At 40.4% G+C, this 57,671-nt stretch carries 42 protein-coding genes, 4 tRNA genes and 2 pseudogenes (1 of these 48 running past the window's edge); 24 read left to right on the top strand and 24 right to left on the bottom strand.

Features of this window, described 5'->3' with window-relative positions; genetic code table 11:
• Window positions 1–47 precede the first annotated feature (47 nt).
• The 3 genes from V7L20_RS30605 (at window position 48) to V7L20_RS30595 (ending at window position 2,002) form a co-directional block, all read left to right on the top strand.
• Window positions 48–980 (top strand): Sll0314/Alr1548 family TPR repeat-containing protein, encoded by a 933-nt coding sequence (locus V7L20_RS30605; protein ID WP_334747673.1) that lies wholly within the window; start codon window positions 48–50, stop codon window positions 978–980.
• 126 nt (window positions 981–1,106) lie between these two features.
• On the top strand, window positions 1,107–1,559 hold the full coding sequence (locus V7L20_RS30600; protein ID WP_334747672.1) for a DUF3531 family protein: 453 nt from the start codon (window positions 1,107–1,109) through the stop codon (window positions 1,557–1,559).
• An 11-nt stretch (window positions 1,560–1,570) separates the two neighbouring features.
• Complete coding sequence (locus V7L20_RS30595; protein ID WP_334747671.1) at window positions 1,571–2,002, top strand: NUDIX hydrolase; 432 nt, start codon at window positions 1,571–1,573, stop codon at window positions 2,000–2,002.
• 524 nt (window positions 2,003–2,526) lie between these two features.
• Here V7L20_RS30595 and V7L20_RS30590 read toward each other — a convergent pair.
• The 5 genes from V7L20_RS30590 to V7L20_RS30570 all read right to left on the bottom strand — a co-directional run bounded on the left by V7L20_RS30590 (window position 2,527) and on the right by V7L20_RS30570 (window position 11,038).
• Window positions 2,527–4,746, bottom strand: a complete 2,220-nt coding sequence (locus tag V7L20_RS30590) for a GumC family protein (RefSeq protein WP_334747670.1) — start codon at window positions 4,744–4,746, stop codon at window positions 2,527–2,529.
• A gap of 515 nt (window positions 4,747–5,261) precedes the next feature.
• On the bottom strand, window positions 5,262–6,500 hold the full coding sequence (locus tag V7L20_RS30585) for an O-antigen ligase family protein (RefSeq protein ID WP_334747669.1): 1,239 nt from the start codon (window positions 6,498–6,500) through the stop codon (window positions 5,262–5,264).
• Window positions 6,501–6,827: 327 nt separating this feature from the next.
• Complete coding sequence (locus V7L20_RS30580; RefSeq protein WP_334747668.1) at window positions 6,828–7,826, bottom strand: glycosyltransferase family 2 protein; 999 nt, start codon at window positions 7,824–7,826, stop codon at window positions 6,828–6,830.
• Between the two features lie 54 nt (window positions 7,827–7,880).
• The gene (locus V7L20_RS30575; RefSeq protein WP_334747667.1) at window positions 7,881–9,323 is read right to left on the bottom strand and encodes an oligosaccharide flippase family protein; all 1,443 of its coding nucleotides are present in this window, start codon (window positions 9,321–9,323) and stop codon (window positions 7,881–7,883) included.
• Window positions 9,324–9,595: 272 nt separating this feature from the next.
• The gene (locus tag V7L20_RS30570; protein WP_334747666.1) at window positions 9,596–11,038 is read right to left on the bottom strand and encodes a sugar transferase; all 1,443 of its coding nucleotides are present in this window, start codon (window positions 11,036–11,038) and stop codon (window positions 9,596–9,598) included.
• Between the two features lie 1,241 nt (window positions 11,039–12,279).
• Between V7L20_RS30570 and V7L20_RS30565 the strand changes: the two genes are divergently transcribed.
• Window positions 12,280–18,246, top strand: coding sequence for an amino acid adenylation domain-containing protein (locus tag V7L20_RS30565; protein ID WP_334747665.1), 5,967 nt, complete (start codon window positions 12,280–12,282; stop codon window positions 18,244–18,246).
• Between the two features lie 24 nt (window positions 18,247–18,270).
• Window positions 18,271–19,452 (top strand): aldo/keto reductase, encoded by a 1,182-nt coding sequence (locus tag V7L20_RS30560; RefSeq protein WP_334747664.1) that lies wholly within the window; start codon window positions 18,271–18,273, stop codon window positions 19,450–19,452.
• A 103-nt stretch (window positions 19,453–19,555) separates the two neighbouring features.
• On the opposite strand, the gene V7L20_RS30555 is transcribed toward V7L20_RS30560, so the two are convergent.
• On the bottom strand, window positions 19,556–20,884 hold the full coding sequence (locus V7L20_RS30555) for a hemolysin family protein (protein WP_334747663.1): 1,329 nt from the start codon (window positions 20,882–20,884) through the stop codon (window positions 19,556–19,558).
• A gap of 240 nt (window positions 20,885–21,124) precedes the next feature.
• On the opposite strand from V7L20_RS30555, the gene mfd reads away from it, so the two are divergent.
• Entirely contained in the window at window positions 21,125–24,727 is a 3,603-nt protein-coding gene (mfd, locus tag V7L20_RS30550) for a transcription-repair coupling factor (RefSeq protein WP_334747662.1), read from the top strand.
• Between the two features lie 26 nt (window positions 24,728–24,753).
• Here mfd and V7L20_RS30545 read toward each other — a convergent pair whose 3' ends face one another.
• From V7L20_RS30545 to fabI, 6 genes are all read right to left on the bottom strand, one after another.
• Complete coding sequence (locus V7L20_RS30545) at window positions 24,754–25,278, bottom strand: hypothetical protein (protein ID WP_334747661.1); 525 nt, start codon at window positions 25,276–25,278, stop codon at window positions 24,754–24,756.
• Between the two features lie 1,203 nt (window positions 25,279–26,481).
• A complete protein-coding gene (locus V7L20_RS30540; protein ID WP_334747660.1) occupies window positions 26,482–27,909 on the bottom strand; it encodes a right-handed parallel beta-helix repeat-containing protein in 1,428 nt (475 codons plus the stop codon).
• A 900-nt stretch (window positions 27,910–28,809) separates the two neighbouring features.
• On the bottom strand, window positions 28,810–30,282 hold the full coding sequence (locus V7L20_RS30535; protein WP_334747659.1) for a polysaccharide biosynthesis/export family protein: 1,473 nt from the start codon (window positions 30,280–30,282) through the stop codon (window positions 28,810–28,812).
• Between the two features lie 499 nt (window positions 30,283–30,781).
• Window positions 30,782–31,765 carry an ABC transporter ATP-binding protein gene (locus V7L20_RS30530; protein WP_334747658.1) on the bottom strand — a complete coding sequence of 328 codons (984 nt, stop codon included), beginning with the start codon at window positions 31,763–31,765 and terminating at the stop codon, window positions 30,782–30,784.
• A gap of 197 nt (window positions 31,766–31,962) precedes the next feature.
• Window positions 31,963–32,598 carry an imidazoleglycerol-phosphate dehydratase HisB gene (gene hisB, locus V7L20_RS30525; RefSeq protein WP_334747657.1) on the bottom strand — a complete coding sequence of 212 codons (636 nt, stop codon included), beginning with the start codon at window positions 32,596–32,598 and terminating at the stop codon, window positions 31,963–31,965.
• Window positions 32,599–32,693: 95 nt separating this feature from the next.
• Window positions 32,694–33,470 carry an enoyl-ACP reductase FabI gene (gene fabI, locus V7L20_RS30520; RefSeq protein WP_334747656.1) on the bottom strand — a complete coding sequence of 259 codons (777 nt, stop codon included), beginning with the start codon at window positions 33,468–33,470 and terminating at the stop codon, window positions 32,694–32,696.
• Window positions 33,471–33,851: 381 nt separating this feature from the next.
• Between fabI and ntcA the strand changes: the two genes are divergently transcribed.
• From ntcA to V7L20_RS30505, 3 genes are all read left to right on the top strand, one after another.
• Window positions 33,852–34,523 (top strand): global nitrogen regulator NtcA, encoded by a 672-nt coding sequence (gene ntcA, locus V7L20_RS30515; RefSeq protein WP_010998529.1) that lies wholly within the window; start codon window positions 33,852–33,854, stop codon window positions 34,521–34,523.
• A gap of 168 nt (window positions 34,524–34,691) precedes the next feature.
• Window positions 34,692–36,182: a DUF3084 domain-containing protein gene (locus tag V7L20_RS30510; protein WP_334747655.1), complete on the top strand. Its 1,491-nt coding sequence runs from the start codon at window positions 34,692–34,694 to the stop codon at window positions 36,180–36,182.
• A gap of 123 nt (window positions 36,183–36,305) precedes the next feature.
• Window positions 36,306–36,758 (top strand): resolvase, encoded by a 453-nt coding sequence (locus tag V7L20_RS30505; RefSeq protein WP_334747654.1) that lies wholly within the window; start codon window positions 36,306–36,308, stop codon window positions 36,756–36,758.
• Window positions 36,759–36,884: 126 nt separating this feature from the next.
• On the opposite strand, the gene V7L20_RS30500 is transcribed toward V7L20_RS30505, so the two are convergent.
• Entirely contained in the window at window positions 36,885–37,148 is a 264-nt protein-coding gene (locus tag V7L20_RS30500; RefSeq protein WP_179067550.1) for a DUF3146 family protein, read from the bottom strand.
• A gap of 355 nt (window positions 37,149–37,503) precedes the next feature.
• The gene (locus V7L20_RS30495; protein WP_334747653.1) at window positions 37,504–37,950 is read right to left on the bottom strand and encodes a hypothetical protein; all 447 of its coding nucleotides are present in this window, start codon (window positions 37,948–37,950) and stop codon (window positions 37,504–37,506) included.
• Window positions 37,951–38,100: 150 nt separating this feature from the next.
• Here V7L20_RS30495 and V7L20_RS30490 point away from each other — a divergent pair, with 150 nt between their 5' ends.
• Complete coding sequence (locus V7L20_RS30490) at window positions 38,101–38,277, top strand: hypothetical protein (protein ID WP_334747652.1); 177 nt, start codon at window positions 38,101–38,103, stop codon at window positions 38,275–38,277.
• A 425-nt stretch (window positions 38,278–38,702) separates the two neighbouring features.
• Window positions 38,703–39,569 (top strand): aldo/keto reductase, encoded by an 867-nt coding sequence (locus V7L20_RS30485; RefSeq protein WP_334747651.1) that lies wholly within the window; start codon window positions 38,703–38,705, stop codon window positions 39,567–39,569.
• 128 nt (window positions 39,570–39,697) lie between these two features.
• Here the strand turns inward: V7L20_RS30485 and V7L20_RS30480 are convergent, their stop codons facing one another.
• The 6 genes from V7L20_RS30480 to V7L20_RS30455 form a co-directional block, all read right to left on the bottom strand.
• Window positions 39,698–40,156 (bottom strand): type II toxin-antitoxin system VapC family toxin, encoded by a 459-nt coding sequence (locus V7L20_RS30480; RefSeq protein WP_334747650.1) that lies wholly within the window; start codon window positions 40,154–40,156, stop codon window positions 39,698–39,700.
• On the bottom strand, window positions 40,153–40,419 hold the full coding sequence (locus V7L20_RS30475; protein WP_190939174.1) for a FitA-like ribbon-helix-helix domain-containing protein: 267 nt from the start codon (window positions 40,417–40,419) through the stop codon (window positions 40,153–40,155). Before V7L20_RS30475 ends, V7L20_RS30480 begins: the two co-directional genes overlap by 4 nt.
• Window positions 40,420–40,639: 220 nt before the next feature.
• Window positions 40,640–41,410 (bottom strand): hypothetical protein, encoded by a 771-nt coding sequence (locus V7L20_RS30470; protein ID WP_334747649.1) that lies wholly within the window; start codon window positions 41,408–41,410, stop codon window positions 40,640–40,642.
• Window positions 41,377–43,224, bottom strand: coding sequence for a DEAD/DEAH box helicase (locus V7L20_RS30465; protein WP_334747648.1), 1,848 nt, complete (start codon window positions 43,222–43,224; stop codon window positions 41,377–41,379). The genes V7L20_RS30470 and V7L20_RS30465 overlap by 34 nt, the downstream gene beginning before the upstream one ends.
• A 432-nt stretch (window positions 43,225–43,656) precedes the next feature.
• Window positions 43,657–43,741 (bottom strand) — tRNA-Ser (locus V7L20_RS30460).
• Window positions 43,742–43,872: 131 nt separating this feature from the next.
• Window positions 43,873–44,790: a TIGR04168 family protein gene (locus V7L20_RS30455; protein WP_334747647.1), complete on the bottom strand. Its 918-nt coding sequence runs from the start codon at window positions 44,788–44,790 to the stop codon at window positions 43,873–43,875.
• Here V7L20_RS30455 and V7L20_RS30450 point away from each other — a divergent pair.
• The 4 genes from V7L20_RS30450 (at window position 44,770) to V7L20_RS30435 (ending at window position 46,281) form a co-directional block, all read left to right on the top strand.
• Window positions 44,770–44,925 carry a hypothetical protein gene (locus tag V7L20_RS30450; protein ID WP_334747646.1) on the top strand — a complete coding sequence of 52 codons (156 nt, stop codon included), beginning with the start codon at window positions 44,770–44,772 and terminating at the stop codon, window positions 44,923–44,925. The two genes, V7L20_RS30455 and V7L20_RS30450, sit on opposite strands and share 21 nt — an antisense overlap.
• 14 nt (window positions 44,926–44,939) lie before the next feature.
• A complete protein-coding gene (gene nadA / locus V7L20_RS30445) occupies window positions 44,940–45,914 on the top strand; it encodes a quinolinate synthase NadA (RefSeq protein WP_334747645.1) in 975 nt (324 codons plus the stop codon).
• Window positions 45,915–46,036: 122 nt separating this feature from the next.
• A tRNA-Tyr gene (locus tag V7L20_RS30440) sits at window positions 46,037–46,122 on the top strand.
• 87 nt (window positions 46,123–46,209) lie between these two features.
• Window positions 46,210–46,281 (top strand) — tRNA-Thr (locus V7L20_RS30435).
• Between the two features lie 193 nt (window positions 46,282–46,474).
• Here the strand turns inward: V7L20_RS30435 and V7L20_RS30430 are convergent.
• Window positions 46,475–47,127, bottom strand: a pseudogene (locus V7L20_RS30430) (group I intron-associated PD-(D/E)XK endonuclease).
• Window positions 47,128–47,166: 39 nt separating this feature from the next.
• Window positions 47,167–47,239, bottom strand: a tRNA-Arg gene (locus V7L20_RS30425).
• A 146-nt stretch (window positions 47,240–47,385) separates the two neighbouring features.
• On the opposite strand from V7L20_RS30425, the gene V7L20_RS30420 reads away from it, so the two are divergent.
• The 5 genes from V7L20_RS30420 to cutA all read left to right on the top strand — a co-directional run bounded on the left by V7L20_RS30420 (window position 47,386) and on the right by cutA (window position 50,604).
• Window positions 47,386–47,514: a hypothetical protein gene (locus V7L20_RS30420; RefSeq protein ID WP_334747644.1), complete on the top strand. Its 129-nt coding sequence runs from the start codon at window positions 47,386–47,388 to the stop codon at window positions 47,512–47,514.
• A gap of 81 nt (window positions 47,515–47,595) precedes the next feature.
• Entirely contained in the window at window positions 47,596–48,255 is a 660-nt protein-coding gene (locus tag V7L20_RS30415) for an Npun_F0813 family protein (RefSeq protein WP_334747643.1), read from the top strand.
• 124 nt (window positions 48,256–48,379) lie between these two features.
• Entirely contained in the window at window positions 48,380–49,231 is an 852-nt protein-coding gene (locus V7L20_RS30410) for a hypothetical protein (protein WP_334747642.1), read from the top strand.
• A gap of 21 nt (window positions 49,232–49,252) precedes the next feature.
• Entirely contained in the window at window positions 49,253–50,266 is a 1,014-nt protein-coding gene (locus tag V7L20_RS30405; protein WP_334747641.1) for a transposase, read from the top strand.
• Window positions 50,267–50,271: 5 nt separating this feature from the next.
• Complete coding sequence (cutA, locus tag V7L20_RS30400) at window positions 50,272–50,604, top strand: divalent-cation tolerance protein CutA (RefSeq protein ID WP_334747640.1); 333 nt, start codon at window positions 50,272–50,274, stop codon at window positions 50,602–50,604.
• 49 nt (window positions 50,605–50,653) lie between these two features.
• On the opposite strand, the gene V7L20_RS30395 is transcribed toward cutA, so the two are convergent.
• Window positions 50,654–51,595 (bottom strand): ADP-ribosylglycohydrolase family protein, encoded by a 942-nt coding sequence (locus V7L20_RS30395; protein ID WP_334747639.1) that lies wholly within the window; start codon window positions 51,593–51,595, stop codon window positions 50,654–50,656.
• A 392-nt stretch (window positions 51,596–51,987) separates the two neighbouring features.
• Here V7L20_RS30395 and V7L20_RS30390 point away from each other — a divergent pair.
• The 4 genes and pseudogenes from V7L20_RS30390 to V7L20_RS30375 all read left to right on the top strand — a co-directional run bounded on the left by V7L20_RS30390 (window position 51,988) and on the right by V7L20_RS30375 (window position 56,845).
• Window positions 51,988–52,476: pseudogene (locus tag V7L20_RS30390) on the top strand (hypothetical protein).
• 239 nt (window positions 52,477–52,715) lie between these two features.
• On the top strand, window positions 52,716–54,632 hold the full coding sequence (gene sir, locus V7L20_RS30385; protein ID WP_334747638.1) for a sulfite reductase, ferredoxin dependent: 1,917 nt from the start codon (window positions 52,716–52,718) through the stop codon (window positions 54,630–54,632).
• 311 nt (window positions 54,633–54,943) lie between these two features.
• Window positions 54,944–55,720 carry a 16S rRNA (uracil(1498)-N(3))-methyltransferase gene (locus V7L20_RS30380; RefSeq protein ID WP_334747637.1) on the top strand — a complete coding sequence of 259 codons (777 nt, stop codon included), beginning with the start codon at window positions 54,944–54,946 and terminating at the stop codon, window positions 55,718–55,720.
• 60 nt (window positions 55,721–55,780) lie between these two features.
• Window positions 55,781–56,845, top strand: coding sequence for a tetratricopeptide repeat protein (locus V7L20_RS30375; protein ID WP_334747636.1), 1,065 nt, complete (start codon window positions 55,781–55,783; stop codon window positions 56,843–56,845).
• A gap of 527 nt (window positions 56,846–57,372) precedes the next feature.
• On the opposite strand, the gene V7L20_RS30370 is transcribed toward V7L20_RS30375, so the two are convergent.
• Window positions 57,373–57,671 carry the 3' portion of a hypothetical protein gene (locus V7L20_RS30370; protein WP_334747635.1) on the bottom strand. Its footprint extends 253 nt past the window's final position, so the window shows 299 of its 552 coding nt (coding positions 254–552); its start codon lies off the right edge, out of view; it ends in the stop codon at window positions 57,373–57,375.

The raw sequence follows: 57,671 nt of genomic DNA, 5'->3' as shown, positions 1-57,671 counted from the left end.
AAGTAACACATACAACTATTTCAACCGCAAATATTCTGAGGGTTAAAATGACTAAAAGGTTTTCTTCGCCTCGATTAGTAGTGTCTGCTAGACTCACTAAGCTTGCTCAGACTGCTTTTGGCGCTGCGATCGCACTTAATCTGTGGGTAAATCCCTCCCTCGCTGGCGATCCGTTTCGCAATAGCGAACCTCATCAAATTGGCGACCAGACAGAAGCCGCTTTTCAAGCGATTTTCCAACAGGGCAATTATCCAGCAGCAAAGCGTTATCTGCAACAAGCACTATCCAAAGAGCCAAATGAACCTCTAGCTTATGCGATGAACGCATCTTTAGCATACGGAAATAAGGATTGGGCTAAACTAGATACTTACAGCCAAAAAACTCTAGAAACTGGACAAAAACTAATTTCTAGCGATCCATTGCGTGGCAATTTATACACTGCTGTTGGTCATTTTTTAGAGGGTGCAGTAATTCTCACCCGTGAGGGTACTGTCAAGGGAGTGCCGCAAGCCTTTAGTCGGTTGCGGCAAGTTTATGAATATTTAGACAAAGCTGAAGCAATTTCTGCCAACGATCCAGAATTGAATTTAATCAAGGGTTATATGGATTTATTATTGGCGGTTAATTTGCCATTTGCTAGCCCAGATCAAGCAATTGGACGCTTAGAACAAAATGCTGCTCCTGGGTATCTAGTAGATCGGGGTATTGCTCTTGCTTACCGGGATTTAAAACGGTATCCACAGGCGCTAGAGTATGTCAACCGGGCAATTAAGACCACATCCGATAATCCAGAAATTTATTATCTCAAAGCCCAAATCCTTAAAAAACTGGGGCAAAAAGAAAAAAGCCAGCAAATGATCGAAGAAGCGATCACTAATTTTGACAAAGCATTGACTAAAAAATCTCAACTCCCAGGCGATTTAGTCAAACAAATTGAGCGTGAACGCAGCAGTGCTGTTAGCCTAAAGAATCCTGAATAATTAGGAATTGGGCATTGAGCATTGGCGATTAAGTTTTTTCTCTATTCACTATTCCCCATGCTCCATGCCCCATTCCCCATTTTGATATGCTTATTTGCAGAACAGTAATTGAGATACTAGACCAAAATGCAAATTCAGTTCCGTGAAATTAATCCTTTTGATATGTGGATTTGGCTAAAATTCAGCACAAATCCTTCTGCGCGTGAAAAGCAGTATGTAGAAGAAGTTTTCAATTCCTGGTTTTATCTGGGTAAATTGGGTGCATTTAATGCAGAGAATCTTCAGGTGCAGGAAACTGGACTCGATATCAGTTACATGAATTATGATGAGGAAGGGTATGATAAAAGCCTACTAGCACTGATGCATAACATCGGTGAGTTTGAATATGAGGGACAGTGGGGGCGTTGTTGGTTTGACTTAGGAACCAGTGATGCGATCGCTTTGGATATTTTAATCAACGCCCTCACCCAGCTAAGTCAAGAATATGTCACCATTGAAGAATTGTACATCGGTGGCGAAAATCCAGATTGGCCTATTGAAGGTAGCGAAAGTCATCCTCAGTCTATTTACGATAATTAGTTACAAAAAAAATGAATAAAGCAGGTGAAATTCGGGTAATAGCCTTAGGGCTAATTCGGGATGGCGAACGTATATTTCTTTCTGAAGGCTACGATCCTGTAAAGCAAGAAACATTTTATCGTGCTTTGGGCGGTGGTGTTGAATTTGGCGAAACCAGTCATGCCGCCTTAGAACGGGAGTTTCAAGAGGAAATTCAAGCAGACTTAACGAATATTAAATATTTAGGTTGTATAGAAAACCTGTTTACATTTAATGGTAGGCAAGGTCATGAAATTATTCAGCTTTATCAATGTGACTTTGCTGATTCCAAATTTTACCAACTAGAAAGTTTAGTTTTTTCAGAATTATCAAATCATAAACATAGAGCTTTATGGATAGATATATTTCGCTTGAAATCTAGAGAATTCAAATTAGTACCTGAAGTATTTTTTCAATATTTATAAATCATCTGTAAATATGTGTGGGGAAAGAAATTGCGTTAGCGTAGAGGGGCGTAGCCCATTGCGAATTAGTTTGACATTATTCCAATTTTTGTATAATACTCCGATTTGATTTTTGAAAAGATACTAAGACTGAAAAGCCCGTTTGATCAGGGTTTTCTTTGAAATCTTGTTCAAAAATCAGATATGAGTTCTATATATATCATTTGTAAATATTAGAAAAAAATGTAGCTGATTATATCAGTAATAAAAGATAATCTCCATTTTTAGATGTTACTTTTATTTTATTGTTTTCGGTTAATACTGATTATTTGTATCAAGTCCAAGATATGAGTAACTTACATCGCGAAAATAATTATTTTTATTGTTAGGCATAAATAAATTTATTTGCTCTAAAACCTCTGTGGCAGGGTAATTTAAATATTTTTTAACAGCAAGAAGTTTTCCCTGCTTCCCTGCCTCTTCAGTCACATGGATTAGGATTGTGGTTGATTAAATATTGGAGTAATTCCTAACCTTTGAAAGTTTTATTTTTTTGCAAGTCCCTGAAACTCTTTTGGCAACTTTGTTGGTTTAAAATATTCATGATCGTGATATAAATAACTACTAGATTCATTTTTATCAACGATTCCATTCACGACTAAGCCTAGTACGTTGTAATTGGATCTTTCTAACATTTCTTGAGCAGCGTTAGCACTGTTAGAATCAATTACCCCAGGTCGAGCTACTAACAATATCCCGTCAGTCATTTGGCTTAAAGTCAAAGCATCGGCTGCCAAAAGCAGAGGAGGAGCATCAATAATTACAAAATCATAGTTATATTGAGATGAAAAATTTTCAATTAATGATGCCATCCGTTTCGAGTCAAGCAAAGCCAGTGGGTTGGGAGGTCTAACCCCAGCAGTTAAGACATCAAGATTATCCATTACCCTAGATACAGTAATGTCAAATTCAGCCTGACCTACAAGAACCTCACTCAAACCAACTGCATTGGTTAGCTGCCAAAGATGATGCTGAGAAGGAATTCGCATATCTGCATCAATTAATAAAACTTTACGCCCTAGTTGAGCGATCGCTGCTGCCAAATTAGCTGAAACTGTAGACTTACCTTCTTTAGGAACTGCGCTAGTTACCACGATAGTTTTGAGTACTTTATCTGAACTTAGGAATTTCAGATTGGCTTGAATCATTCGGTACATTTCGCTAGTTAAAGAGTAAGGCGTATCTCTCACAGCAATTTTTGGTTCTACATTTGATTCACGAGAGCGAACCTTTTTACTAGACGAAGGAATAATTCCCAGTAAGGTATATCTAAATACATCTCTGACTTCCTTAAGTGTTTTCAAAGATCTATCTCTCATGCTTAGGAAGAGAACAGTTGTAGTAGCCAAGAATAAACCAAACATCACTCCTAGCAATAAAACGATAATTTTTTTGATTATTACTGGCTTATCTGGCACTAAAGCCGGAACAATAATCCGCGAACTGGCTGTATTTGTATTCTCAACTAACTGTAATTCTTGAACCTTTTTCAAAAGAGTTTGATATGTAGATTCTGCAACTTCAACTTTGCGTTCTAACTCCCGCTGATTTTGTGCTAATTGGGGTATAGTTTTCACTCGCTGCTCGTAGGCAGAACGGGAATTAGATAGAGAGGAGAGTCTTTTAGCTAAACCATAGCGCTGTATTTCTGATTGCAGAAAATTTTGGATCAGACTTTGTCTAAGCTCTCCAATCTGCAATAGGCTCTGGGGAATTGGTGTTTGATTACCAACAGTCTGACCAATTTGCTGTTGCAGAAGAGATTTTAAGCTAGCTTTCTTAGCTTCTAAGTTAATAACTACGGGGTTGTCATCTAGAAAACGGCTACGCTCTATCGCTAGCTGTCGGTCAGTATCTTGAAGTTGGGTAAGAACTCCCTGTACTGCAGGTGACTGACTGAGGGCGCTTACAGCGATCGCTTCTTGAGAATTTAGCTCTACTTTCTGGCGCAGTTCATTGGTTTGAGCGTTTACCTCATCCAGTTGAGCCTTAACAGTATTCATCTCATTATCTAGATTTCCAATAGTTTCAACGGCTGACCTTGTCTCCTCTGATAAATCAGCTATCTGATGCTTCTGTTTAAATATACGTAGGGCTACTTCTGCATTATTAACAGCCTCTTGAGTTTTAGGAAGCTGCTTGGCCATAAATTGACGAGTTGCTGCTGCTTCAGAGCGATTTGTCAAAATATCATTTTCTAAATAAAGATTCATGATTGTGTTGACTACTGCTGCTGATTGTTCAGGGTCATGGCTGGTATAGTTAATTCGCACTACATCTGTGCCATTAACTATTTTCAAGGTCACATCTTTCCGTAGTTTCTCTACCTCTATAGGTTTACCTTCATTGTCTTTAAGCCCTAGTTTGTCTATTGTTCGCTGCAATATACTAGGTGAAGAAATAACTTCTATTTGAGTGTTTATAGGATTTTGAGTTGCTAGCAGGGATTTTAAATCTCCTGGATCTCCTCCTTCAGCGTTAGTAGGAAAAAGATTAGAGCCTACTACTTTAAAAGAAGGAATACTAAATAATAGTTTTCCTTCAGCTTGATACGATGGCTTCATAAATTGTGTAGCTATAGCACTGAGCGTAACTGTAGCTGCAAATATCGCAGTAGCAGGTAGCCACCATCGTTTTAATATCAATAAGTAACGACTAAGGTCTAAATCGATAGATTCTCTAGATTCCATAGATTTTTCTGACATAAATCTTCAAAAGTACAGGTTTTAAGCAAGAAACTAAAAATTGACTTAGAGAATGCACAAACCACCGCAATTGACAAGACTGATCTGTTTGACAATCTGACAATAGTATAAACTATCTAAGTTACAAATTTAGTTTTCATCCGAAATTTCAAGTGATTACTAGCTTTGCTAAATCTTATCATAAGCCTCAAACAGTTTTATAGATTGATATTGCCACTCAACGCTCTTCTCCATTCTGCGTCACCCTTCAGCTTCTATGTCATGTGAGAAGATAATCAATTCTCTCTGGTTCAGCTATGAAAGTTTATTTTAATCGAAAATATTACTATATTGGAATCAGCTAGAACTAACTTAATGCGAGCATATAATCTTGAGACTATTAGTTCGATACATTGTGTAATTTTTGAATACTTGGTCTATCTTTTATTTTAAATATTAAGGAAAGAATCATAAATTAGCGATTTTTTTTTTTAAATTCAAAACGCTCCTTAAATTTCTCTTGATATCGAGTCAGCCTATGAATTGTATTTTGACAAATTTTTACTTGTAGAAGCTTTGCTTGATAATATTGCTGATACATAAAGTATCCATTCCAAACTATTTTGATTTAATAATGTGCTTTCAGTTAAATTTGCAAGAATAACATAAGTTAGATAAATTAAGAGCCATAAACTTTCATCTGTTTGATTCCACCGGATTAAATATATCCCTCTTAAAAAATTAAGAACAAACCCAATTATAAAAATCGAAATTCCTAATACACCCAAATCTAATAAGACATCCAAAAAACCATTGTGAGCATTAGGAGCATTCCATTGTACGGTTTGTACAATAACAGAAGCTTCACTATTGCCTTGCCAGAATGCTGCATAGCCATATCCTAGCCATGGTTTTTTAGCAATCATGTCTAACACAGCAGGCCATAGTTCTGAACGCCCAGTGAGTGTTGTGTCCTTACCTACGGTACCTAAAATTGTATCGGCTTGGGAGACAAATAAAGTATAAAGACCTATACCAACTATTGTCATCAACGTTACAATAGGTATCATTACTTTATATTTTAAATGTAAAACTCGAGAATATATAAAAAAAGTAACTGGAATAATCATAAAGTTACCAAGGGATGTTGCTGATTTTGATAATAATATAAGTAATCCAGAACTAAAATAGCCAAGCCATAAAACCCGCAGATTTTCTCGATTAGTCATGGCAAGAAAGAAAAATATTGCTCCACCAAGTACAAATCTTGTACCAAGAATATTCTTCTGTGCGTATATTCCTCGCCAAGAACCTGTATCAACACCGCCTGCAATACCATATTGTGGAATTAATAAACCAAACAAGAAACACATTACTGCTGAGATTCCAAGCACGTATGCACATAACTTCAGTTGTTCTTTTAAGGTATAGCGTGAAGCTAAATAAAGACCAAATAACATTGTTCCTGCCAGACCTAAAGCACGACGTATAGTAGTATCTGAATCTAAAGACCAAAAACTAGAAAGTGCACAAACTCCGAGCAATAGCCAAATCAATTTATCTTTGCTAAAGATGTGAGCAACCTTCTTCCAACGTAGAGTAATTAAGGAAATGCTAAATATATATGTACAAGTGAAAAGGAATCGACCTATGAATTTATCACCTTCTTTGATGGTAAAGCCATTCGATATCAATGGATCTAGTGGAGTTCCTGAATAGATCATCAAACAAATGATTGTAAATAATTTTTCAGCAGAAATTAGAAACTTTTTCATGTTTTCTCATGTGTAAATATCATCGTATATATATTAAACAAGTCACAAAATTTTGATTAATAGTCTCCATTTATTTAGAAAAAACTTAACTACATCTATTCCCTTAGGTTTGAGGAGATAACTGTATTTTTGTGATTGACATTTTTTCATTTAACCCGAAGACAGAAGTTACCTAAGTTTAAAAACATGTAATTTAACTACAGACGTTTTGTATCTAGCACTATGGCTATGCCCAGAACTCCTTTTTTTGGTAATCTTTAAATTCACGCTTCAAGGTTTTTTGTAAGTTTTATCTTCTGCCCCTACTTTTCTTTTGTGAAAAGCCTCTTATTTTTTGAACTTTTTAGTCAAAATAGAGCTAACTTTTTGCCTCAACTGCTGAGGGAACAGCCACATAATTAAGTACAAACATATATCAATCGGGCGGGGCTTCCCGCAGCGTATAGCTTCCCACAACAAAGGAAAAAAGGCTTTCCAATCACCTACTGAGGACGCAGAAGGAGTGATCATGGTTGCAATGAAGCCTGAATAAGCCTTTGGTGTTACTAAATTGCGGGTGGAACGAATCCAATCCAAGGAATATTGCCAGTCGTTGATGTTGCTTAAGCGCTTGATTCCCATCTCTGAATGCCAGATAGCCATAGGCTCAGGCACAAACTCTACTCCTACACCTTCGATAGCAGTAACTCGAAGCAACCACTCCCAATCTTCATGTCTGTAAAATTTTTCTTCCAGAGGCATCTTTTGCATTAACTCTTTTTTTACAAAAATAGTTGAGGTTTGTATGCAGCCCTCTTCTTTAAAAAAGGAGTTACGCGCAAAGAGATATTCGCTTAGAGGTTCAGAGAGGTTAGGTAGCCTTATCGGACGAATAAACTCACCTTTTGCAGTCTGGGAAATGAAACGACTGGCGACAACTGGAAAATTATAATGAGAATTATTTGCTACTTCAAGTTGACGCTCCAATTTTTGTGGAAGCCATTCATCATCATCATCTAAAAAGGCTATCCAACTGCCTTTAGCTTCTCTCACACCAGTATTTCTAGCTCCTGATGGTCCAACATTTTTTGATAGTTCTATCACTCTTAATCTTGAATCGACTATCTGAGATAGTACATTGACTGTTTCCTGATCGGGACCGTCTATTATTACAATCACTTCAATTGATTGAAACGTTTGAGCTAATGCAGTTTTGACACCTCTAGCAACAATTTGTGGTCTATTGCGTGTAGGAATCACAACGCTTACTATTATTTGGTTACTTTCATTTACCATTGCTAATTTTTTGGTTGTTGATTTTTCTGCTTGAAGATATTCAGTATTCATTGCTTTAGTTATTTTAATATTGCTAGTTTAATGTTTTATAAGTACGGTTAACCATTAAAACTTTGTCCTTATTTTTAAAAACTTTTCCTTAACAACATTAATTCCACCTAAAGCATGAATACTTAAAAAACTAACAAATAAAATATATAAAAAAATTGCACTAATTAGAGTGGATAAAAAGTCTAAATTTATTTTTTTTAAAATCGAGAATACAACTATCATCAAAGTGCTTATCATTATAGGACGGCGAATAACTCGCCATAAATTTAATGGAAATAGAAGAGTATAAGTGAAATAAAGATACTGGCTAAAGGCAAGAATAGTCATTAGCAATGCCATTATAGCTGCACCTACTAACTGATATCGCGAAACTAATACTACACCTCCTAAGCCTCCTAATGTAGTTGTAATAAACTGTTCACGTAGGTTTATTATCTCAAAATGGTTGGCTACAAGTAAAGAGCAAAGTGTGCGTATGAAGGGCAATAAAAGCAGTGATATAGCGCTTATACTAAGAGCTAAACTTCCTTGAGCAAAGCTAGAATCATAAATAAAGATTAGTAAATTTTTGCCAAAAAATAATAATCCCAGGAATAACGGTAATCCCATCGCTAGCAAAATTTCAATAAAGCTTTCAGTGATTTGTTGCTGCTTTTCCCGTCCTTCATCTACTACTTTAGAGAGTCTCGGAAACATTGCTACAGTTATACTGTTGGCAATAATTAAAAATGGTTGTATTAATTGTAGTATTGCACCGAAAAGACCTACTAAAAATTCATTTCCTAACAATGAAAGAATCAAAATTTCAATTCTACTACTGATTACAGCTATTGCTTCAATAGCAAAAAATGTCTGTGAAATTTTAATTGTATTCCAGACAAAATCTTTATCAATCTGCCATTGTATTTTGATTAACTGTGTGATTATAATCCATTCAATTACGAGAATTAATGTTTCCGAAAAAAATAGTATCCCTGCCAAACTTTCAATTCCATACTTCAGGTGCATCGCCCAGATCATTATTATGAGACGTAATACATACACTGGGACTGTGGCAATGGCAATCAAATGCATTTTTTCTTTAGCTTGAAAAATTGCCTCTGTTACGTTGGAAAGTGCAAAGGGAATTATCGTTAAGCCCATTATGTAGCAAAGAGTCGAGGTTTTGGAACTATAGGGAAGTAAAAATACTACACTTACTAATGCGCCATAACTGAGCAAACTAAATATTAACTGTAAGCAAGTACCACTCACCAAATAAACTGATGTTTTTTGTGGTTCACGGGCTAGTTCTCTTGTAAACAATATTTTTAACCCTTGTGAAGCAATGCCCACAAAGATAAAGTAGTAGCTATAGGCTAGTAAATACCTACCTATAGCTTCAGCTCCTAGATTACGAGCAATAGCTGCGGTTAATACAAAAGCTGTTAAGCTTTGCGCTAACCGATTGACTATCATTGAGAGGGAATTACTTATGAATTTGTACTTTTCTACCATTATTAAATTATTAATTCACCTTAATTCACTCATTTTGAATTGCCAATATCTATATATCTCAGAACCTCACTTTTTTTTGATATATCATTAGAAGATTGAGTACTAAACGCAAAACTTTTTATCACTCTTAAGTAGGTAGTTAATCACTCAAGAAACTAGAAAATTTAAATTTAATGCGTGATAAACAGAAACTCCATTGAAAACAGCAATAATTGTATCAATATGTAAATACTATAATTATTGCTGTCTGCTATTATTTTGTTTTTCTAATTTTAGTAAGCACCTTCTTTTTTCAAAACTACCATAACTGTTTTGAGTAGGATTTCAAAATCTAGGCGAAGCGACCAATTTTCGATGTAGTTAAGATCAAGATTTATCACTTGTTCAAAGTCTAAAATATCCGAGCGACCTGAGACTTGCCAAAGACCTGTAATACCAGGTAAAACTTCATGGCGAATAAAATGATGCTCAGAAAACTTATCTACATCTCTAATAGGTAAAGGGCGAGGTCCTACTATACTCATTTCTCCAAAAATAACGTTAAACAGTTGAGGTAATTCGTCTAAGCTATAACGTCGAAGAAATTTTCCTACACGGGTAATGCGAGGATCATCTTTAATTTTAAAGATAATCCCATCTTTCGTTTCATTTAATGCTTCTAATTCTTTCTGGAATTTTTCTGCATCAGACCTCATAGTTCTGAACTTCCATACTTTAAATTGTTGCCCATGTAAACCTATACGGGTTTGTTTGTAAAATACTGTACCGGGAGAGTCTAGTTTGATAGCTATAGCTATAGCTATATAAATAGGGAATGATAACATTACAAATAAAGTTGCAAAGCAAAAATCACAACTACGCTTTATCCAAAAATCCTTCCCTGTAATTATTGGACAATCCAAACTCAGACAAGGCATTCCCCCTATTTTATTAAATTCTATATTTTTATAAATTGGTTTTAATTCCATCGGCAAAATATGAACTTGGATGCCTGATGCTTGAAATAACCAGCATAAAAACATTCTATTTTTTAGAGCATCCCAAGATATAAACACTTCTGTCACGCCTAATTCATTAAGTTGATTCAATGTTTTTTGACGTTGATATCTATCTAATGAATTAGCTTTAGCAGTTCCAGATACAATATAATGTTTTTCTTTTTTTATAAAGCTAGCTATCTGCTCATGCTCTTGAGAATCACAAATAATAAACACAGAAGAACGAACTATTTTTTTCTGTTTACGCAAATATTCAAGCGTAATATTTATAGCATATCTACCAGTACAAACAAATAAAATACTTAGTATCCAAGACAATAATATTAATTTTGGGCTTGTAATATCAATGACTGGCTTATATAAAAGACAAACTAGAAGTATTAATCCATGAGCAAAAGTTAGCGATTTTGTGATATTGAAATAGTCATAACGTTTTTGACCTTCCCGATAAATACCCTCGATAGCTAATGAGCCTATTTGAATCGCAATAGTTATTAAAATCGGCAAATAATGGCTCTGTATGTACGAAGTAAAATTTCCATTAAAAGATTGATATCCAGCTAAAATCCAAGCTAATGATAAAAGAGTATAGTCTACTAAAAACAATGTTGTTAATCTCAACCACCACGAACCCTTGCGGACTCTGGTAAATGAAGATGCACGTAAATCTAAAGGCACTTCATTGAATTTACTTGTTGTAATGCTTTGATTACTCATAGTTATAAAGACTTGGTGTAGTTAAAATTTGATGAAAGCTGATATTAAAGCAGTGGGGTATCTCACATTTTTCTTTCAAAGAAACCTGGACTTTGTAGCCTAATAATTAAGCATTTTTGCAATAGCTTTAAATTCTTGATCAAAAGCATCTTCCAGGGTCAGTTTGAGTGCGGTTACTACCTAGATACTTAGCTTTTGTTGCAAGGTAGAATCTAGTTTAGCCTGGAAATTTTGAGCTTTAGATGCGAAAAAGGATTTTTTGGTGAGTTAACTTAATAGTTGAATAAAATCCCTGACGTAAATAATCAAGTAGGTCAGGTAAAAATATTAGGAAGGATTTTTAAGTTGCGTAACAGTTGAACTGAGTTACTACAGTTCCATTGCAGATTTCCACTTTTATTAGACAATATATGTCTTTGGAAATTACTGTAGCATATTTAGCTAGACTAATTCAGCCTTGCTTAGAAGTTGTCTGTTTGTTTACGCATAATTACTGATTAACAAAACTTACACACATAACATATAACAAAATGCATCAAAAATTTGATTATAGTTACAAAACTTTACAAAACTTTTCGTGGTGGTTGAGCTTGAGTTAGTTTCATCGGCATCTCTAAGAGAATTGGTTATAAAGTAATATCAACAATATCATCAGTGTTAGATATCTGTGAGTCTTGTCATATCTGCATTATAAACATTTTTCCCTACTGATAGAGAATCAATTTTTTGACTTTACACTATTTTTACATTTGAATAAACACAATGAAGATTTGGTAATAATTATTTTTTCCTTTAGCAAATTTTCGTATAAAAAGATAAAGTTTTTTCAGTCATTGTATTTGAACCATCATATAGATAATCATAGAAAAACGAAAATCTGGAAATTAAATGCTTTTCCTGACTGTACCTCAATATTGTAAATCCGACAGGTTCTTAAATTTAAATGCGTTTTAAAGTTTTAGCTAAAAATAAAATGTTTGGTAAAATCTTGACTATTATGTTTAATAAATTATCGATTAGCTAGAGTTTTAGGCATTAATTATGTTTGAAGATGCAGATAATTAGCCTGGGTATGCAACTCAGAAACATTTAGCGCCCCGGATTATCCTTGAGCCTGGCTAGGCTTCTATCCTGAGGGCATTTCTTAATGTGCAGAATCACAGATAATTTTGTATAAAAACACTTACAATAAATAATAAATTAAAAAAATCGCATTTGTTTATGGAGTTGATATATAAAAAATGCAGATAAATAGCCAGACTTCAGAGTATAAGCAAAATATTCCTTTAAATACTTTAACTCACATCATCGGTACTCAAATTATAGAGGGATGTAATGAGACTCAAGTAGTTGATCGCGATCTGTGCATTCATCAGATGTTTGAGAGGCAAGTAGAGCGATCACCTCAAGCAATTGCTGTAGCATTTGACGATATACAACTTACTTATCAACAGTTAAATAAGCGGGCGAATCAACTAGCGCATTACCTACGTACTTTGGGAGTTGGGCCTGAAGTACTTGTGGGGATTTGCTTGGAGCGCTCTTTGGAGATGATCGTAGGAATACTGGGTATTCTCAAAGCTGGAGGCGCTTATGTGCCTTTAGATCCGGCATATCCCGCAGAGCGTTTAACCTTCATTTTATCAGATACCCAGACACCAGTATTGTTGACCCAAGAAAAATTGGTCAAGAACTTACCACTGCATCAGGCACAAGTGGTTTGTCTAGATTCAAATTGGCAAGGTAACACCCAAAACAGCCAAGAAAATCCTGTAAATCAAACGACGATTGATAACCTGATCTACGTAATCTACACATCTGGTTCTACAGGACAGCCCAAAGGTGTAATGATCCCTCATCGTGGTATCTGCAATCAACTATACTGGCGGCAAACAAACTTTAAATTAACTCCAGCAGATAAAGTTTTACTGACTATTTCTTTTAGCTTCGACCCCTCAGTGTGGCAGATATTCTGGCCATTGTGTTTTGGAGGGCAATTGATCCTGGCTCGCCCTGGTGGACAGCAAGATACTGCTTACCTTGTGAAGGTGATTATTGAGCAGCAAATCACTGTCTTGGCTTTAGTACCTTCTATACTACGTGTCTTACTGCAAGAGAAGGGAATAGAAAATTGCCGATTTCTTAGGCATATTACCTGCGGTGGTGAAGCTTTACCGAGCGAACTCATAGAACACTTCTTTGCCCAACTGAATTTGGACAATGTTTTCCATAATTGCTATGGTCCGACAGAAGCTTCTATTGATGCCACTTTCTGGACTTGTCAGCGCGGCACTAATTATACCATAGCTCCCATTGGTCGCCCCATTACTAATGCAGAGATTTACATCCTTGATGAAAATTTGCAGCCTGTGCCTGTTGGTGAATCAGGTGAACTGTATATTGGCGGAATTGGTCTAGCGCGAGGCTATCTTAACCGTCCAGAATTAACCAGAGAGAAGTTCATTTTCCACCCTTTTAGCTCTGAAGTGGGGGCACGTCTTTACAAAACTGGAGATTTGGCACGTTTTTTACCAGATGGTAATATCGAGTTCCTTGGTCGTATTGACTACCAAGTGAAAATTCGTGGCTTCCGAATTGAATTGGGAGAAATTGAAGCGATATTAAGACAACATCCATCACTAACAGAGACTCTAGTCATAGCTAGAGAGGATGTTCCTGGTAACAAGCAACTAGTAGCATATATTATTGCCAACCCAGAGCAAATTCCTAGTCAGGTTGAATTGCGTCGCTTTTTGCAAGGTCGGTTGCCTGAATATATGGTGCCTGCCTCTTTTGTCTTTTTGGACAACCTGCCATTAAACCCCAATGGCAAAATAGACCGCCGCGCTTTACCTGCACCGCATACATCTGATCTTGCTCTATCAACTAACTTTATCCCACCACAGAATGCTACAGAAGAAGTCTTAGCTAGCATCTGGGTAAAAGTTTTGCGTTTGGAACAAGTAGGGATTCATGACAATTTTTTTGAATTGGGAGGCCATTCACTGCTGGCGACTCAAGTCATGTCTAGGGTTCGCCAAGCTTTTCAAATAGAAATGCCGTTGCAAATCCTATTTGAGAATCCAACGATCGCTAGTTTAGCTCAAGCCATGCCTACGGCAACCCGAAGCGGGAACGCTCAAACCCAGATTACAGAAAATGACCTCCAAAACCAGACAATTCCCTTAATAGCCAACCGCGAGTCAGTCCCTTTATCCTTTGCCCAGCAGCGAGTGTGGTTTTTGGAGCAGTTGGAACCTAATAGCCCAGCTTATATCATCTCCAATGCACTGCGTTTAACAGGCGAGTTCAGGGCGAGTATATTGCAACAAGCACTAAATGCCATCGTCATCCATCACGAAGCACTGCGAACAAACTTTATTACATCACCGGATGGTAGTCCCATACAAGTTATTGGTAAGCCCCGGCCAGTTGAACTCAAAATAATTAAAGTAACACAGGAGCAGGTACAATCTTTACTAAATCAAGAGTCGCAACGCCCCTTTAACTTAGAATCTGACTTAATGTTGCGAGCTTGCTTGCTCCAGATAGACGAACAGCAACAGATACTTTTGTTGGTGATGCACCACATCGCTTCAGATGGCTGGTCAATGGGCATTCTCTGGCAGCAGTTAGCATCCCTTTATGAAGCTTTATTGAGCGGTAAGCCTTCTCCTCTGGCAAAATTACCGATTCAGTATGCTGATTTTGCTATCTGGCAGCACCAATGGCTATCGGGTGAAGTCCTCTCCAGTCAAATAAACTACTGGAAAACCCAGTTAGCAGGTGCTAATACTGTACTGGAATTGCCTACCGACAGGCCACGGCCACCAGTGCAAACTTACCAAGGGGCGGCCCAATCCCTGATTATACCTCAAACCCTGAGTGCATCGCTCATAGAACTCTCACGTCAGGAAGGTGTTACCCTATTCATGACCTTGCTGGCAGCCTTTGGGACAATCCTGCACCGCTACAGTGGGCAAGAAGATATTCTCATCGGTTCTCCCATTGCTGGACGTAACCGTTCTGAAATTGAAGGGCTAATTGGATTTTTTATTAATACCGTCGTTTTACGGATTGATTTTTCCGGCAACCCTAGTTTTCGTTCAGTGCTGAATCGAGTTCGCCAGATGGCATTAGGTGCTTATGCCCATCAAGATATGCCCTTTGAGAAACTGGTAGAAGAACTGCAACCAGAGCGAGATACCAGTCGTAACCCACTGTTTCAAGTGTGGTTTAATATGCTCAATTTAAAGGATATCCAACTGGAACTACCTGGGGTGGCGATAGAACCAGTTTCGATGTTAGAAACAGCTTCTAAGTTCGACTTAACCTTATATGTAACAGAAAAAAATCAGGGAATCCAACTTGATTTAGTCTACAACACCGATCTGTTTGCTTCAGAGCGGATGATGGAAATGCTGCATCAATTTCATCATTTGTTGAATCAAATTGTTGCTACTTCGGATAGCCAGATTAGTTTGTATTCTCTTGTGACACCAGAAGCGCGAACTTTGCTACCAGAACCAAGGGCGGTTTTGCCAGAACCTGGGTACGAATTGGTAACAACAATGTTTACCTCTTGGGTAAATCGCACCCCAGAACATTCGGCACTGCGTCAAGGTTCTCGCATTTGGAACTATGGGGAATTGGGCAAAAGCGCTCAAGCTTTAGCACAGGTTTTATTATCCAACAAAGTCCAACAAGGAGATGTTGTAGCCGTATTCGGGACACGAAGCTTTGCACTGATTGCGAGTATGAACGCTGTACTTTTGAGTGGCGGTGTTCTACTGACTCTCGATCCAAAACTTCCTAGCGATCGCCACCTGCTCATGCTAAAGGAAGCTAAAGCTAAATATATATTATATATTGATAATCAGTTTCCACAAATCAAAGAAATATACAAATCTTTAACAATCATCAGTGTAAACCCAGACACAGGAGAAGCGATAAATTTCCTCCAAGACAGCAGTAAAGCAATAAACTTGCCTGAAATCACTGCCGACGATCCAGCTTATATTTTCTTTACTTCTGGCACCACAGGTATACCCAAGGGAGTGCTGGGATGTCACAAAGGGATGGCGCATTTTCTTAACTGGCAGAGGCAGACATTTGAAATTGGTCAGCAAGACCGGGTAGCCCAATTAACAGGTCTTTCCTTTGATGTAGTTCTCAGAGATATCTTCTTACCTTTGACTAGTGGTGCAACCCTGTGTTTGCCAGAAGAAGGGCATAACCTAGAACCAACTAAAATTCTCAATTACTTGGAACATGAGCAAATTTCTGTGCTGCACACAGTTCCATCGCTGGCGCAATCATGGTTAGCTAATGTGCCGTCAGGAGTCTCTCTACGTAACTTACGCTGGTTGTTCTTTGCTGGAGAACCTCTCAAGGAGACACTGATATATCGCTGGCGGGATGCTTTTCCAGAATCAGGTGAAATTGTCAATCTCTATGGGCCGACAGAGACAACTTTGGCGAAGTGCTATTATAAAATACCCGTGGAGTGTACACCAGGGGTACAGCCAGTAGGATTGCCGCTTCCTGAAACCCAAGCACTAATTTTAACACCGAATAACCAGCTGTGTGGCATTGGTGAACCAGGTGAGATCGTGATGAGAACGCCATTTTGCACTTTGGGTTACATAAATGCTCAACAAGAAAACCGTTCTCGGTTTGTCAAAAACCTTTTTCGGAATGACGAACGAGATTGGCTTTATTATACAGGCGATCGCGGTTGCTATCGTCCAGATGGCTCTCTGGAAATTCTCGGTCGCCGAGATGATCAAGTCAAGATCCGTGGGATACGCATTGAGCTAGGGGAAATTGAGACGGTATTAGCCCAACACCCCCATGTACTCCAAACTGTAGTAATTGCCCGTAAAGATGTTCCTGGCGATCTACGTTTAGTAGCTTACATTATCCCGAATCAAGACTGGGCATCTACAATTAGTGACATACGGAGCTTCCTTTTAACAAAGCTTCCACAGTACATGCTTCCTTCGGCTTTCGTCTTGCTGGACACCATGCCTTTAACCCCCAACGGCAAGGTAGACCGCCGGGCCTTACCAGCACCTGACTTATCAAAGCAAGAATTGGAAGTCACCTTTGTTGCTCCCCGCAATGAAGTGGAACGCCAGCTAATAGAGATTTGGGAACAAACTTTAGGTATACAGCCCATTGGCGTCAAGGATAACTTCTTTGAGCTTGGAGGACACTCCATATTAGCAGCAAAACTGTTTTGGCAAATTGAGAAGACATTTCAGAAAAATCTGCCCCTTGCCATTCTCTTCCAGTCAGGAACTATAGAGGCTTTAGCCCAAATAATCTGCCAAGAAGATTTAGCAGCAAACAAGACTTTAGTAAATACCTTAGACAAATCAAGAACTACTTGGTCATCCTTGGTAGAAATTCAACCCAATGGTTCCAAGCCACCTTTTTTCTGTATTCACGGACTGGGTGGAGAAGTCTTGTGTTTCCGTGAATTGGCACAGCATCTCGGGCCAGACCAACCATTCTACGGACTACAACCACAAGGGCTAGATGGAAAACATCCTTTCCATACACGGATTGAAGACATGGCAACTCACTACATTCAAGAAATTAAGACCTTTCAGCCCAATGGCCCTTATTTTCTGGGTGGTTATTCTTTTGGAGGTGTAGTTGCTTTCGAGATGGCTAGACAACTGCTAGAGCAAGGCGAACAAGTTGGTATTCTAGTTATGCTTGATAGTTGCCGTCCAGGTTATAGCTGGCGGGCTTCATTTTTCCAACGAGTTTTCTTGCATTTAAATAATATCGTTCAACAAGGGCCAGCCTACCTTTGGCAAAGGGTTGTGAGATGGAGTTATTGGCGTAAGTCTCTTCTGCAAAATACATACGACCGTTACTTGGAAGTGGCATTAGATATACCTATAAGTGACAAGCATTTAAAAATTATAGATGCTAACACTCAAGCCGTTAGTGAATATATTTTCCCAGTTTACCCTGGTCGAGCTATCCTGTTGCGAACGGAAGATCAAAATCGGGATGAAGCTATAGGTACACAATACGATCCTCAATTCGGCTGGGGCGACCTAGTTACTGAAGGATTAGATATCCATTATATTCCCGGATCTCACCTTGGCCTACTTAATGAGCCGCATGTACAGGTGTTAGCCAATACATTGAGAAATTGCTTAATCCAAGCGCAGTCTCCAAAAAATTAATGGCAAGCAATTCACAATCTACTGATGCTATATAGACGATTTGGACGCACAGAATTACAGATGCCAGTGTTTTCCTGCGGTGGCATGAGATATCACTTCAAATGGGAGGATATTCCCAATCATGAAATTCCTGCTGATAACCAGGCAAATCTGGAAGCGACTATTAGAAAGGCAGTTGAGGTTGGGATTAATCATATTGAAACTGCTCGTGGTTATGGCACTTCCGAAATGCAATTGGGAAGAGTTCTACCTAAATTTCCCCGCGAAAAGTTGATTGTTCAGACCAAAATAAATCCAAAGGCAGATGCAAAAGAATTCCGCGATACATTTGAACAATCATTGCAAAATCTCCAGTTAGATTATGTTGACCTTTTAGGGTTGCATGGCATCAATCATGCTGAGTCATTAGACTACAGCATCCGTTCCGGTGGCTGTTTGGAAGTAGCACAGCAGTTGCAAGCAGAGGGAAAAGTTAGATTTATTGGCTTTTCCACACACGGCTCAACAGATATGATTGTGCAGACAATTAATACCAATCTATTTGATTATGTGAACCTGCATTGGTACTACATTAATCAATGGAATTGGGCGGCAATCAAAGCAGCTAAACGCCAGGATATGGGGGTGTTTATTATTAGCCCATCTGATAAAGGAGGTTTGTTATATAAACCACCACAAAAATTAGTAAATCTTTGCGCCCCGTTGAGTCCAATGGTGTTTAATGATTTGTTTTGTTTGAGTCATCAAGAGGTGCATACTCTGAGTGTGGGAGCAGCAAAACCGCAAGATTTTGATGAACACCTGAAGACTTTAGAGTTAGTAGATCGGGCATCAGAAATTTTACCGCCAATTTTAGCAAGGTTGGAGTCAGAAGCGATCGCTATTTTAGGAAAAGATTGGGTACAATCCTGGCAGACAAATTTACCAACTTTTGAGGAAACCCCTGGTCAGGTAAATATTCAGGTAATTTTGTGGCTGCAAAATTTAGCGATCGCCTACGATCTGGTAGACTATGCCAAAATGCGCTATAACCTGCTTGGTAATGCCAGTCACTGGTTCCCCGGTAACAAAGCCGATCGGCTAGATGAATTAGACTTGCGGCAATGTCTCGCCCGCAGTCCCCACGCCGATAAAATCCCCCAAGTTTTGGCACAAGCACATCAGTTGTTGGCGGGTGAGGCTGTCCAACGTCTATCTAAAACTTGACAAATTGCATAAATAAAGCATTGGGTGTGGTACATGGGAAATAGTAAACAATAATTATCAATGCCCAATGCCCAATAAGCTTTTTGACTTTTGCCTGGCGGTGCTAATCAGATTTTTTTGTATCCGGTGATTTAATTCCCTTTGGTACGACTAACACCTTATCAACGCGGTTACCATCCATATCCATCACTTCTATTCGCATACTTTGCCATTCAAAATAATCTGCTGCGGCAGGAATACGGCCTAAATGGGTGATGACAAAACCACCTAAGGTTTGATAGCTGCCACTTTCTTCCGATTGCCACTCTTCCATACCGAACAGTTCTAAAAACTCCTCTACAGGTAACATCCCATCCAAAAGCCAGGAACCGTCTTCGCGTTGCACCGCTTGTGGTTGATCTTGCCCATCTGTTGAAGGAACATCACCCACGATTTCGCTCATGATGTCGTTGAGAGTGACTAATCCTTGAATCACGCCGTATTCATCGACTACTAGCGCCATGTGAGTAATCGTTTGCTTGAACAATTCCAAAACTTTCAAACCACGAGTGCTTTCTGGCACGAATACGGGCTGTCGCAATCCCACTGTTAAATCTAGTGCTTCTCCTCGAAAACTCCTGGCTAATAAGTCGGTCACAGGCATAACACCCAGCACATTGTCAAGTCCTCCCTGACAAACTGGATACCGAGAATAGGCACTATCATCCATTTTTTGGCGATTTTCTTCGGCAGTGTCATCCAAGTCTAGCCAGACAATATCAGGACGGGGCGTCATTAAGTAGCTGACAGGGCGATCGCCTAAACGAAAAACTCGCTCCACCATATCCTGTTCAGCTTCCTCAAAGGTTCCCGCCTCAGTGCCTTGCTCAATTAAAATTTTAATTTCTTCTTCGGTGACTTGCGGCTCGGTAGAAGCTGTAATTCCCAGTACTCGCAGGATCAAATCTGTAGAAGCGCTTAAGAGATAGACTACAGGAGAAGCGATCGCCGCCAAAGCTTGCATAGGAATCGCTACAATCGATGCAATCCTTTCTGGGTTGTTTAATGCCAAACGCTTTGGTACCAATTCGCCAACAATCAGTGACAAATAGGTAATGATCAAAACCACTATTCCAAATGATAGCGGTTGACTATAAGGTGCTAACAAGGGCACAAGTTTTACATAGATTGCCAGTCGGTTGGCAATTGTTGCTCCTCCAAAAGCACCAGTCAGGATACCGATCAAGGAAATACCCACTTGCACGGTTGACAGAAAATGATTTGGAGACTCAGCTAGTTTCAATGCTGCCTTTGCCTTGGCATCTCCTTGATTAGCAAGCTGTTGTAGCCTAACTTTCCGTGCCGAGACAATCGCCATCTCAGACATCGAAAACAGACCGTTGGCAATAATTAGCACCAAAATGATTAAAATTTCAAAATTTATGGAGGACATGTTTAAAATTGCCGCTTATCAGAGCGAACGTAGCTCAATACCTAGTATCTAGTATTAAAGGTGCTTCTATAAATGCTTTTACTGTACACAAAATAATAGTTATAGTTCTTAAGTTTATTAGTTTCCGTGCATTATTCTTCCAGCGAAAGAATAAGAAGGCTGTTAACACTTTTAAAATAGTTGAGATAAACTGCCTCAAGATTTTCCGATCCACAAAGACTTCCACCGCTAGTAGTACTTATGTCATTTTCTTCTATTGTGCGTGCCTTAGCGCGATCGCCCCTCACCACTGAATTTATTTCTAAGCTAAACCGACAACAGGAATTGCGGTTAAATGGCGTTCCTCGACTACCCAAGGGTTTGGTGGCTTCGGCATTGGCACAGGCTATGGGCAAGGATTTGTTTGTGGTTTGTGCCACTCTGGAAGAAGCTGGACGCATTTACGCACAACTGGAGGCAATGGGATGGCAAACAGTACATTTTTACCCCACCTCTGAGGCTTCTCCCTACGAACCTTTTGACCCGGAAACTGAGATGAGTTGGGGGCAAATGCAGGTATTGGCAGATTTGGGCATGAGGGATAGAAAGCTGGGGACTAGGGACTGGGGACTAGGAGGACAAGAGGAAATTATTGAAAAAGTTACTCCCTTGTCTGTTCCCAAGCCCCAATTCCTAATCCCCAGTACCGGAGCGAAGCGACCCTTGGCGATTGTGGCTACTCAAGGGGCGCTGCAACCCCACTTACCTCCACCAGAAGCTTTTGGGCAATTCTGTCTTACCTTGAAGCGGGGGATGGAATTAGACTTGAATGCCTTCAGTGAGAAAATAACTATTTTAGGGTACGAACGAGTACCTCTGGTGGAAACAGAAGGACAGTGGAGCCGGCGGGGCGATATTGTTGATGTGTACCCAGTTTCATCTGAGTTTCCAGTCCGCCTGGAATGGTTTGGCGATGAAATTGAGCAAATGCGGGAATTTGACCCAGTAACCCAACGTTCTGCCCTTGACAAAGTTGACCAGTTAATTCTTACCCCCACTAGCTTTGCTCCCATCGTCATGGCGGCACTGAAAAATAGTTATGAGTTAGGCGTTATGAGTTATGAGTTAAATTCTGACTCAGAACTTAGCACTCAGAACTCATCATTATTGGAGGGTAGTCGTCGCTTTTTGGGGTTGGCTTTCGAGCAACCAGCGTCCCTGCTAAACTACTTATCAGAAAATACCCTGATTGCCATTGATGAACCAGAACAGTGTCATGCTCATAGCGATCGCTGGGTAGAAAATGCCGAGGAACAATGGAGAATGGGGCATGGGGAAGAATCTACCCCCACTCCCCTAACATTGCCGAAAATTCACCGTTCTTTTGATGAGTGTTTGGCTGATGTTGCCAGGTTTAAAACCTTATATTTATCGGAACTGTCAGAGGAAAATGATGGGATTAATCTTGCCAGCCGACCTGTTCCAATCACGCCGCACCAGTTTGCTAAACTAGCTGAAACCATCCGCCAAGAACGCGATCGCAATTTCTCGATCTGGCTAATTTCTGCTCAACCTTCGCGTTCTGTCTCACTATTGCAAGAACATGACTGTCCGGCTCAGTTTATCCCGAATCCCCGCGACTACCAAGCGATAGATAAGCTGCAAATCAACCATACTCCCATAGCCTTAAAATATTCTGGTCTAGCCGAATTAGAAGGTTTTATCTTACCTACATACCGATTGGTAATCGTTACAGATCGGGAATTTTTTGGGCAGCATTCATTGGCGACTCCCGGCTATATCCGCAAGCGCCACAAAGCTACTTCAAAACAAGTCGATCCAAATAAACTGCGTCCAGGCGATTATGTGGTTCATAGAAATCATGGTGTTGGTAAATTTGTCAAGCTGGAAAGTTTGACGATTAATAATGAAACCCGTGATTATTTGGTGGTGCAGTATGCTGATGGGTTATTGAGAGTCGCAGCCGATCAAGTAGGTGCTTTATCTAGGTTTCGCGCCGGAGGTGATAAAGCACCGGAACTCAATCGGATGACTGGCAAAGCTTGGGAAAATACTAAGAATAAAGTCCGCAAAGCGATTAAAAAGTTAGCAGTGGACTTGTTGAAACTGTATGCAGCGCGATCGCAACAACAAGGTTTTAGCTTCCCAAATGATATGCCTTGGCAAGAGGAATTAGAAGATTCTTTCCCCTACCAACCCACAACGGATCAACTCAAAGCTGTTCAAGATGTAAAACGCGACATGGAAAGCGATCGCCCAATGGATCGCTTAGTTTGTGGCGATGTCGGTTTTGGCAAGACGGAAGTGGCGATTCGTGCTGTTTTTAAAGCAGTCACCGCCGGGAAACAAGTGGCACTCCTTGCGCCGACGACTATTTTAACACAACAGCATTACCATACACTCAAAGAACGTTTTGCTCCCTACCCGGTAAATGTCGGTTTGCTCAACCGCTTTCGGTCTGCTGAAGAACGCCGCGATATTCAAAAGCGATTGGCAACGGGTGAATTAGATGTAGTGGTTGGTACGCACCAAATTTTAGGTAAAGGCGTGACATTCCGGGATTTAGGACTGTTGGTAGTCGATGAAGAACAGCGCTTTGGGGTGAACCAGAAAGAGAAAATTAAAAGCCTGAAAACTCAAGTGGATGTGCTTACCCTCTCAGCTACACCCATTCCCCGGACTTTGTATATGTCCTTGTCGGGAATTCGGGAAATGAGTTTGATTACCACACCACCCCCAACTAGACGACCGATTAAAACCCATCTATCACCAATAAATTCTGAAAGTATCCGCACTGCAATTCGTCAAGAATTAGACAGAGGTGGACAGGTTTTTTATGTAGTTCCACGAGTAGACGGAATTGAAGAGACAACGGCCAATTTACGAGAAGTGATACCGGGAGCTAGGTTTGCGATCGCTCACGGTCAAATGGATGAAAGTGAGTTAGAATCAACCATGCTCACCTTCAGCAATGGCGATGCAGATATCCTAGTTTGTACAACAATTATTGAATCTGGCTTAGATATTCCCCGAGTCAACACGATTTTGATTGAAGATGCTCACCGCTTTGGATTGGCACAGCTGTATCAATTACGCGGTCGTGTGGGACGTGCAGGTATTCAAGCTCATGCTTGGTTATTTTATCCGAAGCAACGGGCATTATCTGATGCGGCACGGCAACGATTACGAGCGATTCAGGAATTTACTCAGTTAGGTTCTGGATATCAGCTATCAATGCGCGACATGGAAATCAGAGGCGTGGGTAACTTGCTTGGTGCAGAACAATCCGGTCAAATGGATGCCATCGGCTTTGATTTATACATGGAAATGCTGGAAGAAGCAATTCGGGAAATCCGAGGACAAGAAATTCCGAAAGTGGAGGATACTCAGATTGACCTCAACCTGACAGCATTTATCCCAGCAGATTATATTACTGATTTGGATCAGAAGATGAGTGCTTATCGGGCGGTAGCCACAGCTAAATCTAAATCAGAATTAAAACAGATTGCAGCCGAATGGAGCGATCGCTATGGTAGTTTACCAGTCCCTGCAAATCAACTTTTGCGAGTTATGGAACTCAAACAGCTAGCGAAAAAACTCGGCTTTAGCCGGATTAAACCAGAAAACAAGCAGCATGTTGTTTTAGAAACACCAATGGAAGAACCCGCTTGGAATTTATTGGCGGCGAATTTACCAGACAATCTCAAGACGCGCTTTGTGTACTCTCCTGGTAAAGTTACAGTGCGCGGGTTAGGAGTTTTTAAAGCAGATCAACAATTGCAGAATTTGATTGATGCTTTCGGGAAAATCCAGGGTGCAATTCCAGAGGTGGCTATTGTTTGATTGAGATAAAAGCTAGCTGTTGACCATTATCGGGAGTTGTTAAATTTAAGTAATATAACAAAACTCAAAGCAGCTAAACTAGCAAATCCAAAAGTAGGTTCGGGAATAGATTTTGCATCTATAAGTGGTTGAATTTCAGAAGAGGAAATATAGTTGGTAAGAAAAGGCTTGCCAATATAATTAAGATAAGGTAAACCAACAATATTAGCAGTATACTCATCTAAATTTTCAGAAGTTGAGAAAGCTAATTTAGAATTACTAGAGTTAAATCCAAAAGAACTTAAACTAGATACACCCGACCATTTTTCTTGGGGAACTTTGGAGTTCCCAGAAAATATCAAATCAAACCTATTTAACTCACTTGTGTAAATCAACCCATCATTATTTTGATCTACACCAGAAAATGAACCAGACAAGACACCTCCACCTTCCCAGCCTAATTGTGTAAAGGCGTAGTCCAGAGATACAGCTTGCACTTGTTTAACTGAGCTTCCTAGCAAATTGAAAATACTAATAGTAGTTGCAAATGCTATTGTTGGGAACCATCTCATATTTTTATGCTAGAGAATTGTTGAGGAATTTTCGATATTGAAAAAGCGAAACTACATGAGCAAAACTAGCTAGACTAATTGTTCTAATCAACCTAGTACAGCACGGCGTAAATTGAGATACCATTCACAATCAGGGAAAAGCTGACAACACAAGCTTTTTGACTTTGAAATTTTGAATGCGTGATTTCCGCCTTGCAGTACTAGCTTTTATTCACCCAAAGGCGCTCCTTCACGCAAACTTAGATGCTGTAGTCAACGCAACTCTGCGAATTTAAATATTTTATTTATCGTTAATGCTGAAATTATAAGAAAAACTTATCAAAACTCAAGTAATATCGAAAATTTTGCTTGTTGATCTCTTGCTTGTTTCACAGATTAGCTTACAAGACATCAACTTACAGCATATTAAAAGGCTAGTCAACTATTTATCACTTTGAAAAATTTTTCAAAGTGTATGTATTGAAAACAAAGCAATACCTTCTGTGCAAGACGCTACGCCAACGCCACCTGCACCACCTGTAAAGATATTTTTGCCAGTAAGTTGTTCCACATATAATTTGTAAATCTAAATTAGATAAACTCGTCTATCTACTGCTAAATAAGTCGGTTTTAAAAAATCGACCTATTTGATGAAATATCAAATCAGGAAACAGCTTATAAATTGCTCATTTCAGAGTTTTTATAAAACTAAACATACATCGGTTTTATCATGCCAACTTACTTATACCGATGTGGAAGTTTTAGAAATGACTCCTAAGATGCACATTTTGGAACCCTTATACAGCAAGGCTTTCATAAAGTGATGAAAAATCTGCATCTTTCATATATTGTTAGTGGCGAGCGCCGCTAATTAGAGGCTCATATCTTGCACCTGATAAAAATAATCAGTATTAACCGAAAACAAGAAAATAAAAGTAACATATAAAAATGGTTGCGGTCGCGCGACCGCAAACTTTGTCGTCAGTGATCGCACAACTTTTCACCACAAGTTCTTAGCTCGACTTTATCCAAAATTAAGAATTCGATTTTCTTTCTCCGGCGAAAACCCTGACTTTTTGGCAAATACTTTTTCTACGTCAACGATTATAGATGAAGTTAAAAAAGTAAAACTACTGTGCCACAAAGGTTTCATCTGAAGCAATGGCGTTGCGAAACAAATGGATAAAGTCGAGCTTAGAGATTAATAACCCGCAACTTAGGTTACTACCGCATTTCGTATGCTCCTCTATCGGGTCGTGAACCCTTCATACGAGAGCCACCCATAAAATCGGTTTTCACACTCTTGAAATTCATACCACTATTGATTGCCGGACTGGTATACTTCAACCTAAAATCACCACCCGGAGCATTCATAAATAGTGGATCTGCAATCATATCACTAGGCCCAGAAACATTTATCAAGGAACTATTAGCGTCGAGGTTGTAATCAAACCTGACATTGTTACCACCGTATCTTACGTTTATCGGTTTCCCACGCTCAGAATAAAGGATGTTATTGAAAACGTTGACATTATTTGAAGCATTAATCGATATTTGTCCGTATAAAATTTCCGGACTTTGGTTATTCATATAACTAGTGTTGTTGACAATATCGATATTCTCACTTTGGAATGTGTGAATGCCGCCACCACCATTTTTATATGTAATGTTGCTGGCAATCAAAGTACGTCCTTGATACGCACTCAATCTTGATCCTTTTTGCTTATTCATTCCACGATCAATAATAATGCCATTACCGTCTTGGATTTTGTGATTAGAAATTGGGGCAACAAACATTTGATTTTTGTAGACCTTATTTCTGGTCACAAATATCTTGTAGTTTCGGTTGTTGTCAGAATTCCAACTGTTAAGCACCGAAATGCCACTACAGGCATAAACTGAGTACCAGGCATTATTGAACACCTCGTTATTATCTATTGTTAAATAGTCTGATTGAATGGCTGTAATGCCTGCACCTCCACAATCATGTACCTTGTTGTTGAGAATTCTTATATGATGGGAGTGACCATTTTCTCCTCCTTCTATGCTGATGCAATTTCCATTAGTCAAGGGGTTTGAGTCGTTATTCTTCTGACTCAGCGCATACTTAGGTTTGATTATGCTATTGTTCCCTGCAACCTCCAGCCCGTTAATTTCAATATATGATGCTCCATCGTTAATCCAAACTCCATGCCATCCATTATGCTGAAGTTTCGGTCGATGTCCAGGGTATGCTTTATACGTAATCCATGCATCTGCCTTTCCAGAGCGTTCAATATCTATCACTGCTCCAGATGGGTATGCATTGTTGTATTCCCCGTCCATAATAAGTACCGTGTCCCCAGGGTTAGTCAGGTCTGCCGCCCTTTGAATTGTTCTAAAAGCGGATGAGGTAGTGCGTCCGCTATTTTTATCGTTTCCTTTACCACTAACATAGTATGTTGTTGCAGTTGAAATAGCACTGACCAGCTTGCGGCTTGGTAGTGGCATTTCTTGATCTGTGAATGAGTGACGAACATCTTTAACAAAAGACTCTGTTACTCTCTGTGCTTGAACTAGACTTGTTAATGCCCAGGGAAGTACAAGAGATGCGCTCAAACTGAGAAAACCTAAACCATGAATCATCATAGGGAAAAATAGGGTATGTTGCAAAAACTGATTCGTTAACGGTCAGTAACTCTAGCCTTAGTCAGTAACTCAGTATTGGATACAGTTGTGTAACTGCCATTTGTAAGTTTATACATTGTTTATCAGGTTTCAACCTGAGAATTCCCACGTAGATATACCTGAAAAGCCTTTTTAGCTTGTCTTCTAAAAAAATAGCAATTGTATAGTAAAAGTACTGAAGGAAAATGATTCAGTATGCAGAGCTATTCCATTAATGGACACCAAGCAACTGTACAAATGGCGTCATTTCCAACTTCGACATTATTGTACTGTGTATACGCGATCTCTGTGGTAAAGATATATATCTGTTATCAATCAGCTAATTTACTTACATATTTATTATCATTATGATAATAAATAAATCTTCAAAACCTATACATAGATTAGTAATCTAGTACTCTATTCTTGTAATGATTATCATTATCATCAAAATCAAAGTAACTAAAATAAAGTTTTAAAAAGCCTATCAATAGTAAATTAAGAATTTTCAGGGAAGACTTTAGGTCTACAGTATTTTTAAGCGAGTAATATTACCTAAAAAAGTCTAAAATTGAGATATAAAATACAATTTTCGAGGAAGCGATCGCTCCATACAAGCTAGTTCTGTACCCTAGTCTTGTTTTATCCTGTGGAGAGGTTGCGTAGCTTGCTTTCCCATAAAAGTACGATAATATTCTATAATTCTTTTCTATAGCAATCCAAATTAAATTGTGAAAAAAGACGGAGATAAAAAGACCGATTTATAAGCTTTTCAACTTTTTTGTCTCTCACAAATGATTAAATAGGGCTATATTGACTCTTGACTATTGAGCCGTGACTCATAGTTAGTGCAATTTTGGGGCGCAAAGATTTGACCGACGCCCCGAATTTAATCCTTATCTTAAACTAGAGTCCGAACACCCTCAAAATGCTAAATATAACACCTAGAGGCCCAGTTATAGTGTTTGTGGTATCGCCAGTTTTAGCTAAACCAGATCGGTTGACTACTACAACGTCATTATTGCGGAGTATGGGATTAGTTTGCTCATTAATACCAGCAGAGAAATCCACTTTTACTATACGTTTAGTAACAGAACCATTAGGGTTGAGGCGAATCAAATCAACAGCACTACTACTAGCTCTAGCATCATTAAATCCTCCAGCAGCGAGTATAGCTTGATTTAAAGAGCTATTCGGCTGAACGTCTGTTAACCCTGGTTTTTTAACTTCACCTACCACACCAACTTGAATGCGTGCAGGAGATAAAGTAGTGGTAGCCAATTGAGTAGCTTCTGCGGGGTTGATTTCAGTTGCCGTCGGAATAACAATTGTATCTCCGTCTTGCACAATAATATCTTGATTGGCGTCACCACTTTGCAATAATTGCCAAAGATTGATATCTATAGCTTGTTCTGAGCCAGTTCTTGTAGGTCGGCGTAGCTTGAGATTACGAATATCAGCCTGTGCTGTAATTCCCCCAGCTAGTTGAATTACCCGTGTTACATTTGGTAGACCTGAGGGAGAAGCAGTACCACTATTAGTAGTTGCGCCTCCTCCTTGTGCATCTGCGTTAGCTGGGGTGACAAGATATGAACCGGGACGGTTAACTTCACCAATAATTGTTACAGTGCGGGGTGTGGTTTGGCTAGCGGCAAAGTTAGATGCAAATATATTGCGGGATTCTGCGACGTTGAAATTGGTTGCAGTTGGCACAACTATAGTGTCTCCATCCCGCAAGGTAATATCTTGTGATAACCTGCCTGTTTGGATGAGTTCCTTCAAATTAATACTGACGGTTTGCTCTGAGGAGCGTCCTATTTTACGCCGTAACTGAACTTGAGTCACATCCGCAGCCAAGGTTACCCCCTGCGCTGTTGTCAGTGCGGCTAATACAGTGGGGTATTGTACGCCTGGATTGTCTCCCGCGCTTCCGCTCAAGTTGAGAGTGTAAGCTCCTGGACGTGTCACCTCTCCGGCAACGAAAACATTGATAGGACGAGACGACAACAAATTTATTGAAATCAAAGGGCGTTTGAGGAAGCGAGCATATCTTCTAGCAATTTCGTCAGCAGCCTGTTCAGTTGTTAGACCAAGGACTGACACACTGCCAATTAAAGGTAGGTTGATTGCTCCACCTGGGGGAATTTGATATTCGCCTGTGTATTCAGGCACTTCAAATACATTTACACGGATGCGATCGCCGCCTCCTAATGAATAATTAGTATCTAATTGTGTTGATGTAGTTGGTGTTTGTGTTGTTGGTGGTAATGGTTGTCCCTGAGCTAGACTGGCAAATGGCACAACCGCATTGACAGTAGTTAACAAAGCCACACCCACAACTGGCTGAGTTAGGAATTTAAACAAACTTGTATTAAACATATTTACCTGAGACTCTGAAACTACAATCAATAATGTACTGTCTAAACATTTTTATTTGGACTATACCTAAGTATTCAAGTTCCCCAACACTCTTATTTTCCTCGAAAAGTGTGATTTTCCGGAGAAAATTTGTTTATTTAATTTGAATTTTTAATGAAGATAATTTAAAGTTAAGCCAATTTGAATATAGGAATTATAAAAAATATTAGCATTTACATAAATAAACGCAGTTGAGCCAAGATTTTTTTATTAATTAATCAGGCAATGATGAAGAAAGTTTTCTTATAAAATCAATTATATGACATTTTAACTGTGATTTAAAACTTACTATTAGTACCAAACTTATCAGCAACTTCATTCAATAAAACTAAACTTAACAAGAGATTTTAATTGGGTTTTTTGTCGGTTGGCTTCAGAAAGATTAACTCCAAAAGGCATAAAATTTGGTTTTTGCTTCTTAAGCTAACCCAAAACTTACTTTTGGCAATAAACAGGAAGACTAATTCAGTAAGTTATTTTTTTTTTGGATTTGTTGAATAAAAAACTCTTCTAAAGAGTAACGCGACAAGTTCATGGCAATAATTTTACCTTCCATAAGACGAAGACTGGCGAGAAAATCATAGTAATCGTCTTGTAGTGTACCTTGCCAGGAACCATCAGGTTCAAATCTGAGACTGGGTATCCATTTTTTCAGAATTTCCCAGTCACCACCTTGACCTTTGACGTGATATGTGTTGTTTCTGCCTAAGAGTTCATTCAGGGAACCAGAGCAGATTAATTCACCTTGAGCGAGGATGGCAATGCGATCGCAAATCTGTTCTACTTCACTAAGAACGTGGCTGTTGAAAAAAATTGTCTTACCAGCAGCTTTTAGCGCCAGGATAATTTCCCGCATTTGGTAGCGTCCCACAGGATCAAGACCAGACATCGGTTCATCGAGAAAAACTAAATCTGGCTCGTTAATTAGCGCCTGTGCCATACCGACACGCTGTAGCATTCCTTTAGAGTAGCGACGCAGCAGCTTTTTGCGGGCATCTGCTTGGGATAAACCCACTAATTCCAGCAGTTGGGGAATGCGTTGGCGTTGGACACTTTGGGGAATTTGGAATAGCCCGGCGGTTAGCTGCAAAAATTCCCAGCCAGTGAGATAGTCATACAAATAGGGATTTTCTGGCAGATAGCCGATATGTTGCTTGATAGTGCGATCGCCTATTGGCTTACCCAATAATAAGCCCCGTCCAGAGGTAGGGCGAATAATTCCCAGCAATAATTTTAAAAGGGTGGTTTTACCAGCACCGTTTGGCCCTAGCAACCCAAAGGTTTCGCCTTGATAAACTGTTAAAGAACAGTTTTTGAGAGATACGACTTTTTGATTTAACCAAAAACCAGTCCGATAGACTTTTCGTAACTCAGAAGTCAGCACTACTGGCAAAGTGTCTGTCGTACTAAGTTGAGAATCAGGGTCATCTGCAACAGACTTCATCTCGGTTCAATTACTAATTACCCAGTAGGCTGATAATAACCATCACGGAGCAGTGTGTCAATTATCGGGAACTGGGGAGTAGGGAGTGGGGACAAGGTGACAAGAGGTGAGAACTTGCAACAAGTCTTTGCCCTTGTCTCTGATTTTCCTTGTCCTCAAGTCCTTTTTCCCATACCCCATGCCCCTTTTGACTCCTTTCACAGAACACCTTTAGAACTAGGAATTAGACCAGCACGACGAGGGTCAATTTCCACCGCCAGCCGCGTTGCCCTCGCAAACGCCTTAAATGTCGCTTCAATAATGTGATGGGAATTAATGCCATCTAGTTGCCGAATGTGCAGTGTCATTTGGCTATGGTTCACCAGCGCCACAAAGAATTCGCGCACAAGTTGAGTGTCATAGGTTCCTACACGCTGGGTAGGAATTTGCAAACCGTAGCTGAGGTAAGGGCGTCCAGAAAAGTCTAGTGCTACCTGAACTAAGGCTTCATCCAGTGGCGCGAGAAAATTACCAAAGCGGACAATACCTTTTCTGTCACCTAATGCTTGGTTAAAAGCTTGGCCCAAGGTAATGCCTACATCTTCGTTGGTGTGATGGTCATCAATTTCCCAGTCTCCCTTGGCTTGAACATCTATATCAATCAGCCCGTGGGAGGCAATTTGATGCAACATGTGATCCAAGAACGGAACGCCTGTTGCTGCCGTGCAAGTTCCTCTACCATCCAGGTTGATGGTAACTTGCACAGCAGTTTCCCCAGTGGTGCGGTGAACAGTCGCAATCCGAGGGGTTTTAGTTGACTGGTCGTAGTTTGAATTTAGTTTGGTTGTTTGCATGGGGAGTGGAAAGAGTTAAAAGTTAGGAGTTATGAGTTATGAGTTATAAATTTTTAACTCTTAACTCCTCACTCCTAACTCCTAACTTTATCGCGTCACATTCCCATAATTTCATATCCTGCATCTACATATAGAACTTGTCCAGTAATACCACTAGACAAATCACTACATAAGAAAGCGGCAGCGTTGCCCACTTCTAGCTGAGTGACGGTGCGTCGTAGGGGAGCTACTTCTTCTACATGATGAATCATATCCAAAATTCCACCTACTGCTGAAGATGCTAAAGTGCGGATAGGGCCTGCAGAGATGGCATTGACGCGGATATTTTGCTGCCCTAGTTCAGCAGCCAAGTAACGTACACTTGTTTCTAACCCAGCTTTAGCAACTCCCATAACGTTATAGTTGGGGATTGCTTTGACACCGCCTAAAAACGTCAAAGTGACGATACTACCTCCCTCGGTCATCAAAGGTTTAGCTGCACCGCTTAACTGCACCAATGAGTAGGTACTGATTTCTAAGGCGGTGTTGAAGCCAGAACGAGAAGTTTGGCTAAAATCTCCACTCAAATCATCTTTGCTGGCAAAAGCAAGACAATGAATCAGGATGTCTAGCTTTCCCCACTGTTCGTGGATTGTCTTAAAGGTAGATTCAATCTGCTGATCATTTTGAACATTACAGGGAAGAAATAAACTGGGGTTGAGAGGTTCTACCAATTCTGCAACTTTTTTCTCCATCTTGCCGCGTTCATCGGGTAGGTAGGTAATACCCAGGTTTGCTCCGGCTTTGTGCAGCTGTTGGGCAATGCCCCAGGCGATCGAGCGGTTATTGGCAATACCTGTAACAAGAGCATTTTTTCCAGTCAGATTTAGCATATAAATTGTTAATGCGATCGATCATCTAGGAGCATACTAGAATCTGAGGCACGTTTTGTCTTTGTTTTATACAGGATTTGCAAAAATGAATATTGGTAAGAGTGTTTGCTGTGACAAAAATCTTGATTTTTCCTAAAGATATTTTCAAAATAACTTTATTTGTTCTTTAAAAAACCCTTGTAAATATAGCTATTGGAAGTACTTATCAACAATTAGTAGCTGAAAGGATCAACAATTATGTATCATTATAAACAAAGAGTTATGAAGAGATTAGTTTGAGTATAGGAAAGTACAGAAAGGTTGACGGTGCTTTATTCATTTTTCAGGTGTATTCTTAGATAATCAGTTTTTGTTTTTCCGGCATTGGGTAGGGGAAGGGAGATGATCGTGACACAAGATAAAGCCCTAGCAAATGTATTTCGTCAGATGGCGACCGGGGCGTTTCCGCCAGTTGTGGAAACGTTTGAACGCAATAAAACGATCTTTTTTCCTGGCGATCCTGCCGAACGAGTTTATTTTCTTTTGAAAGGTGCTGTTAAACTTTCCAGGGTGTATGAGGCAGGAGAGGAAATAACGGTAGCGCTGCTGCGGGAAAATAGTGTTTTTGGTGTATTGTCATTGCTGACGGGAAATAAGTCGGATCGGTTTTACCATGCGGTTGCATTTACGCCTGTGGAATTACTGTCAGCGCCAATTGAACAAGTAGAGCAAGCACTCAAGGAAAATCCAGAATTATCAATGTTAATGCTGCGAGGTCTGTCTTCGCGCATTTTACAGACGGAGATGATGATTGAAACTCTCGCTCACCGAGATATGGGTTCTAGGTTGGTGAGTTTTTTGTTAATTCTTTGTCGAGATTTTGGGGTTCCTTGTGCAGATGGAATCACAATTGATTTGAAGTTATCTCATCAAGCGATCGCAGAAGCAATTGGTTCAACTCGTGTTACCGTTACTAGGCTACTGGGAGATTTGCGTGAGAAAAAGATGATTTCTATCCACAAAAAGAAGATTACTGTGCATAAGCCTGTTACCTTAAGTAGGCAGTTCACATAAAAACAATTGGAGAAAGGGGAATCGGCGCGTGTTGTATTTTGAAAAATGACACTAATAGCTAGAGGTAAATCTAAAATTGAATAATTTCAGCTATTGCCAATTTCCACTTATTTCCAGACAATGGTTAAAAGTAGTAGGCTGTATCTGGAAGGATTTCGGTAGCTAAAGATGACCACCGGATACATCCTCATCGCAGCAATTTTAATTCTGGGAGGCGTAATTGCAACCGTAGGCGATCGCATTGGCACACGAGTTGGCAAAGCCCGCCTCTCACTTTTTAACCTTCGTCCGAAAAATACTGCTGTACTAGTAACTATTTTTACGGGCGGTTTGATTTCAGCATCAACTTTAGGAATTTTATTCGCTGCCGACGAAGGTTTGCGAAAGGGAGTTTTTGAGTTAGAAGATATTCAAACAGACCTTAGACAGAAGCGAGAACAGCTAAAAACAGCAGAAACTCAAAAAAGTCAGGTAGAGAGTGAGTTAAACCAAGCAAGAATAGCCCAAGCAAAAGCACAACAAAACTTGCAGGTAATTAATCAATATTTGCAGGCGGCGAATGCCAAACAACGCCAAACACAAGCTCAGTTGAACCGCACCATTAGTCAACAAGCCCAAACTCAAACTCAACTCCAACGCACTCAAGGGCAGCTAGGACAAGTTGTAACTCAGTACAAAAAAGCTATAGCTGAATTGCAAAGCGTTTACAATCAGAGAAAGGAGCTACAGGCGGCTGTTGAACTACTGAAGACAGAACGTCAACGACTGTACGCTGAAGCTAAAAAAGCTATTGACGAAGCCAAAACAGCTATTGAAAAACGCGATCACGAACTTGCTAATCGTCAAGAAGGCATAAAAGTGCGCGATCAAAAAATCTCCCAACTCGATCAATTGATTCAAAAGCGTAATGTAGAAGTTGCAGCGCGAGAGCAAGTGATTGCCACACGGGAATCACGCCTCAAAGACTTGGAAACACAACAAGAGCAACTAGAAATGGAAGTTGCAAGGTTGGAAAAATATTATCAGTCTTACCGCGACCTGCGTCTAGGTAAGCTGGCCTTAGTTCGCGGTCAAGTTCTCTCTGCTGCTGTAATTCGTGTTACCCAACCTGCTGCTGCTCGTCAGGCAGTGGTACAACTTTTACAAGAAGCTAATCGCAATGCTAACCTCGAATTAAGTGAGCCTGGGGCAAATCCTGCAAATGTCGAGCTACTGCGCGTAACTCAAGATAGGGTTGACCAATTGAGCAAGCCGATTAGCGATGGTCAAGAATACGTCGTGCGAATTTTCTCGGCTGGTAATTACGTTAGGGGAGAAAAGCAGATAGAATTTTTTACCGATACAGCCCGCAATCAACTGGTTTTTTCGGGAGGCGCAGTGCTGGCCACAACGACTGCTGATTCCAAAACCATGACATCTTATCAGTTACAGCAGCGACTAGAAATACTGATTTCTGCTTCCCAATTTCGGGCCCGTAATGCTGGAATTGTCGAAGATGTGCAAGTAGAAGGGACTTTCTTACGCTTTGTCAGCCAATTAAGACAGTACAATCAACCATTGGAGATTAAAGCGATCGCAGCAGAGGACACTTATACAGCCGGACCATTGAGAGTAAAATTAGTGGCAATAGTCAATGGACAAATTATTTTTAGTACTTAAAACATTATTTGCACACTCTTATTAGTAAGATTTAAACATATCGAACAGCATTGAAAATAATTGCTGTGATTGCATTTATTCATTTCTAATTCTTAATTTTTAATTTTTAATTTTTAATTTCTTATGACTTTCCGGGAATTTCCACCAACGCAACCAGTCATATTGGGTTTTGATCCAGGTCGAGATAAGTGTGGTTTAGCGGTGATGGGACTGGATCGGCAATTGTTTTATCATCAGGTTGTGCTAGCAAAAGAGGCGATCGCTACCATTGAGACACTGCGTCAAAAGTTTCCGATTTCTTTGATGGTGATGGGCGACCAAACTACAGCCAAGCAGTGGAGACAGCAATTATATCAGGAATTGACAGAACCGTTGAGTATCATTTTAGTAGATGAGCGCTACACAACCTTAGAAGCACGCGATCGCTATTGGCAAATGTTCCCGCCCAAAGGGCTAATAAAGCTATTGCCACAGGGTCTGCGACAGCCACCAAGACCGATAGATGACATTGTTGCCATCCTCTTAATCGAAAGATACCTAAATCGCCTCACTGAATCAGCCAATTATAAATTTTGAATTTTGAATTTTGGATTAAAGGAAAAATTTCAAATCTAAAATTCAAAATTGTTAGATTTTGGATTCAATCTAAAATCTAAAATCTAAAATCCAAAATTGAATGGCTTTTAACTTTTAAAGTTGCGCTTAAAGTTGCGCCCGAATAGTAAAAGCATAATCTCCTCCAGGTTCTAGCTGATAATCTTGTTGCTCCAAGAATCGACCGAGGGGTTCTTTGATTAAGGCGCGACCTTGGGAAGGCTTGACGGCAAGTTCTCCCCGGCGAAAATGCCACTGGAAATGCCACTCAAACTCACCCGCACTCACTTCACCTTCAAGAAAGCCGTGTTGCCAGGATTGGCGGGTAATTCTGACATGGGCAATGGTTTCTGGCAGACGTTTTGCACTCACAATGCTTTATGTCAAATGTGAAATAACAGCCGCTTATATAGGCTTGCTACTTATTCTATTTACCAAACATAGCTTAATTAGACAAACTGACAAAGTGGGTATTTGTAGTTGACTAGGTTGTGTTAATGAGCAAAACGACTCCAGTATCCTAAAGTCGCTGCCATAACGCAATAAGGTTTTTAAAGTATTGGGCGAATAGAATTCGCTACTATACAAGCGAAGTCCACCTCCGTGGACTAATGCAAAATCAAGGGCTTGCTGACCCACGGAGATGGGTAAAGTCTCGTGTAGCCGCGAATTATATTCGCCCGACGAGTAATAAATTAGACTTTAGAAATATCCTTTAAAGGCTTGCTTAGTAAGCGGCTATCTCAGCGCCACTATCAATGTAAGGTGTCCTATCAGTGTCATCGTGGGAACAGGTAAGAACCATTCTAGTTGGCTCATTTAAATTAACGAGTGTAACCCCACTGATTGTAGATGCCACAGATGCACCCAGTTGTACCCCAACGATTGCTGCGTGTATAGAAAGAATCTCACCTGTTTCTTTGGCGCGGACATAGCATCGCACCGTAGCATTGAATCCAGTATTTACAGCTGTCGCTGAATAATTAACTATCCACTTACCACGGGGAAGAAGAATTTCCCCTAGCCTGAGTTCCTGAAATGCAGTAGTAGGCAAATAAAGATTCTGTGTTGTCTTGGCAAAGTATGCTGCGTTGATTGCTGTTGCAGGCAGTGTTAAACTAACTACCGATCCAACAATAGCTAACAAGGAACTACCTAATGCTAATGGTTTCATAATTCAATGAATTTTTGGTTAATTACATCAGCTTTATCAACTTTGCAATATAGTGCTAGTAGCTATTTAATACATAATTTTTTAGAAAATCTACATATTTGAGAACCATACTTTTTAAAACTAGTAGGAGCATCTTGGTTAGTTGATGCAATGCCATTGTCAGTCAATGCAATGCCATTGTCAGTCGATGCAATGCCATTGTTAGTCGATGCAATGCCATTGTTAGTCGATGCAATGCCATTGTTAATTGATGCAATGCCATTGTTAATTGATGCAATGCCATTGTTAATCGATGCAATGCCATTGTTAGTCGATGCAATGCTGTAATATCATGTCCAGCCAATTAAGCATAATACCGGGAACCCCACCGCGCCAAAGCTGCGCTTTAGCTACCCTCCCATTAGCAAGGCTACGGTGTATACACAAGTCTCATAAAGTTGCCTAACAGCGTTTAGATCCCCCTAACCCCCTTTTTCAAGGAGGAAAGTTCTTAAAGTCCCTCTTTTTAAGGGGGATTTAGGGGGATCGAATAATTTGTATATACACGATAGCCTTAGCAAGGGGAGGGGTTGGGGGTAGGGTTCTTGTTGATTTATGCAAGAGGGCTAATACCTAACCCGTGAGTAGAGTATTGCACTTATGGATTATTCAATCAACACCGAGTCTAAGTACCAGGGAGGATTTATGATCAATCGTGAAAAAAGCTTTGGCTAGCTGATAGATAATTGGGGCAGGAAGCTAGAGCTAGAAGCATGGAAACCAAACAGCTAGGAAAAACTGGTATTTTTGTGAGTGCGATCGGTTTGGGTGGTATGCCCATGTCAATTTCTAATCGCCCTCCCGAATCGCAATCAATCGAAGTTATTCATCGGGCTTTGGATCTTGGTATTACATTTATTGACACTGCCGACTCATACTGTAAAGATGAGTCAGATAAGCACCACAACGAGCGGCTAATTCACAAGGCACTTACTAGTTATAAAGGCGATGTTAGCCAAGTAATTGTGGCAACAAAGGGCGGGTTAATGCGTCCTAATGGAAACTGGACAAGCAACGGCAATCCAGAACATTTGCGCCAAACAATTCGAGTCAGCTTTGAGGCGTTTGGTGGTGCTAAACCCATCGACGTGTGGCAATACCATTCTCCCGATGCTAATTACACAATTGAAGAATCCCTTGCACCAGTTAAAGAAGCAGTGGAAGCAGGTTTGATTCGGTTTGTAGGAGTTTCTAACTTTTCCGTTGAACAAATTAAACGGGCGCGAGATGTGGTGGATATTGTTTCGGTGCAGAATCAATACAGCCCTTGGCAACGACAGCCAGAAAATGACGGCGTATTGAAGTATTGCGACCAGCAAGGATTGACCTTTTTGCCTTGGAGTCCCTTTGGTGGTAGGCGTCGCCATCAGGACTTACAAGATATCCCTGTGATCGGTAACTTAGCTAAAGAAAAAGGCGTTTCAGTATATAATATCGTCTTAGCGTGGTTGCGTTCCAAGTCGCCCGCTATCTTGCCAATTCCTGGTGCTAGCAAGGTTTCTAGCATTGAAGATTCAGCACAAGCTATTAATGTGAAACTATCTGATGAAGAAGTGCAAAAAATTGATCGGGCAACTTAATTATTCCAAATGATTCTGACTTCAGTGTAATATAGTCTGAACTCATCCCTAACCCTGATGTATTGAGATGTTTAGTCTTATCCAATACTTTGGGGTTGAATACATATAGTGAAGAAAAGCGATCGCTTCTACATTGACTCCAACGGCGGAACCTCGAAGTCATTAAACCAGGAAACATTGTAAGACGAAGGTGCTAAAGCTTTTACCAACTTACCGTCCAGAGTCAGCAAAGTAGCATTAACCTGCTGTGAAAGTGCGACATAAGAGCCATCGTAGGCGGAGATTCCATAATTTAAGGCGATCGCAACTGCATCCGCCATCAAATCAGCCGTGGAGACAACACGCAACGGAAAAGCTTTGAGAGTGGCTAAATCTGTCTGAACCTCAACAGCAGTGTACATCCTTGCACGGACATACTTCCATAAGGCGTTAGCGCACTCAATGTAAAAGAGGTCTGGAACAAATATTTCCGTCTGTGGATTAGCAAAATGGTCAAAAAGTTGATTAACTTTGGCGGTTAGTGGATCAGCAATAAAATACTTGATACACACACTGGTATCTAACACGCATCTTACAGGGGTGGTCATCTGTCGCGGTCTTCTCGAATCAGTTCAGTACTATCAGGTAATCCAAAGTCTGCTGGATTCACACGGCGACGCTGACGGCTTTCTTCTAGAACTTTAAGTACATTCTGTCGTTTCTGGTCTTCTATTTGCTGCGCTTCAGTTTTCAAAGCTTGTTCTAACAGAGTTATAACTTGGGCGTTAATTGAACGGTGTTCAGATGCCGCTAACTCTTGCAGTTTTGCATACAAATCATCGGGTAAATTTCTTACATAAAGGGTAGCCATCGCTTTACCTCAAAGTAGGGTTTTTACTTATGCTAGCACAATGCAAGCATGAGGAGAGAGGCAGAAAACAAGAAGGAGCGATCGCCTGTAGTCTAAATTCCTCTTTAACAAATTGCCATACATCTTGGATAACTTGGTTTCTGAGATTTCTATAATTAGCTACGTATCTTGAGGTTCTACAACACAACGCTTGTGCAACGTTAGTGAGTAAGCATAACCATTAGGGCGAATCCTGATTGAGCGATTTACTGATCAGGCTGTGAAGTTCTCTTAATTGCTCAGAGTCTAAAGCTTGAATTAGTTCCTCTGCTGCTTTCTTAGAGTTATGACGAGGTATGTTAAGCCATAATCCGCCTTTCAAAGTAGCAGATGGTACTCGTTCTAGCCAGTCTCTGGCCACTTTTCGTCCTTCTTCTGTAATCTGATAATAACCACGTTTCTGACCTGATAATCGTTCAATCCATCCTAAATCGAGCCAACGTTGTCTCCAATTGTGTCCGGTACTGAGTACGGTCTGCAACACTTTAGCAATGTATGCTGCATTGATAGGTTGCTCATCTGGTAAATCTTGAATGAGCTTAGAAAACTTCTCCAAATATTTTGATGAACTTCCCCAATTGTTTAGGTGATTATCTTCTATCTCAAATGTTTTTGTATTGCTTGATTCTAGTTCCTTAATAATTTTGTCAATATCTGATGCTTCACAACCCAATCCAAAAGGTGGCTGTGCTTTGCATAATTCTTCATAGGTTTTGAAAGGCTTTCCATGCTCATCAACAAGTTGCTGATAACCATCGTATTCCTTCATCAAGTCACGCCATGCTTTTAACTGTTGAGCATTAAACATGGCATCATGTAGAACTGCTTGCAACTCTAATTTGACAGCAATTGCCCAAGACCGTGAACCAGGTAGTGCGTTTAAATCTCCAGCATTTCCTAAAGTTTCTATGTGAGCCTTCAATCGGTAATTGGATAGTTGTTTTGTAGCCATGCCCACACACGTCCCAGTTCCTCAAGTGTCATTGCTTTACGAGACTTGCCAAAATATTTGACAATCTGCCTATTTATGGTTTTAAAGTCTAGTTTATTTTTCATTGCATAGCTGCGGCCATATTTCTCAATGTTGTCCCGCATAATATCTATTTCTTCACTTCCAGTTAAAGATTCTTGTGGAAGACTTTCTATATTGTTAAATTCTCTTTGTGTTAACTTTGAATTACACATTTCTATGAATCGTTTCAAAGTAATTGTGCTACTGCTAATTCCCAATGTTTGTGCCGTTGATTGAATTATTTCTGTTTCTATATAATCAACAGATTCCCCAGTACTTAGATCAGATGCTCTTGAGCGGGTCAAACTTGAATATAATGGAATAATAGAATTATTTATTTGCTGATTGCTGTTTTCTTCATTAATGCCATTATTGCCAGCACCAGAAATTTTTCTTTCATTTTGCTGTTTTTCTTTTAAGACAATCTCTTGCTCTGTAAGAATTTTCTCCACACACTGGCGAGCTAACTGATCATCGGGAATAAAAATTAATCCTAAATTTTTTAATTGTCCTGCTTTTCTGTCAACTCTTGCTGCTCTTGCCCATGATTGTTCCAGCCAGGGTACACTTCTGATATTAGTTAAGCAAGCAACGTGGGTAATAGCTGGAACATCAAGCCCTTCATATGCCATTGCCACAGTTACTAAAACATCAACTGCTTTTGTATCTCTTGATTGATAGTCTTTCTTAAATTTTTTAATCGCAGACTGCGCGTCTTTCGATTCATCACTTGTTGCTTTAACAGCTGTGTTAATTCCTAGCTCTTTCAACCAGTCGAGATATTGGTTAGCTGTTGAAATTGATGGTGCAAGTACAAGTAATTTGGAACGAGGGTTATTTTTTTTATATTGTTGCCAATTATTAACACAGTTTTTTAATAACTGACGAGCATATCCTGTACTAAGCGCTGTTTGAAGTGCTATACCTGTATAATCTCCAGCGTCTGCAAAACTTTCCACTGAACATTTCTGTCCCGTTTCATCAATCCACTCAGCCTTTCCATCTCCCCACTCAAAATGAAGAGGAACTATAGCACGTTCTCTAAGAGCTTGACTTCGCGTATATTCAATCACTTTTATTTCGTCAGTGCAAGTCAGGTTAGGAGTAAGACCAGCAGGAGTTTGTTTGTAGGGCATAAAAGCAATTTTCTGGCGATCTCCACGCACATGGGTTCCTGTTACGAGAATTAGTAAAACTGCTTCATCTACCAATGGTTGTAAGACTCGATGCCAAATTCCCCCCTCTTCAACATGATGAAACTCATCCAACACCAGAATGTAGCGCTTGTGCCGAAACTCTTGAGCATGAAGGTCAGGGTTAGCTGCTATTGCTTGGTACGTAGCTACATAGCCTGACATTCCCTTACATGGGTTAGGCTCGTTTTTATTTGCCATCACTCTGTGTTCATGCGCTAAATATTGTTTAAAAAAAGCATCATCAAAATTTTCTTCTCCTTGCTTTTGTAAATTTCGTCTTGGGACTATCCAACATATTGCATCAGCAATACTTCCATATAAACCTCGCTGAAAAGGCTGATTTGGAATTAGTTGCGCGGCACCAATTACTGGAATTAAGCTTTTACCACCTCCTGATGTAACCAACATTAAAATTTTTTTGATAGGCTGTCCTGCCTTGATAAGTTTACATATCTCTAGAAACTCGGCTTGATGTTTTCTTAGATTTATTTGCTGACTTAAATTTAGCTGCTGATGGGAAGGTTCTGAAAATAAGTCGAGTTGCTTGGCAGTTGTCATTTTTATATTCTCTTGTGCGGTTTTCGTGTAATGGCATTGAGGACATAATCCCTGCATTTCATGAACATTAGTTCGGTGAGTTTCTGCCCACCGAATAATATGATCTGCATACCAATTTGAAGGCATATCGCACCCGCACAGTTGACACTTTCCATCAGCCGCATACCAGAGGCTGGCGCGTAGTCGTTTCGACCGGAGGAAACGACTCCCTTTTACCATCTAAAAATTCCTCCAGTATTTAACTTATATAGGCTATAATAGTACAAATGTTCTGCAAATGTTTCTATTCTGAGCCAGTGACTTCTGGAAAGTTCAATTAGGGAACGATTACCAACTAGCTGTTAATTTATCAGAATATTGCTCAGTATGTTTACTGTGCAATCAATATTTCACATCTTACTGAACAAAGAATAATCTAGCTTTAACTTTCAACGGAGAGGGGGAGATTCGAACTCCCGGAGGTTTTAGCCTCATCCGATTTCAAGTCGGACGCAATCGACCACTCTGCCACCTCTCCAGTAAATCTGTCAAACTTGTGCCTACCCTACTTTCAGACGCTATTCAGGCGCTTTTTTTGGTTAGCACTAAAGCTGACAGCTCATACTATACCCTATCATCTACGCAGATTGCACTACTGAATGCGAATGTCTACGACACACTACGCGATCGCTCATACAAAATTTCCTCTGATGCCACCTGAAAGTCATTCCCCACCCAAACGAGGGAAACTTGCGAAACCATACCCGCTTCTAGGGTGACAATGGAAAAGTTACGCAACTTCTCGCTGTCATTTTCCACAATCCGTGGTACACTAGCCGCATTTAAATAAATTATCCCTTCTGGACTTCTAAAGATAGATTTCCGCAGCACCTTAGTATGTCTGAGAGTATGGTGCATGTGACCAAATGTCACCAGAGGAATGGTTTTACCAGCAGTCAAGGCTTGAGAAATCGCTTCGCCAAAATCTGGATCGCCAAAATCGCCACCAATTGGATGCCAGTCTTTGCCGCAGGGATCTTCGGGGCGATCGCCTAACCCACTAGGCCCATTGTGACCCAAAAATATAATCGTTTCGTAAGCGGCGCTTTTAACTGCTTTGAAAATGCGATCAGCAGATTCTTCCAAACTCCTCACACCGTAACGTTCTTTACAGATTTCCGCGAATTTCCACTCCGGGCCACCCCAGGTAAAGGGACGACCCCCCACTACAGTTAAATTCCAGGCGGGAAAATCTAACTTACCGTAACCGACATGGGACGGGCCTAATAAATCAAGTTGTTTTTGTACCCAGTCTTCCTTAGAGCGGTCATAAGGAGCCTTTTTGCGTCCCCACTCGGTAGCGGTGTACCAGGCATCGTGGTTGCCCATTACGGCTGCTTTGGGAATATCGAGAGAGGCGATCGCTCTGACCACTTCCACTGACTCGTTGCCAAAATCCCCCACAAACAGCACTAAGTCAACACCCAAATGCTTGAGTGCAACGCTATCTTCCACTTCCCATTGGTCGTGAATATCTCCAACTACAGCAATTTTGAGGTTTATCGATTGAGTTTTCTGACTGGTCATGCCACTTTCCTTGCCGTCTATCTCCAGGATATGAAACTCAGCCCGATTTGGACACAACCCGAAAATATCAACCGTCCACTATTTTTGGTAAAAACTACTATAATTGAATCCACAGGACATAAATTTGCAACATAAAGCACCCCTAAACTGTGTTTACCACTGCATTAGCTCAACGAGAAAAAACCCAACCGGGTGAACTACCACTAGATTTGTTTGCGGCGATTGAGAGTCTCAAAAAAGAACTCAACGCAGTTATCCTGGCACATTATTATCAAGAGCCAGATATTCAGGATATTGCCGACTTTATTGGGGATTCATTACAACTGGCAAGAGCCGCCGAAAAAACCAATGCGGATGCGATCGTCTTTGCTGGTGTTCACTTCATGGCAGAAACAGCAAAGATACTCAATCCCGATAAATTAGTACTTTTACCAGATTTGGATGCTGGTTGTTCTTTAGCAGACAGTTGTCCACCAGACGAATTCGCAGCTTTTAAAGCAGCGCATCCAGATCATCTAGTGGTATCTTACATCAACTGCTCTGCTGATATCAAGGCGATGAGCGATATTATTTGTACTAGTTCCAACGCTGTGAAAATTGTCCAGCAAATACCAAAGGAACAGCCGATTATTTTTGCTCCAGATCGGAATTTAGGGCGTTATGTGATGGAACAGACTGGGCGAGATTTGGTGCTATGGCAAGGTAGCTGTGTTGTCCATGAAACCTTTTCGGAAAAGAAAATTGTCCAATTAAAAATTGCTCATCCCGAAGCAGAAGTGATCGCACACCCAGAATGTGAAAGCAGTGTATTGCGTCATGCCAGCTTTATTGGTTCTACAGCCGCTTTACTCAAGTATTGTCAAAACAGCCCCACCAAAGAATTTATTGTTGCTACAGAGCCGGGAATCATTCACCAAATGCAAAAATTAGCCCCTAACAAGCATTTTATTCCTGCACCGCCGATGAATAACTGTGCTTGCAATGAATGTCCATTTATGCGGTTAAACACCCTAGAAAAGCTCTACTGGGCAATGAAAAATCGTACTCCCGAAATTACCATGTCAGAGGATATTCGCCTTGCTGCACTGCGACCAATGCAACGAATGCTGGAGATGAGCGTGTAACTAGTATTTTGTATATATCTGGTAGAGACGCAGTTTTATTGCGTCTCTATCCATAAGTTATTTTTCCAATCACTTGCAATTTATAAAACATGATGCTAATATTTTAAATCGTGAGACAAATTGGGTCGGTGTCCGAGTGGTTAATGGAGACGGACTGTAAATCCGTTGGCTAGCGCCTACGCTGGTTCAAATCCAGCCCGGCCCACCACTTACGAAGTTATAAGTTATAATGACTGGGTAAAGAGCAAAGCTACCAGCATTGTAACTTACAACCAAGAAATCAGAATCATATTTCGCCCGTGTGGCTCAGTGGTAGAGCACACCCTTGGTAAGGGTGAGGTCACGAGTTCAATCCTCGTCACGGGCTTTTGGTATTCACGAAGCAGTCAGCGTAAAGTTAAAAGTTTTAGCCTTATTGGCAGACTTGAGGTTCAAAAGCTAAGTCTGTTGCTTTTATAGTTCTCTAAATTTGCTCCCTAAGAAGCATTAATTATTGATGATTTAATATCTTCTCCAGTTTCTGTTAACTGTGTTTTCACTTTTTTACAAGTTTTCTTCACTCAATACCCTCTAGGTGGTTTTTCTACCCCATAAGCCTTACACCACTTTTCACAGCCTTATCAGACACGCCAAAATCTCTCCCAATTTGTGCGGTTGGCTTTTCCCAAACTAGTATTTATAATTTCTCTTTCGATGGCCTTTCAACTTTTCTTGTATGAATTCTAGAGTCTGAGTTAACCCTTCTAGTTGTTAAATCAACGCCAAACTCCTTGTAGGTCCGTTTAAGTGCCACTTCAGTTAAATCTGTAAAATCTCCTTACCAGTAAAACGGTGTAGCTGAATTAGGTATCTGAGTAGTTATGTAGCAACCATTAAAGTTAATTGATGGATAAACAACTTTATCTATATCAGGCAGATAAACAGCATAAAAGTCAAAGTCATTTACTTTATACTTCTTCTGATGAGTACCATTTTTATCTACCCAAATAGTTTTATTGACTACTCTATTATCTCCCGCATATTTAGCTTGTATTTTGTAAAATTTATCGTCTTTGTAAGCAACAAAATCAAAAGGTAAATGCTCACAAACAACTGGTGTGAGAATCAAGTATTTTTTAAGTGTTAGATTGGCAATTGCTTTCGTAGCAGCAATATCACCTTTGTTCTTAGTATGATGCAGCAATAACGAACCCTCAATCGAGAAAATAATCATATCACTTTACAGTGCTTAAGGGTTCATATTGAGTTAAAACGAGCGCGGCAGGGTTCGAACCTGCGGCCGATTGCTTAGAAGGCAATTGCTCTATCCACTGAGCTACGCGCCCAACATAAATTCATGGCTCCCAAAAGAGTCATCTAAACTATTATATCGTTTTCGCGTACCAACAAGCAATGGAAAATTGCAGATTTACCACTAGCAAGGCTAAGATGCTAGTCGCTAGTTAGTTAATCTACACCGAAAACGAAACAGATGGGGTATTGGTTTAGATATATTGAGTTGTCAACAAGTTATTTGCCTGTTAACGCCACCGTCCTCTGGGCGGCTAGCTTCGGGAAGGACTGGCGATCGCTAGGCTCATTTCCACAGTATGCTAGGTAATTTCAGCCTTGGCGATGCTGCCAAATGCCATTATATATTCCATATTAAGAGTGCCCCTGTGAGGAGTTATTTGCTAGTGCCATGTTTATTCTCAAACGGCAGGATGTTGAAATATCAAGCATTCAGCACCCAAAAAAGGATCAGCAGGTGCCGATCCTTAGTTATCAAGGGCAGACTTTTCGCTTGATTAGCGTATTCAAAGCTAGTCAAGAGGAAGAAGCTAGAGGCTTATGGAGAGAATTAACGGATAACCGAGGCAAAGCCTGTGTTTTGCTAGAGGAACCGGAACGCTTTAGTGTTTGGGGTAAAATCCGTTTAGAGCAGCTAGATAGTGACACAGGTGGTCATGGCAAAACGGCGATTTTAATCCAAGCCAGTATTTTGCTGTTGCAAGGTGTTTCTATCGATATTGAAGAGTTTTTAGGTGCTAGGCAAGCTGCATTATTTGAAAAAGATATTGCAGAGGTATTTAAGCAGAAGCAATTTCCCCAAACATCCTCCCTAGAAGCAGTTAAATATTTGGTATCTACTAATCCTTTACCGACAGCCAAAATACCTGATTGGCAAGAAAATCATGTAGTTATCCTGTTACAAGAACTGCATCGATTAGGAAAAGCTTATTTTGGCAACGCTAATTTTACCAAACAAGTGATTTATAAGCTAGAAGATATGCCAGAAGCCGAGCGATCGCTGTTTATCACTTGGCTAAATCAATCGCCACTGGGTAAACTATGGCAGTAACAAAATTCCTGCCAATGGCACTTGCTTTTGGTGTCCGATTGTAACTCACTTAGCAGACACAGTGCTAGATATACAGTCTTTTAACTCAAAATATTGCCAGAGAGCATCTACATAGTCAAGTCTTATGAATAACTCTTACGAGAATTCGTTCCTTTCTAAATCCATTTTCAACACTCAGAACATTGTCTTAGCTAATATTGGCTGGGCCGTACTGGCACTGCTATACTTTTTGTTGTTTAGTGCCAAAGTTCCCGGAGCAAATGGCATAGAAAGCCGTGCCCAGTGGTATGTGATTGGCACAAATATTTTTGAAGCTTTCGCTTATTTGGCTGCCGGTATCTTATGCTTGAGGAACTGGCTTAGTCCGCAAATCGTCAGTGGTCGAAATGTTTGGCTCTTGATTGGCTTAGGTATGCTTTCCTATTTCGTCGGGGGGATAATTTTCGGCTATACCGAAATAGTTTTAAAAGATGAACCGGATGTGTCTGTAGGCGATATATTTTTTGTACTAACTTATCTATTACTTGGCGCAGGCATGACTTTAGCTGTGGCTTCCAGGCGAATCAATCTGGAAAAATGGCAGTGGCTAATTGTATTAGCAATTGCAGTGTTCGGTAGTTTGTTGGCATGGTGGATTTCTATGCAACAAGAAAAACCCACAGAACTGCTAGTCGCTATTTTGAATTGGTTTTACGTAGTTAGCGATGTAATTTTGTTAATTATTGCTACCACTCTGCTACTAGCCTTTTGGGGAGGAAGAGTTTCTCAGTCTTGGCGAATGATTGCAGCTGCGGCCTTTTCGCTTTACATTGCAGATATGTGGTTTAAATATGCCCAAGGCCCCAGTTATCAAAGTGGAGAGATATTAGAAGTGTTTTGGGTGTTTAGTGGAGTGTTATTTGGTATGGGCGCTGTCTTAGAATATGACGCATCACTAAGACGAACGCGTCGTACCAGTGGACGAAAACGAGCTTAGTAAAGATTTTTGGTATCTACCGTGAGAAAACTAACAGATTCTGACAAACAAGAAATTCTTAAGTTATATCGAGAGACTGCCGAAACAACCTCAACTTTGGCAGACCGCTATGGTGTGAGTAATTCGACAATTAGTCGCCTGCTCAAAAGCACTTTGCCAGAAGATGAGTATGAATACTTAGTCTCATTAAAGCGGGCTGCGAGAACTCCTGAAGGTAGGGCGCAGGTAAGCTACGAGCAGCTACCTCTACTGACTCAACCAGAGCCAGAGCCAGAGCCAGAGATAGAAGTTTTACCCATCGAAAGCCCACCTGTAGAAGTACCAAAGGTTGAGCCACTACCACGTAGGGTAATTCATGTAGAGGAGCAACTTTACTCAGAGGAAACGGCGGAGTCAATCGCTGCTAGTAGACGGGTGCGGCGACGCCCCTCGGCGACAGAAAAACCAAAGCTCCGAGTCACAGAGAAGTTAGAAACTCTAGAGCCAAAGCCGCCGGAAATAGTCAGTATTCCCATCCCACCGCTAAAGAATGAACATCCAGGAGCCGCCGTCATCGCGCAGATGCTGGGCGAAGATTTGCTAGACGAATCAGAGGATTTGGACGATTTAGATGATGATGACTTAGATGATGATGACTTTGAGGAAGAAGACTTTGATGATGATGACCTGGATGACCAAAGACCTTTAGTCACAAAACGTAGACCAGGTGAAGCATCAGTTCAAGTTTTACCTTTGTCAATAGCTAATTTGCCAAAAACTTGCTATTTGGTAATTGACCGTTCTTCGGAACTAATTACCCGTCCTCTGAAGGACTTTGGTGACTTGGGGCAAATTCCCAGCCTGGAAACCCAGCAAAGAACTTTGCCGGTGTTTGATAACCATCGTGTTGCCAAGCGTTTTTCTACGAAGCGCGATCGCGTGATTAAAGTTCCTGATAGTAAAATGCTCCATAAGGCTCGGACTCATCTACAAGCTAAGGGCATCACACGATTGCTGATTGATGGTCAGGTCTACTCGTTGTCTACGACGGTTTAAAGGTCATGGAGACACCTGCTGGCTATGGTGTGGTATTGGTGACAACTGGCAACATCCAGGAGGCACAAGCAATTGCAAATGCCCTTGTGGAAGCAAAACTCGCTGCTTGTGTGAGTCTGTTACCAATCCACTCAATTTATACCTGGCAAGGGGAACTGCATAATGAGCAAGAATGGCAATTACTGATTAAAACTGATTTGGCGCAATTTCCGGCTTTGGAAGCCAAAATTAAGGAATTGCACTCCTATGAAGTGCCAGAAATTATTGCTTTATCAATTGTTGCCGGTTCTCAAGCCTATTTGCAGTGGATTTTTCAGCAAGTTAAAAGTAAAGAGTGAGGAGTTAGGATTTTCATAACTCTCCACTCTTTACTATCAACTAATAACTCTAAGTGTAAACAGCCCTTGCAAAACGCTCTGCCAAGTAAATAATGTCCTGTCTACGAACAATTTGGTTTATCCATTGTTTGGGAATATTTTCTACCCCGTAGTAAATTCCCGCTAACCCACCAGTAACAGCGGCGGTAGTATCGGTATCTCCGCCTAAATTGACAGCTTTCAGTACCGCCTCAGAATAAGACGAGCTATTTAATAAACACCATAGAGATGATTCTAAGGTATCAATCACATAGCCACCAGAATTAATTTCTTCCACTGGTATCTTGGCAATCTCACCACTCAAAACTCTGCCAAAATGGGGTTTCTCTAACAAAAATTCTCGGACAGAATAAATTGTTTGGATATCTTGCAATCCTTGTAAATAAGCTGTTTGAAGGTCAGCCCCTTCCAAAAGCGCCACTGCAATACTAATATAAATGCCGCAGGCCATTTGCGATCGCGCATGACCATGAGTAATTGCCGAAACATCATGCACCCGCGCCAGCAATTCGCCTAAAGTGAAATTTCTATGACAATAAGCCATCGGCAAGATTCTCATTAACGAACCATTGCCATTACTATTTTCAACCTTCCCACCCGCCTGATGGGGAACAATCCCCTGTTTTAGGCGCATAATAGCTGTGTGGGTAGTTTGACCAATATCAAAGACATCGCCACGGGGAGTCCAGTAAGCCTCCTTGTACCAGCGCCAAAAGGAATTGGCTATAGCATCCAACGAATATCCCCTACAAAGGCATTCTGCCAAGCAAAAGCTTAATGAACTATCATCTGACCAAGTTCCTGGTGGTTGATTCCATGTGCCATAACCCTGCATCGTTGTCACTGGAGATTTTACTCGTTCAGCGCGGCTAGTAAACTCCACTGGCACACCCAACGCATCACCGACACATAAACCCATCAAACCAGACAACGTTTTTGTAGCGGTTAGCATTATTAAATCTCCACAAGAATTGCTCAAAATTAACTTTATAGATTCCCTCTATACCTTGTTGCAACGGATGCTACAGCCTAATTTTCATCATCTGTGAAAAGCTCGGCAAAAAATTGTTAACCGAGTATTTTATTTACTATCTCTCGACTTAGTTTTAATTTCAAATATTGTGCCAGTTTTAAAAGCGTCTATTTTTGGCACAAAGAACCTAGATGAAAAGACATTGAATGTAATTATAACAGCTTTTTTTTAGTTTCACGGATAATTCACCTCGAAACCTCATTTATTAATAGCGACATTAAGTTAATAAAAGCTGGAAAAAATTTGGAACATTATTACACAATTATCAACTGGAAATAGACAAGTAAAAAATACAAAAATTCGGAAAAATCATGAAATGCTTACTCAAGTCTTTCATAGCAATTTTTGCATTGTCTTCCTTAATAATTGCTCCTCTTGTTCTATTAGCTGGTCAAGCTTCTGCTGAAACCAAAAAAGGTACTGATGCTAGCTATGTTGGTGCTGGTGTTGCAGTTGGTGTTACCAGTGGCGGACAAGGTATCAACGATAATGCCACATTTGGTGGTAATGTCCTCTGGAGTGATAAAACGAGTGCTATCATCCCAGAACTTTCTGTGGATGTGCCCATTGCTAATAGAACTAATGCCTATTTAACTGGTGGTTATTCTTTTGTATAAAAAGATGGCTCACCAACTCCTATAGGTAACAGAGATTCAGTAGTGGTATGTGCTGGTGTTGAATCGGAAGTTGCTAACAATTTCCTTGTCTACACTAATGCTAAAGTCGGACTTGGTGCCTACCAAAATAGCGATGCTTCTGCTGTTAGCATCAATGGTAGTATTGGCTATCGCTTCAAATAAAAAATTATTGAGTCCTCAATCGCTCTATACTTTACTTAGTACTCAGGACTCAGCACGAAAAACTCACTACTCCAAAAAGCTGGTTTTGTTAAGTATTACATCACTGACAAAGCCGGCTTTTGCCGTGGTAAAATTAGAATATTCCTCATTATTCCGGCCGGATTACCGGGGATAAAGTAGCCAAAGGGTGCTGATTCGGTGTCTACGTAATGCTTTATTGAGAATACTATACAAGTATAATGGTTAAATCTGCTCCTTCCCCCATCGCTAGCCGTAAGCCTTCCAAACTAGAAGGAATCAAGGAAAATAGTAATTTTTTGCGTGAACCTGTAGCAACTGAGATCCTTCAAGACACAACCCATTTTACCGAAAATGCGGTACAGCTTTTGAAGTATCACGGTTCTTACCAGCAGGATAACCGCGACAACCGCACCAAGGGACAGGAAAAAGATTACCAGTTTATGCTGCGGACAAAAAATCCGGGTGGTTTGGTGCCGCCGCAGTTGTATCTGGCTTTAGATAAATTAGCTGATGAGTATGGCAACCATACGTTACGAGCAACTACCCGTCAAGGTTTCCAACTGCACGGTATTTTAAAGAAGAATCTTAAATCAGCGATCGCCACTATAGTCAAGAACCTGGGTTCGACTTTGGGAGCTTGTGGTGACATCAACCGCAACGTGATGGCACCACCAGCCCCTTTTAAGAATCGCCCAGAGTATCAATATGCTTGGGAGTATGCCCAGAATATTGCTGACTTGCTCTCAGCGCAAACAGGTGCTTATTACGAAATTTGGTTGGATGGGGAAAAAGCAATTAGTGCTGAAGAAAACCCAAAGGTGAAGGCAGCACGAGGGCGCAATGGCAATGGCACAATTATCCATAACAACGAAGAACCGATTTACGGCACTCACTATATGCCCCGCAAGTTTAAAATTTGCGTGACTGTGCCAGGGGATAATTCGGTAGATTTATATTCCCAAGACCTGACGTTGGTAGTAATTACTAATAAGAAGAAACAGCTAGAAGGATTTAATATTTTTGCTGGTGGTGGTTTAGGTAGAACACACGGTAAAGAAGAAACTTTCGCTAGGTTAGCAGACCCCATCGGTTATGTGGCCAAGGATGACGTTTACGACATAGTGAAAGCAATTGTTGCTACCCAGAGAGATTATGGCGATCGCACTGACCGTCGTCATGCCAGATTAAAATATCTAATCAACGATTGGGGTGTAGATAAATTCCGCGCCCAAGTTGAAGAATATTTTGGTAAAGCAGTTGAAGCTTTCAAACCACTGCCAGATTTTAAATATCACGACTTCCTCGGCTGGAATGAACAAGGTGATGGCAAGCTATTCTTAGGAATTTCCATTGAAAATGGTCGAATCAAGGATGAAGATTCGTTTCAACTGAAAACCGCTTTGCGGGAAATTGTCGAGCAATTCAACTTACCCATCCGCCTGACACCCAACCACAACCTGATTTTTTACGATATCGAACCAGATAGCAAGGAAGCTATTCAAGATATTCTCAGCTGTCACGGTGTTGGAGACGACCCTAGCAAAATCGAACCTTTAGTACGATATGCAATGGCTTGTCCGGCTTTGCCCACTTGCGGCTTGGCAATCACGGAATCAGAACGGGCAATACCAGGTATTTTGGAGCGGGTTCGCGCCCTTTTGGATAAAGTAGGTTTACAAAATGAGCATTTTGTGGTAAGAATGACAGGATGCCCCAACGGTTGCGCTCGTCCCTACTTAGCAGAATTGGGCTTTGTCGGTAGCGCTCCAGAATCTTACCAATTATGGTTAGGTGGTTCGCCAAATCAGACTCGATTGGCACAACCTTACGTAGAAAAGCTGCACCATAATGACTTAGAAACCTTCTTAGAGCCGATTTTTGTTTACTTTAAAAAATCTCGGAAATCGAGGGAAAAGTTTGGTGATTTTTGCGATCGCGTTGGTTTTGATGCCATCCGCGAATTTGCTGCTACCTACGACCCGCAAACAGCCGATAGTGCAAACAAATCGCGCCATCGAGTAAATTTGAAAGAAGAGGTTTATAGCAAGTTGAAGAAAGTCTCAGAAAGCCAAGGTAAGCCGATGACTCAGTTAGTGACTGAAGCGCTAGAGGCTTACTTCGAGAATCTTTCGTAAACCGAATAAAAAACTAAACCATGAATGGACACAGATGACTTATCTGTGTTCATTTGGATCTATGTTGCATAAGTCGTACTTCTATCGCGCTAGAAGAACTTAATTTTTTTAACGAACCGCCAAGACGCTAAGGACGCAAAGGAAGAAACAGAAATAGGACTTACGCACGAGTTACGGAATAACGAACCGCATAGGCGCACAGACACGGAGAAATCAGAGTTTGAGAGATATTTTGCGTAAGTCCGAAGAAGAATAAATAGGTAATATTATGGCGGCATATTTCTAGACTAGGGCAGTAGTTTATTAAGAGAATGTCTCAACTGCAAAGAATTGCGATCGCCCCATCCCAATTCCAACAAGGGCAAATTTTACTCACCAAAGAACAGCAACATTATTTGGGGCGTGTGTTGCGCTTGCGTGAAGGCGATCGCTTTATTGCAATGGATGGTAAAGGAAAATGGTGGTTAGCACAGTTAGCAGGGGAACAAGCACGGGTTTTAGAAACGCTTTTGGTAGAAACTGAATTACCTGTATCAATTACGCTGATGGTGGCGTTGCCTAAAGGCAATGGATTTGATGAAGTTGTGCGGTGTTGTACGGAGTTAGGAGTAACTTGTATTGCACCAGTATTGAGCGATCGCACTTTGCTTCATCCTAGTCCTCAAAAGCTGGAACGCTGGCGGCGCATCGCTGCCGAAGCCACCGAGCAATCAGAACGCTCATTCGTACCGACAATTTTAGAACCTGTTACTTTTAATACGGGTTTGTCATTTGCAAACAGTCAGCAATATATTTGTGTGGCGCGTGGTGAGTTTCCTCATTTAAAAGATTGCTTACAGCACAAAGGACAAATGACAAATGACATAGCGCAAAGTCAGAGTGCAGGTTTCCTTTGCTCAGAACTTTGTAAGACAGGACAAGAAACGATTGTCATTGCTACTGGCCCAGAGGGAGGATGGACAACACAAGAAGTAGATAATGCGATCGCATTTGGATTTCAGCCTGTTTCCCTTGGTCGCCGCATCCTGAGAGCAGTTACAGCCCCAGTAGTAGCATTATCCTTGATTACCGCAGCTTGTGAAGTATAAATGATTTATAGCTCACGCAAAAATGATTTTGCGCGAGACATTGATCTAGTGGATTGAAACATGATTGAGCAAGTTGCGATCGCCTTTGAGCGTAAGGATTATCAAACAGCTGCTAAATTACTGAAACAGTTGCTAGTAGAATCGCCAGAACATCCTTGGGTACAATTTTATCTCGGTCGGCTACATGAAGTATCTGGAAAACTCCAGGATGCGGAAAAAGTTTATCGGCAACTTCTGCGAGATACGAGGAATAGTAGAATAGTGACCCTCGCACGTCAAGGTTTGCGACGGCTACAAGAAATTGAACTAGAAGAAAGACAAAGAGCTATTTCCCGAGCAACAGCCGAAGGGAATAACAGCGAACTTGGCGTACTAGTTTTAGAGCCACTCAGTAACGAACTGAAAACAAAAGCATCTCGAAAATTTGCTCAGATTATGCAGCTAGACCCCTACACTGCACGGCTGGTACTGCCAAGTCGTGGCTGGAGGTTGTACCGCATTGGCCTAGTAGGAGAACTAAAATTTTACGGGAAACAGTTACAGCAGGCAGGCATTCCTTGCTTTTGGGCAACAATAGCTCAAATTCAACAAATTCAAGTTTATCAAGTCAAATATTTTCAAAAATCTACCCCACAAGCTACTGTTGTTTGCCGTAATCAGACAAATCAACTCGGTTCTCTTACCTTTGACTGGTCAGAAGTCAGAGCAAGAGTACTGGGACTGTTGCCCATTTTTGAACAAGTTGTAGATGTTGATGCCCACCGGAAACTGGAATGGAAAACTCAAACACAAGACTATGCTCAGTTTTGTGATTTACACATACCTGGTAGACGTTCCATTCTCCGACTTTATGATAACGGCTATGAATTTCAACAAGGTTTAGAAATTATTCCCCAGGCTAGCCAAAATACAATCAGAATTAATTGGAATAGTTTATCAAGTTGGATTGACCAGCAACTACCTCAAGTCAAAATTTGGTCAGATTTCACATGCTTTGCAGATACAACATTAGATAAAACAGAAATGCTAGGCCATATCAAGTCTCACATTAATTTGTTGCGTAGGAAACATACTAATTGGGACTCAGCTTTTCATTTATATAGTGGACTAGTGTTTGTTAAATAATTTGTAATGGGCTACACCTCACTAAGTAGGTTGGCGTAAATAATTATTGCTGGCATAAGGCAAAGGCAAGGAGCAGGAAGCAGGGAGAAAAAGAGTTTAAACCTTATTTACTTTTATTGACACAATTTGGTTTTATTGCACCGACTTACTTACGGTAATATAATTCGTAATTGAGTTACTTGTTATTTACCTTTAGAAGTAAATTCACAAATCAAATAGAAGTGCTATATCAAGTCTATAAATATAGTATTAGTCTTGTTTGGTCGCAAACAGGATAAAGCCAGAGGTAATCTACAAATTTCTAGCATTGCTGCGGGTGCTAAGTACTATGAAAAAACGTTTTATCTCACATTTTAATAAACAGGAAATATTGCTGTAGCGCAGTTATGGGAACGTGCTTGCATTAAAAACTTGATGTATCAAATGGTAAGTTTTGAAACGAAAATTAGTGTAGAAGCAGTGACAGAAACTAACTCATCGGTAGTATATAGACACGAAAGAGACGCGGAATTTCGCGTCTCTGTGATTTAACCAGGGGTTTTAACCTGACGTGCCATATCTAAATAAGCGCTCATATTTGCCCCTGGACGCCGACGACCATTAGAGCTAGTAGCCGAAGGAGCAAGATATTTAGGCGCAAAGGTAGTTTCTTTTGGCTCCTCTTTGAGGACTTTGGCTGCTGCGGCTTTTGCATTTTTGCCAGGTTCAACTTTAAGACCCTCAGCAGTCTGGACAAGCGTAACATCAGCTGGTTTGGGATTTTTAGCTGATTTTTCCTTACCCTTGCCCTTAGCTGCGGCGGTTTTTGTGCCGTTCAATGAAGCTG

Source organism: Nostoc sp. (assembly GCF_036916735.1).
Taxonomy (GTDB): Bacteria; Cyanobacteriota; Cyanobacteriia; order Cyanobacteriales; family Nostocaceae; genus Nostoc.
Note: the sequence above shows the minus strand (reverse complement) of the source record. Positions and strands in the feature narration are given on the sequence as shown.

Excerpts from the sequence above, each read along its gene's own strand:
- V7L20_RS30605 (WP_334747673.1), top strand. The coding sequence starts at position 48 with ATGACTAAAAGGTTTTCTTCGCCTCGATTAGTAGTGTCTGCTAGACTC.
- V7L20_RS30600 (WP_334747672.1), top strand. The coding sequence starts at position 1,107 with ATGCAAATTCAGTTCCGTGAAATTAATCCTTTTGATATGTGGATTTGG.
- V7L20_RS30595 (WP_334747671.1), top strand. The coding sequence starts at position 1,571 with ATGAATAAAGCAGGTGAAATTCGGGTAATAGCCTTAGGGCTAATTCGG.
- V7L20_RS30590 (WP_334747670.1), bottom strand. The coding sequence starts at position 4,746 with ATGTCAGAAAAATCTATGGAATCTAGAGAATCTATCGATTTAGACCTT.
- V7L20_RS30585 (WP_334747669.1), bottom strand. The coding sequence starts at position 6,500 with ATGAAAAAGTTTCTAATTTCTGCTGAAAAATTATTTACAATCATTTGT.
- V7L20_RS30580 (WP_334747668.1), bottom strand. The coding sequence starts at position 7,826 with ATGAATACTGAATATCTTCAAGCAGAAAAATCAACAACCAAAAAATTA.
- V7L20_RS30575 (WP_334747667.1), bottom strand. The coding sequence starts at position 9,323 with ATGGTAGAAAAGTACAAATTCATAAGTAATTCCCTCTCAATGATAGTC.
- V7L20_RS30570 (WP_334747666.1), bottom strand. The coding sequence starts at position 11,038 with ATGAGTAATCAAAGCATTACAACAAGTAAATTCAATGAAGTGCCTTTA.
- V7L20_RS30565 (WP_334747665.1), top strand. The coding sequence starts at position 12,280 with ATGCAGATAAATAGCCAGACTTCAGAGTATAAGCAAAATATTCCTTTA.
- V7L20_RS30560 (WP_334747664.1), top strand. The coding sequence starts at position 18,271 with ATGCTATATAGACGATTTGGACGCACAGAATTACAGATGCCAGTGTTT.
- V7L20_RS30555 (WP_334747663.1), bottom strand. The coding sequence starts at position 20,884 with ATGTCCTCCATAAATTTTGAAATTTTAATCATTTTGGTGCTAATTATT.
- mfd (WP_334747662.1), top strand. The coding sequence starts at position 21,125 with ATGTCATTTTCTTCTATTGTGCGTGCCTTAGCGCGATCGCCCCTCACC.
- V7L20_RS30545 (WP_334747661.1), bottom strand. The coding sequence starts at position 25,278 with ATGAGATGGTTCCCAACAATAGCATTTGCAACTACTATTAGTATTTTC.
- V7L20_RS30535 (WP_334747659.1), bottom strand. The coding sequence starts at position 30,282 with ATGTTTAATACAAGTTTGTTTAAATTCCTAACTCAGCCAGTTGTGGGT.
- V7L20_RS30530 (WP_334747658.1), bottom strand. The coding sequence starts at position 31,765 with ATGAAGTCTGTTGCAGATGACCCTGATTCTCAACTTAGTACGACAGAC.
- hisB (WP_334747657.1), bottom strand. The coding sequence starts at position 32,598 with ATGCAAACAACCAAACTAAATTCAAACTACGACCAGTCAACTAAAACC.
- fabI (WP_334747656.1), bottom strand. The coding sequence starts at position 33,470 with ATGCTAAATCTGACTGGAAAAAATGCTCTTGTTACAGGTATTGCCAAT.
- ntcA (WP_010998529.1), top strand. The coding sequence starts at position 33,852 with ATGATCGTGACACAAGATAAAGCCCTAGCAAATGTATTTCGTCAGATG.
- V7L20_RS30510 (WP_334747655.1), top strand. The coding sequence starts at position 34,692 with ATGACCACCGGATACATCCTCATCGCAGCAATTTTAATTCTGGGAGGC.
- V7L20_RS30505 (WP_334747654.1), top strand. The coding sequence starts at position 36,306 with ATGACTTTCCGGGAATTTCCACCAACGCAACCAGTCATATTGGGTTTT.
- V7L20_RS30495 (WP_334747653.1), bottom strand. The coding sequence starts at position 37,950 with ATGAAACCATTAGCATTAGGTAGTTCCTTGTTAGCTATTGTTGGATCG.
- V7L20_RS30490 (WP_334747652.1), top strand. The coding sequence starts at position 38,101 with ATGCCATTGTCAGTCAATGCAATGCCATTGTCAGTCGATGCAATGCCA.
- V7L20_RS30485 (WP_334747651.1), top strand. The coding sequence starts at position 38,703 with ATGGAAACCAAACAGCTAGGAAAAACTGGTATTTTTGTGAGTGCGATC.
- V7L20_RS30480 (WP_334747650.1), bottom strand. The coding sequence starts at position 40,156 with ATGACCACCCCTGTAAGATGCGTGTTAGATACCAGTGTGTGTATCAAG.
- V7L20_RS30475 (WP_190939174.1), bottom strand. The coding sequence starts at position 40,419 with ATGGCTACCCTTTATGTAAGAAATTTACCCGATGATTTGTATGCAAAA.
- V7L20_RS30470 (WP_334747649.1), bottom strand. The coding sequence starts at position 41,410 with ATGGCTACAAAACAACTATCCAATTACCGATTGAAGGCTCACATAGAA.
- V7L20_RS30465 (WP_334747648.1), bottom strand. The coding sequence starts at position 43,224 with ATGACAACTGCCAAGCAACTCGACTTATTTTCAGAACCTTCCCATCAG.
- V7L20_RS30455 (WP_334747647.1), bottom strand. The coding sequence starts at position 44,790 with ATGACCAGTCAGAAAACTCAATCGATAAACCTCAAAATTGCTGTAGTT.
- V7L20_RS30420 (WP_334747644.1), top strand. The coding sequence starts at position 47,386 with ATGGGGTATTGGTTTAGATATATTGAGTTGTCAACAAGTTATTTGCCT.
- V7L20_RS30415 (WP_334747643.1), top strand. The coding sequence starts at position 47,596 with ATGTTTATTCTCAAACGGCAGGATGTTGAAATATCAAGCATTCAGCAC.
- V7L20_RS30410 (WP_334747642.1), top strand. The coding sequence starts at position 48,380 with ATGAATAACTCTTACGAGAATTCGTTCCTTTCTAAATCCATTTTCAAC.
- cutA (WP_334747640.1), top strand. The coding sequence starts at position 50,272 with ATGGAGACACCTGCTGGCTATGGTGTGGTATTGGTGACAACTGGCAAC.
- V7L20_RS30395 (WP_334747639.1), bottom strand. The coding sequence starts at position 51,595 with ATGCTAACCGCTACAAAAACGTTGTCTGGTTTGATGGGTTTATGTGTC.
- sir (WP_334747638.1), top strand. The coding sequence starts at position 52,716 with ATGGTTAAATCTGCTCCTTCCCCCATCGCTAGCCGTAAGCCTTCCAAA.
- V7L20_RS30380 (WP_334747637.1), top strand. The coding sequence starts at position 54,944 with ATGTCTCAACTGCAAAGAATTGCGATCGCCCCATCCCAATTCCAACAA.
- V7L20_RS30375 (WP_334747636.1), top strand. The coding sequence starts at position 55,781 with ATGATTGAGCAAGTTGCGATCGCCTTTGAGCGTAAGGATTATCAAACA.